Origin of the sequence: Ectopseudomonas chengduensis (assembly GCF_900102635.1) — a bacterium.
Classification (GTDB): Bacteria; Pseudomonadota; Gammaproteobacteria; order Pseudomonadales; family Pseudomonadaceae; genus Aquipseudomonas; species Aquipseudomonas chengduensis.
Genome location: NZ_FMZQ01000006.1, coordinates 1 through 53665 on the forward strand (window position 1 = coordinate 1; position 53665 = coordinate 53665).

Annotated in this window: 67 protein-coding genes and 2 tRNA genes (1 of these 69 cut by a window edge); 41 read left to right on the plus strand and 28 right to left on the minus strand. The window is 63.2% G+C overall.

Features of this window, described 5'->3' with window-relative positions; translation table 11 throughout:
- The first annotated feature begins 78 nt into the window (after window positions 1–78).
- Complete coding sequence (locus BLS08_RS11025) at window positions 79–1500, plus strand: IS1182 family transposase (RefSeq protein ID WP_055987201.1); 1422 nt, start codon at window positions 79–81, stop codon at window positions 1498–1500.
- Window positions 1501–1627: 127 nt separating this feature from the next.
- On the opposite strand, the gene rimO is transcribed toward BLS08_RS11025, so the two are convergent.
- A complete protein-coding gene (rimO, locus tag BLS08_RS11030; protein WP_090336576.1) occupies window positions 1628–2962 on the minus strand; it encodes a 30S ribosomal protein S12 methylthiotransferase RimO in 1335 nt (444 codons plus the stop codon).
- On the opposite strand from rimO, the gene BLS08_RS11035 reads away from it, so the two are divergent.
- Complete coding sequence (locus BLS08_RS11035) at window positions 2956–4593, plus strand: recombinase family protein (RefSeq protein WP_244155371.1); 1638 nt, start codon at window positions 2956–2958, stop codon at window positions 4591–4593. The two genes, rimO and BLS08_RS11035, sit on opposite strands and share 7 nt — an antisense overlap.
- Here the strand turns inward: BLS08_RS11035 and BLS08_RS11040 are convergent, their stop codons facing one another.
- The 17 genes from BLS08_RS11040 to BLS08_RS26445 all read right to left on the minus strand — a co-directional run bounded on the left by BLS08_RS11040 (window position 4594) and on the right by BLS08_RS26445 (window position 14712).
- Entirely contained in the window at window positions 4594–4881 is a 288-nt protein-coding gene (locus BLS08_RS11040) for a hypothetical protein (protein WP_090336578.1), read from the minus strand.
- Window positions 4878–5345, minus strand: a complete 468-nt coding sequence (locus BLS08_RS11045) for a hypothetical protein (RefSeq protein WP_090336581.1) — start codon at window positions 5343–5345, stop codon at window positions 4878–4880. The genes BLS08_RS11040 and BLS08_RS11045 overlap by 4 nt, the downstream gene beginning before the upstream one ends.
- Window positions 5342–6196 carry a DNA adenine methylase gene (locus BLS08_RS11050; protein WP_090336584.1) on the minus strand — a complete coding sequence of 285 codons (855 nt, stop codon included), beginning with the start codon at window positions 6194–6196 and terminating at the stop codon, window positions 5342–5344. The genes BLS08_RS11045 and BLS08_RS11050 overlap by 4 nt, the downstream gene beginning before the upstream one ends.
- On the minus strand, window positions 6193–6777 hold the full coding sequence (locus tag BLS08_RS11055) for a hypothetical protein (RefSeq protein ID WP_090336587.1): 585 nt from the start codon (window positions 6775–6777) through the stop codon (window positions 6193–6195). The genes BLS08_RS11050 and BLS08_RS11055 overlap by 4 nt, the downstream gene beginning before the upstream one ends.
- Entirely contained in the window at window positions 6777–7085 is a 309-nt protein-coding gene (locus tag BLS08_RS11060; RefSeq protein WP_090336589.1) for a hypothetical protein, read from the minus strand. Before BLS08_RS11060 ends, BLS08_RS11055 begins: the two co-directional genes overlap by 1 nt.
- 650 nt (window positions 7086–7735) lie before the next feature.
- The gene (locus BLS08_RS11070) at window positions 7736–8347 is read right to left on the minus strand and encodes a phosphohydrolase (protein WP_090336593.1); all 612 of its coding nucleotides are present in this window, start codon (window positions 8345–8347) and stop codon (window positions 7736–7738) included.
- Window positions 8344–9519 carry a DHH family phosphoesterase gene (locus BLS08_RS11075; RefSeq protein ID WP_167375875.1) on the minus strand — a complete coding sequence of 392 codons (1176 nt, stop codon included), beginning with the start codon at window positions 9517–9519 and terminating at the stop codon, window positions 8344–8346. The genes BLS08_RS11070 and BLS08_RS11075 overlap by 4 nt, the downstream gene beginning before the upstream one ends.
- Entirely contained in the window at window positions 9516–10319 is an 804-nt protein-coding gene (locus BLS08_RS26500) for a hypothetical protein (protein WP_244155372.1), read from the minus strand. Before BLS08_RS26500 ends, BLS08_RS11075 begins: the two co-directional genes overlap by 4 nt.
- Window positions 10320–10382: 63 nt before the next feature.
- The gene (locus tag BLS08_RS11085; protein WP_090336596.1) at window positions 10383–11210 is read right to left on the minus strand and encodes a DUF2303 family protein; all 828 of its coding nucleotides are present in this window, start codon (window positions 11208–11210) and stop codon (window positions 10383–10385) included.
- A gap of 61 nt (window positions 11211–11271) precedes the next feature.
- On the minus strand, window positions 11272–11616 hold the full coding sequence (locus BLS08_RS11090; RefSeq protein ID WP_090336599.1) for a hypothetical protein: 345 nt from the start codon (window positions 11614–11616) through the stop codon (window positions 11272–11274).
- A gap of 50 nt (window positions 11617–11666) precedes the next feature.
- Window positions 11667–11906, minus strand: a complete 240-nt coding sequence (locus BLS08_RS11095) for a pyocin activator PrtN family protein (protein WP_090336602.1) — start codon at window positions 11904–11906, stop codon at window positions 11667–11669.
- A complete protein-coding gene (locus BLS08_RS11100) occupies window positions 11903–12280 on the minus strand; it encodes a hypothetical protein (RefSeq protein ID WP_090336604.1) in 378 nt (125 codons plus the stop codon). Before BLS08_RS11100 ends, BLS08_RS11095 begins: the two co-directional genes overlap by 4 nt.
- Window positions 12277–12561, minus strand: a complete 285-nt coding sequence (locus BLS08_RS11105; protein WP_090336607.1) for a hypothetical protein — start codon at window positions 12559–12561, stop codon at window positions 12277–12279. Before BLS08_RS11105 ends, BLS08_RS11100 begins: the two co-directional genes overlap by 4 nt.
- A gap of 10 nt (window positions 12562–12571) precedes the next feature.
- On the minus strand, window positions 12572–13414 hold the full coding sequence (locus tag BLS08_RS26505) for a DUF3310 domain-containing protein (RefSeq protein WP_244155373.1): 843 nt from the start codon (window positions 13412–13414) through the stop codon (window positions 12572–12574).
- Window positions 13411–13689, minus strand: a complete 279-nt coding sequence (locus BLS08_RS11115; RefSeq protein WP_090336609.1) for a hypothetical protein — start codon at window positions 13687–13689, stop codon at window positions 13411–13413. Before BLS08_RS11115 ends, BLS08_RS26505 begins: the two co-directional genes overlap by 4 nt.
- A complete protein-coding gene (locus tag BLS08_RS26315) occupies window positions 13686–13862 on the minus strand; it encodes a hypothetical protein (protein WP_167375876.1) in 177 nt (58 codons plus the stop codon). Before BLS08_RS26315 ends, BLS08_RS11115 begins: the two co-directional genes overlap by 4 nt.
- Window positions 13863–13944: 82 nt before the next feature.
- Window positions 13945–14712 (minus strand): S24 family peptidase, encoded by a 768-nt coding sequence (locus BLS08_RS26445; RefSeq protein WP_244155374.1) that lies wholly within the window; start codon window positions 14710–14712, stop codon window positions 13945–13947.
- 98 nt (window positions 14713–14810) lie between these two features.
- Between BLS08_RS26445 and BLS08_RS11125 the strand changes: the two genes are divergently transcribed.
- The 24 genes from BLS08_RS11125 (at window position 14811) to BLS08_RS11235 (ending at window position 32487) form a co-directional block, all read left to right on the plus strand.
- Complete coding sequence (locus tag BLS08_RS11125) at window positions 14811–15041, plus strand: transcriptional regulator (protein ID WP_090336612.1); 231 nt, start codon at window positions 14811–14813, stop codon at window positions 15039–15041.
- On the plus strand, window positions 15038–15319 hold the full coding sequence (locus BLS08_RS26030; protein ID WP_139204202.1) for a hypothetical protein: 282 nt from the start codon (window positions 15038–15040) through the stop codon (window positions 15317–15319). Before BLS08_RS11125 ends, BLS08_RS26030 begins: the two co-directional genes overlap by 4 nt.
- A gap of 366 nt (window positions 15320–15685) precedes the next feature.
- Window positions 15686–16195, plus strand: a complete 510-nt coding sequence (locus BLS08_RS11135) for a phage regulatory CII family protein (protein WP_090336618.1) — start codon at window positions 15686–15688, stop codon at window positions 16193–16195.
- The gene (locus tag BLS08_RS11140) at window positions 16188–16394 is read left to right on the plus strand and encodes a TraR/DksA C4-type zinc finger protein (protein WP_090336621.1); all 207 of its coding nucleotides are present in this window, start codon (window positions 16188–16190) and stop codon (window positions 16392–16394) included. The genes BLS08_RS11135 and BLS08_RS11140 overlap by 8 nt, the downstream gene beginning before the upstream one ends.
- Window positions 16387–16623: a hypothetical protein gene (locus tag BLS08_RS11145; protein WP_090336624.1), complete on the plus strand. Its 237-nt coding sequence runs from the start codon at window positions 16387–16389 to the stop codon at window positions 16621–16623. Before BLS08_RS11140 ends, BLS08_RS11145 begins: the two co-directional genes overlap by 8 nt.
- A complete protein-coding gene (locus BLS08_RS11150; protein ID WP_090336625.1) occupies window positions 16616–16891 on the plus strand; it encodes a hypothetical protein in 276 nt (91 codons plus the stop codon). Before BLS08_RS11145 ends, BLS08_RS11150 begins: the two co-directional genes overlap by 8 nt.
- 367 nt (window positions 16892–17258) lie before the next feature.
- Complete coding sequence (locus BLS08_RS26320) at window positions 17259–17414, plus strand: hypothetical protein (protein WP_167375877.1); 156 nt, start codon at window positions 17259–17261, stop codon at window positions 17412–17414.
- Window positions 17396–18046, plus strand: a complete 651-nt coding sequence (locus tag BLS08_RS11155) for an ASCH domain-containing protein (protein ID WP_090336627.1) — start codon at window positions 17396–17398, stop codon at window positions 18044–18046. Before BLS08_RS26320 ends, BLS08_RS11155 begins: the two co-directional genes overlap by 19 nt.
- Window positions 18043–20823, plus strand: a complete 2781-nt coding sequence (locus tag BLS08_RS11160; protein ID WP_090336631.1) for a bifunctional DNA primase/polymerase — start codon at window positions 18043–18045, stop codon at window positions 20821–20823. The genes BLS08_RS11155 and BLS08_RS11160 overlap by 4 nt, the downstream gene beginning before the upstream one ends.
- Before the next feature lie 349 nt (window positions 20824–21172).
- Entirely contained in the window at window positions 21173–21715 is a 543-nt protein-coding gene (locus BLS08_RS11165; RefSeq protein ID WP_090336633.1) for a hypothetical protein, read from the plus strand.
- A 284-nt stretch (window positions 21716–21999) separates the two neighbouring features.
- Window positions 22000–22356: a putative holin gene (locus BLS08_RS11170; RefSeq protein WP_090336636.1), complete on the plus strand. Its 357-nt coding sequence runs from the start codon at window positions 22000–22002 to the stop codon at window positions 22354–22356.
- Window positions 22349–22669, plus strand: coding sequence for a phage holin family protein (locus tag BLS08_RS11175; protein ID WP_090336639.1), 321 nt, complete (start codon window positions 22349–22351; stop codon window positions 22667–22669). Before BLS08_RS11170 ends, BLS08_RS11175 begins: the two co-directional genes overlap by 8 nt.
- Complete coding sequence (locus BLS08_RS11180; protein WP_090336641.1) at window positions 22666–23439, plus strand: hypothetical protein; 774 nt, start codon at window positions 22666–22668, stop codon at window positions 23437–23439. Before BLS08_RS11175 ends, BLS08_RS11180 begins: the two co-directional genes overlap by 4 nt.
- 161 nt (window positions 23440–23600) lie before the next feature.
- Window positions 23601–24173: a terminase small subunit gene (locus BLS08_RS11185; protein WP_090336644.1), complete on the plus strand. Its 573-nt coding sequence runs from the start codon at window positions 23601–23603 to the stop codon at window positions 24171–24173.
- Between the two features lie 2 nt (window positions 24174–24175).
- Complete coding sequence (locus BLS08_RS11190; protein ID WP_090336647.1) at window positions 24176–26146, plus strand: phage terminase large subunit family protein; 1971 nt, start codon at window positions 24176–24178, stop codon at window positions 26144–26146.
- A 14-nt stretch (window positions 26147–26160) separates the two neighbouring features.
- Complete coding sequence (locus BLS08_RS11195) at window positions 26161–26379, plus strand: hypothetical protein (protein WP_090336650.1); 219 nt, start codon at window positions 26161–26163, stop codon at window positions 26377–26379.
- Window positions 26379–27839 (plus strand): phage portal protein, encoded by a 1461-nt coding sequence (locus BLS08_RS11200; protein WP_090336653.1) that lies wholly within the window; start codon window positions 26379–26381, stop codon window positions 27837–27839. Before BLS08_RS11195 ends, BLS08_RS11200 begins: the two co-directional genes overlap by 1 nt.
- Window positions 27836–29038 (plus strand): head maturation protease, ClpP-related, encoded by a 1203-nt coding sequence (locus BLS08_RS11205; RefSeq protein WP_090336657.1) that lies wholly within the window; start codon window positions 27836–27838, stop codon window positions 29036–29038. The genes BLS08_RS11200 and BLS08_RS11205 overlap by 4 nt, the downstream gene beginning before the upstream one ends.
- Window positions 29035–29667 (plus strand): head decoration protein, encoded by a 633-nt coding sequence (locus BLS08_RS11210; RefSeq protein WP_090336660.1) that lies wholly within the window; start codon window positions 29035–29037, stop codon window positions 29665–29667. The genes BLS08_RS11205 and BLS08_RS11210 overlap by 4 nt, the downstream gene beginning before the upstream one ends.
- Window positions 29668–29737: 70 nt before the next feature.
- Entirely contained in the window at window positions 29738–30736 is a 999-nt protein-coding gene (locus tag BLS08_RS11215) for a major capsid protein (RefSeq protein WP_090336663.1), read from the plus strand.
- A gap of 2 nt (window positions 30737–30738) precedes the next feature.
- Window positions 30739–31050 carry a hypothetical protein gene (locus BLS08_RS11220; protein WP_090336665.1) on the plus strand — a complete coding sequence of 104 codons (312 nt, stop codon included), beginning with the start codon at window positions 30739–30741 and terminating at the stop codon, window positions 31048–31050.
- Between the two features lies 1 nt (window position 31051).
- Complete coding sequence (locus BLS08_RS11225; RefSeq protein ID WP_090336668.1) at window positions 31052–31495, plus strand: hypothetical protein; 444 nt, start codon at window positions 31052–31054, stop codon at window positions 31493–31495.
- A 10-nt stretch (window positions 31496–31505) separates the two neighbouring features.
- The gene (locus BLS08_RS11230) at window positions 31506–31697 is read left to right on the plus strand and encodes a hypothetical protein (RefSeq protein ID WP_090336671.1); all 192 of its coding nucleotides are present in this window, start codon (window positions 31506–31508) and stop codon (window positions 31695–31697) included.
- Window positions 31698–31734: 37 nt separating this feature from the next.
- Complete coding sequence (locus BLS08_RS11235) at window positions 31735–32487, plus strand: phage tail tube protein (RefSeq protein ID WP_090336673.1); 753 nt, start codon at window positions 31735–31737, stop codon at window positions 32485–32487.
- Between the two features lie 20 nt (window positions 32488–32507).
- On the opposite strand, the gene BLS08_RS11240 is transcribed toward BLS08_RS11235, so the two are convergent.
- Window positions 32508–33164 carry a hypothetical protein gene (locus BLS08_RS11240; RefSeq protein ID WP_090336675.1) on the minus strand — a complete coding sequence of 219 codons (657 nt, stop codon included), beginning with the start codon at window positions 33162–33164 and terminating at the stop codon, window positions 32508–32510.
- A gap of 22 nt (window positions 33165–33186) precedes the next feature.
- Window positions 33187–33453 carry an Arc family DNA-binding protein gene (locus BLS08_RS11245; RefSeq protein ID WP_090336677.1) on the minus strand — a complete coding sequence of 89 codons (267 nt, stop codon included), beginning with the start codon at window positions 33451–33453 and terminating at the stop codon, window positions 33187–33189.
- Between the two features lie 108 nt (window positions 33454–33561).
- Between BLS08_RS11245 and BLS08_RS11250 the strand changes: the two genes are divergently transcribed.
- From BLS08_RS11250 to BLS08_RS11295, 10 genes are all read left to right on the plus strand, one after another.
- Window positions 33562–33711 carry an Arc family DNA-binding protein gene (locus BLS08_RS11250; RefSeq protein ID WP_090336681.1) on the plus strand — a complete coding sequence of 50 codons (150 nt, stop codon included), beginning with the start codon at window positions 33562–33564 and terminating at the stop codon, window positions 33709–33711.
- On the plus strand, window positions 33708–34784 hold the full coding sequence (locus BLS08_RS11255) for a phage antirepressor N-terminal domain-containing protein (RefSeq protein WP_208600920.1): 1077 nt from the start codon (window positions 33708–33710) through the stop codon (window positions 34782–34784). The genes BLS08_RS11250 and BLS08_RS11255 overlap by 4 nt, the downstream gene beginning before the upstream one ends.
- A 53-nt stretch (window positions 34785–34837) precedes the next feature.
- Window positions 34838–35266 carry a hypothetical protein gene (locus BLS08_RS11260; RefSeq protein WP_139204203.1) on the plus strand — a complete coding sequence of 143 codons (429 nt, stop codon included), beginning with the start codon at window positions 34838–34840 and terminating at the stop codon, window positions 35264–35266.
- Window positions 35267–35323: 57 nt separating this feature from the next.
- Window positions 35324–38638, plus strand: a complete 3315-nt coding sequence (locus BLS08_RS11265) for a phage tail length tape measure family protein (protein ID WP_090336687.1) — start codon at window positions 35324–35326, stop codon at window positions 38636–38638.
- Window positions 38638–39084, plus strand: coding sequence for a hypothetical protein (locus BLS08_RS11270; RefSeq protein WP_244155376.1), 447 nt, complete (start codon window positions 38638–38640; stop codon window positions 39082–39084). Before BLS08_RS11265 ends, BLS08_RS11270 begins: the two co-directional genes overlap by 1 nt.
- 44 nt (window positions 39085–39128) lie before the next feature.
- Entirely contained in the window at window positions 39129–42710 is a 3582-nt protein-coding gene (locus tag BLS08_RS11275; protein ID WP_090336689.1) for a hypothetical protein, read from the plus strand.
- The gene (locus BLS08_RS11280) at window positions 42710–43702 is read left to right on the plus strand and encodes a hypothetical protein (RefSeq protein WP_090336691.1); all 993 of its coding nucleotides are present in this window, start codon (window positions 42710–42712) and stop codon (window positions 43700–43702) included. The genes BLS08_RS11275 and BLS08_RS11280 overlap by 1 nt, the downstream gene beginning before the upstream one ends.
- Window positions 43703–43833: 131 nt before the next feature.
- Window positions 43834–44481 (plus strand): hypothetical protein, encoded by a 648-nt coding sequence (locus tag BLS08_RS11285; protein ID WP_139204204.1) that lies wholly within the window; start codon window positions 43834–43836, stop codon window positions 44479–44481.
- The gene (locus tag BLS08_RS11290; protein WP_186351382.1) at window positions 44481–46238 is read left to right on the plus strand and encodes a hypothetical protein; all 1758 of its coding nucleotides are present in this window, start codon (window positions 44481–44483) and stop codon (window positions 46236–46238) included. The genes BLS08_RS11285 and BLS08_RS11290 overlap by 1 nt, the downstream gene beginning before the upstream one ends.
- Window positions 46238–46474 (plus strand): hypothetical protein, encoded by a 237-nt coding sequence (locus BLS08_RS11295; RefSeq protein WP_090336694.1) that lies wholly within the window; start codon window positions 46238–46240, stop codon window positions 46472–46474. Before BLS08_RS11290 ends, BLS08_RS11295 begins: the two co-directional genes overlap by 1 nt.
- Here BLS08_RS11295 and BLS08_RS11300 read toward each other — a convergent pair.
- On the minus strand, window positions 46471–46671 hold the full coding sequence (locus BLS08_RS11300) for a carbon storage regulator (RefSeq protein ID WP_090336696.1): 201 nt from the start codon (window positions 46669–46671) through the stop codon (window positions 46471–46473). The two genes, BLS08_RS11295 and BLS08_RS11300, sit on opposite strands and share 4 nt — an antisense overlap.
- Before the next feature lie 85 nt (window positions 46672–46756).
- On the opposite strand from BLS08_RS11300, the gene BLS08_RS11305 reads away from it, so the two are divergent.
- Window positions 46757–47242 (plus strand): glycoside hydrolase family 24 protein, encoded by a 486-nt coding sequence (locus BLS08_RS11305; protein WP_090336698.1) that lies wholly within the window; start codon window positions 46757–46759, stop codon window positions 47240–47242.
- The gene (locus BLS08_RS11310; RefSeq protein ID WP_090336700.1) at window positions 47239–47727 is read left to right on the plus strand and encodes a DUF2514 family protein; all 489 of its coding nucleotides are present in this window, start codon (window positions 47239–47241) and stop codon (window positions 47725–47727) included. Before BLS08_RS11305 ends, BLS08_RS11310 begins: the two co-directional genes overlap by 4 nt.
- Here the strand turns inward: BLS08_RS11310 and BLS08_RS11315 are convergent.
- The gene (locus BLS08_RS11315; protein WP_090336702.1) at window positions 47708–47998 is read right to left on the minus strand and encodes a hypothetical protein; all 291 of its coding nucleotides are present in this window, start codon (window positions 47996–47998) and stop codon (window positions 47708–47710) included. The two genes, BLS08_RS11310 and BLS08_RS11315, sit on opposite strands and share 20 nt — an antisense overlap.
- A 283-nt stretch (window positions 47999–48281) precedes the next feature.
- Here BLS08_RS11315 and BLS08_RS11320 point away from each other — a divergent pair, with 283 nt between their 5' ends.
- Together BLS08_RS11320 and BLS08_RS11325 are read left to right on the plus strand one after the other, a co-directional pair.
- Window positions 48282–49085 (plus strand): DNA adenine methylase, encoded by an 804-nt coding sequence (locus BLS08_RS11320; protein WP_090336704.1) that lies wholly within the window; start codon window positions 48282–48284, stop codon window positions 49083–49085.
- A 67-nt stretch (window positions 49086–49152) separates the two neighbouring features.
- Window positions 49153–49335, plus strand: a complete 183-nt coding sequence (locus BLS08_RS11325; protein WP_090336706.1) for a hypothetical protein — start codon at window positions 49153–49155, stop codon at window positions 49333–49335.
- Window positions 49336–49565: 230 nt separating this feature from the next.
- Here BLS08_RS11325 and BLS08_RS11330 read toward each other — a convergent pair whose 3' ends face one another.
- The 3 genes from BLS08_RS11330 to BLS08_RS11340 all read right to left on the minus strand — a co-directional run bounded on the left by BLS08_RS11330 (window position 49566) and on the right by BLS08_RS11340 (window position 50520).
- Window positions 49566–50114: a cytochrome b gene (locus BLS08_RS11330; protein ID WP_017677493.1), complete on the minus strand. Its 549-nt coding sequence runs from the start codon at window positions 50112–50114 to the stop codon at window positions 49566–49568.
- 137 nt (window positions 50115–50251) lie between these two features.
- Window positions 50252–50328, minus strand: a tRNA-Met gene (locus tag BLS08_RS11335).
- Between the two features lie 115 nt (window positions 50329–50443).
- Window positions 50444–50520 (minus strand) — tRNA-Met (locus BLS08_RS11340).
- A 144-nt stretch (window positions 50521–50664) separates the two neighbouring features.
- Between BLS08_RS11340 and dinB the strand changes: the two genes are divergently transcribed.
- Window positions 50665–51717 carry a DNA polymerase IV gene (dinB, locus tag BLS08_RS11345; protein ID WP_082469411.1) on the plus strand — a complete coding sequence of 351 codons (1053 nt, stop codon included), beginning with the start codon at window positions 50665–50667 and terminating at the stop codon, window positions 51715–51717.
- Window positions 51718–51908: 191 nt separating this feature from the next.
- Here the strand turns inward: dinB and BLS08_RS11350 are convergent, their stop codons facing one another.
- The 3 genes in view from BLS08_RS11350 to BLS08_RS11360 are tightly spaced (at most 27 nt apart) and all read right to left on the minus strand, a layout consistent with a single transcriptional unit that may run on beyond the window.
- Entirely contained in the window at window positions 51909–52307 is a 399-nt protein-coding gene (locus BLS08_RS11350) for an META domain-containing protein (protein WP_055987199.1), read from the minus strand.
- Between the two features lie 4 nt (window positions 52308–52311).
- On the minus strand, window positions 52312–52743 hold the full coding sequence (locus BLS08_RS11355; protein WP_055987198.1) for a hypothetical protein: 432 nt from the start codon (window positions 52741–52743) through the stop codon (window positions 52312–52314).
- A gap of 27 nt (window positions 52744–52770) precedes the next feature.
- On the minus strand, window positions 52771–53665 hold the 3' portion of the coding sequence (locus BLS08_RS11360; RefSeq protein WP_055987195.1) for a 2-hydroxyacid dehydrogenase. Its footprint extends 101 nt past the window's final position; only the last 895 of its 996 coding nucleotides appear in the window; its start codon lies off the right edge, out of view — the gene reads right to left on this strand; the stop codon is at window positions 52771–52773.

Below are 53665 nucleotides of genomic sequence, written 5' to 3' on the forward strand. Positions count from 1 at the left end.
CAGACTGTGTGAAAACCTAGCAGTCTGAGAGCAAGCTGAAGACAATGCCTCCATCAGTCGATGGGGGCATTGTCGTTTATGGGCTACATCCAGGGCGAAGGTCGTCAGCAAAGCAGCCTGTTTCCTCCCACATTGGAGGAGCTGGTGCCGGAGGATCACCTGGTACGGGTGATCGAGGCCTATGTCGCCCGCCTGGATCTGCAGGCTCTGGGTTTCAGCAAGGCCGAACCACTCAAGACTGGACGTCCTGGCTATGATCCAGCGGATCTACTCAAGCTTTATCTGTACGGTTACCTCCAGCGCATCCGCTCCTCCCGGCGCCTGGAAGCCGAGTGCCAACGCAATGTCGAGGTGATGTGGCTGCTGGGCCGATTGGCACCGGATTTCAAGACCATTGCTGATTTTCGCAAGGACAACAGCGCTGCTTTTCAGGCGACCTGCCGCACCTTCGTCCAGTTCTGTCGCCAGGTGGGGCTGATCAGCGGGCAACTCGTGGCCATCGATGGCAGCAAGTTTCAGGCGGTAGCGTCGCAACGCAAGCATCTGAGCCTGACGAAGCTCAAGCGCCAACAAGCCAAGCTGGAGGCGCAGATCGCCCGTTATCTGGCGGAACTGGACGAGGCTGACCGCAGTGAGGCGGCTGAAGTGGTTGATCGCAGTGCGGTCAAGGCTGCGCTGCAGCAGCTGGAGAGCCGACATGCCGATAACCTGACAGCCCAGGCGTTGATGGAGGTACAGGGGCTGGAGCAGTTCGTCGTGGGTGAGAGCGAGGCGCGCATGATGCGTACCCACCAGGGGGCTCGCGTGGCTTATAACGTGCAAAACGCGGTGGATGGCGAGCATGGGCTGATCGTGCATCATGCTGTCACTCAGGACGGCAGCGATAACCAACAACTGGAACCTATGGCCAAGGCTGCCCAGGCGATCCTGGCGCAGGAAGAGCTGACGGTTACAGCCGATGCGGGCTACTCCAATGGTGAGCAGTTTCAAGCGTGTGATGATGCTGGGATTGCGGCCTATGTGCCGGAGAATCGGGGCATAAATAACAAGGGCGACGACACGCCGCTATTCGATCGCAGCGCCTTCAGCTACGACGTAGAAAACGACCAGTACCAATGCCCTGCAGGCCAATGGTTACCGCTCAAGCAGGTAAACGGCCTACAGCGCATTTATGCTGTACGCGGCGACTGTACGGCTTGTCCATTGAAATCACGCTGCACCAAGGCTAAACGTCGACACGTGACTCGGCATGTCCATGAGGCCGCATTCGAGCGCATGCATCAGCGGATGCAGGTGCATCCAGAGATGATGGTCAGGCGCCGCTCCATCGTCGAACATCCCTTCGGCAACCTGAAGCAATGGATTTTGGGTAATGGTCGCTTCCTGCTCCGACAACTGCAGGGCGCTCGGACGGAAATGGCCCTGGCGGTCAACGCCTACAACCTGAAGCGTGCCATCAATGTGATGGGTGCCCGTCGGTTGATCGAGCTGTTGGGGTAAATCCCGCTTTCCATTTCCAAGCATCAAAAACACCAACGCCCCGAACCAGTCGGGGCGTTGGATTTTTCTGGCGTCAGTGCGTTTTCACACGCTCTGAGCATGCGGGGCTTTTCAGGAGAGAGGTCGGTCAGACCAACTCGCCCCACATGTCGTACTCGTCGGCGTCGACGATACGTACGCGCACCTTGTCGCCCGGCTTGACGTTGGGGGAGTCGATGAACACGCTGCCGTCGATCTCCGGGGCGTCGGCCCAGGAGCGGGCCACGGCGCCTTCGCCGTCCACTTCGTCGATCAGCACGTCCATCTCCAGGCCGATCTTGGCCTGCAGACGTGCGCTGCTGATCGCCTGCTGGTGCGCCATGAAACGCTCCCAACGGTCCTGCTTGACGTCGTCAGGTACCACTTCCAGGCCCAGGTCGTTGGCGGGAGCGCCTTCTACAGGCGAATACTGGAAGCAGCCGACGCGGTCGAGCTGGGCTTCCGTGAGCCAGTCCAGCAGATACTGGAAGTCTTCCTCGGTCTCGCCGGGGAAACCGACGATGAAGGTGGAGCGGATGGTCAGCTCCGGGCAGATCTCGCGCCACTTCTTGATGCGCGCCAGGGTCTTGTCTTCGAAGGCTGGGCGCTTCATCGACTTGAGGACTTTCGGGCTGGCGTGCTGGAAGGGGATGTCCAGGTAAGGCAACAGCTTGCCGGCGGCCATCAGCGGGATCACATCGTCGACGTTGGGGTAGGGGTAGACGTAGTGCAGACGCACCCACACGCCCATCGACGACAGCGCCTCGCACAGCTCGAGCATGCGCGTCTTCACCGGCTGGCCGTTCCAGAAGTCCAGCTTGTACTTCAGGTCGACGCCGTAGGCGCTGGTGTCCTGGCTGATCACCAGCAGCTCTTTCACGCCAGCCTTGACCAGGCGCTCGGCTTCGCTGAGCACATCGCCCACCGGACGGCTGACCAGCTTGCCGCGCATGGACGGGATGATGCAGAAGCTGCAGGTATGGTTGCAGCCTTCGGAAATCTTCAAATAAGCGTAGTGACGCGGGGTCAGCTTGATGCCCTGCGGCGGCACCAGGTCGATCAGCGGGTTGTGCTCGGTCTTCGGCGGGATGACTTGGTGTACGGCGTTGACCACCTGCTCGTATTGCTGCGGGCCGGTGACGGCCAGCACGCTCGGGTGCACGTCGCGGATGCTGTCTTCGGCCACGCCCATGCAGCCGGTGACGATCACCTTGCCGTTTTCCGCCAGCGCCTCACCGATGGCGTCCAGCGACTCGGCCTTGGCGCTATCGATGAAGCCACAGGTATTGACCACCACCACGTCGGCATCCTGGTAGGTCGGTACGATCTCGTAACCTTCCATGCGCAGCTGGGTCAGGATTCGCTCGGAGTCAACCGTCGCTTTTGGACACCCCAAGGAAATAAACCCTACACTTGGTGCTTTCTTAGTTTGAGTAGTTGTCATCACTGATCACGGGGGAATGCAAAATTAGCGCGCGAGTATACAGCTATCTGAGGTTTTCCGATCCCCGGCAGGCGACCGGCAGCAGTGCCGACCGTCAGTTGCAGTACGCTCAGCGCTGGGCGGGTGAGCGTGGTCTGGTGCTCGATGAATCGTTGTCGCTGCGCGATGAGGGGTTGTCGGCCTACCACCAGAACCACGTCAAGCAGGGGGCGCTCGGGGCTTTTCTGCGTGCCGTCGACGAGGGGCGCATACCGGATGGTTCGGTGTTGATCGTCGAAGGCCTCGACCGGCTGAGTCGAGCCGAGCCACTCCAGGCGCAGGCGCAACTGGGTCAGATCATCAATGCGGGTATCACGGTGGTAACCGCCAGCGATGGGCGGGAGTACAACCGGGCCGGCTTGAAAGCCCAGCCGATGGACCTGGTGTACAGCCTGCTGGTGATGATCCGTGCGCACGAGGAATCCGACACGAAGAGCAAGCGCGTGAAGGCGTCGATTCGCCGTCTGTGCGAAGGCTGGGTGGCAGGCACTTATCGCGGGCTGATCCGCAACGGGCAAGACCCGCAATGGCTGCGCTGGGATGGCCAGGCGTGGCACCTGATACCCGAGCGAGTAGAGGCGGTGCGCTATGCCATCGAGCTGTACAAGCAAGGTGAGGGGGCGACCCGAGCGGCGCGCAAGCTGGCCGAGCGTGGTTATGTACTGAGTGATTGGGGGATTGCCGGGCAGCAGATTTATCGACTGGTGAAGTTGCCAGCGCTACGCGGTGCCAAGCGCATCAGTGTCGACGGCGAGGATTACCTGCTGGAGGGATACTACCCGCCCGTGCTGACCGATGAAGAGTACGAAGCCCTGCAGGCGGCAACCGAGACCCGGCACGGTCGACGCGGGGCGCCTGAGATTGTCGGCCTGGTAACGGGCCTGGGAATCGCCTACTGCGGCTACTGCGGTACCGCTGTCGTAGCGCAAAACCTTCTGAGCCGTGCGCGTGAAGATGGCACTGTGGCCGATGGCCATAGGCGGCTGCATTGCACCTCGTACAGCAAAAGCACGGGCTGCAAGGCGGCGAGTTGCAGTGTGGTGCCGGTCGAGAAGGCGCTGCTTTCGTACTGTTCCGATCAGATCAACCTGGCGCGACTGCTGGAGCCGGTGGACGATGGCCAGCAATTGCGGCAGCGCCTGCAGGCGTGCCGGCGAAAGCAGGCGGACGTGGAGCGGCAGCTGCAGAGGATCACAGAGGCGCTGCTGGCCGACGACCAGGGCGCTGCGCCGCTGGCGTTCGTGCGTAAGGCGCGCGAGCTCGAAGCGGAACTGGGGCAGTTGCAGGCCGAGGCCGAGCACTTGGAGCGAGAGCAGGGCAAGGTGGGTCAGACGCAGACGCCGGCCGGCGCCGAACTGTGGCGCAAGCTGGCAATCGAAGCGCAGGACATCAAAAGCCCGGCGCGCGAGCAGCTGCGGCAGCTGGTGCTCGATACGTTCAGCCGGATTACGGTCTACATGCGGGGCTTGGTGCCTGACCCCAAGTCGAAGGTCATACACCTGGTGCTGGTGTCGCGGGCGGGGCAGCGGGTTGCGCTGGATGTTGATCGGCGGTCGGGAGCCTGGAAGGCCGGGCGCGACCGCCGTGGGTGATCAGGCGGCTTTCTTGCCGATCAGGATGGCCGCCAGCTCTGGGTCGCCGGGTGGACTGCTGTGCACCACCAGGTGGCCCATGCCTTCCCAGTAGTTTTCCTGCACCTCGATGCACACCCGCCAGGCTGCCCAGGCCACTTCGGCGCCGACCTCGATCACGTTGCCGGCTTCGTCGATGATGGCCAAGCGCGCCGGCTTGCCGTCGACGGTGGTGCAGTTGAAGCCAGTGCTGACTGTGGCACTGATGCGGGCGGCCTGCAGCTGGGGGTTGGGTACTGAATCTTTCATGCGGCCTCCGGCTGTTTGCGCCAGGCGCCGAAGGCGTCGAAGACGCGCTCGGCTTGGGCTTCGGTGAGGGTGATTTCGGCGGGGATGGCGAGCCAGGCCAGGCCGATGAAGTGGTAGGGGTTGCAGCCAGCCTTCAGCTCGACGCAGTAGGCTTCGACGGTTTCAGCCAGTTGGGCGGCTTTGTAGATGCCTTGTGGGGCAATCTCCACGCTCTTCATGTAGGCGGTGCCGAGCTGGTCGCGGCACAGCGCGGCCAGGTAGAGGCTCCAGCGGTGTGGCATTTCGGTGACTGCCGTGGCAACCGCCTCTCGGCCGTTGCCGATCGCTCGGGCGTGCTTCCAATCAACGAGCACCTGTAGTTCCAGGTGCTCGATGTCGAGCACCGCCACATGGTTGCTGCGCAGCATGGAGCGGTAGTAGTTGGCTAGCCGTGCCTGGTGGTTGTAGGGCTTGCGCTGGCTCATGCTGCACCCTCCAGTGGGAGACCGCGTTGCTGCAGGGCAGCTATGCAGGCGGGGTTGATCCAAAGGCACTCGGTACGTGCTGCCGTGCCGCGGAAGGCCGCGATCCGGGCTTGCGTGGTGTTGACGGTCCAGCCTTTCAGGGCTTTGTCGTAGAGCTCGCAGGGGTAGCCACTCACGATCACCATCCCATCCAGCGACTTCAGGGTTTCAAGTAGCTCGACGTGATCATCGTCGGACATCTCGTGCCGGTAGTACCGGCCTTTGTGGGCGCCATGGACTCGCGTTGAGTGCATGTAGGGCGGGTCAACGTAATGAAGAGCCGATGCCGAATCATGCTGGCGAATAACCTCAAGGGCTGGGCGGTTCTCGATCAGAACGCCCTGCAGGCGCTGGCCGAAAGCAGCCAGGTTGTCGGGAAAGCGTGACCACAGTTGTGGGGCGGTACCGTACTTGCGATACGGGTCAACGCGCAGGCCGGATGTGGCCTTGGTAGCGCCCGCGCTGCCGAAGCCCATCTGCGCACGCATCACGGTGCGGCGCGCCCGCTCGACTGGGTCTTCAGTGAAGATCCAGGCCAGCTCGAACTCGTCGCGAGCGTAGGGCGTGAGCACCAGCAGCTCGGCCAGCGAGTCGCGCTGGGTGGCGTTCTGCAGGACGCGGAACAGGTTGACGATATCGCCGTCGAGGTCGTTGTAGACCTCGCCGTGGCTGCGTGGCTTCTGCATCAGCACACCTGCTGCGCCGCCGAACGGCTCGACGTACACCTGGTGGGGCGGGAAGTGCTTAATGACCCACGGTGCCAGCCGGAACTTGCCGCCGTGGTATCGGATGACGGGGGCGGTGATGTTCATGCCGCCACCTCGCTCTGCTGCTGATCCACCAGGTTGGCGCGCTTAACTCGATTGGCGTTCTCGCAGGCGTGGCAGCGCTTGCCCGTGACAGGGCGGGCGCAGTCAAGGCAGGGGTGACGCAGCGCATGTTTCGCCTTGCCCTTGGGAGACTTGAGGCGCGCAGGTTCTGTCAGCGCTCTGGCTATTTCCCATCCGGACTCGATGCGCTTGCGAATGGTGTCAGCTGGAACTCCAGTGCGCTCCGACCATTCGGCTAGCGACAGGTCTATGCCGTCGTGATGGATTACCCGATTATTTCTGCGGTTGCGATCGTTGGCGCTGCGGGTCACCCATCGGCAGTTACTGGGCTCATAGTTCCCTTGGTTGTCGATCCGATCTATCTCGTGTTTGGGTGATGGTTTCAGGCCCATGTCAGCTATGAAGGCGGCTGGGTCGTTCAGCCATCGATCGCACACGGTAATTCCCCGTCCGCCATAGTTCGCATAAGCAGCGTGGGTGGGTTTTGTGCAACGGAGGCGCATCTGCTGCCAGGCTCGATACTCCGGCGTGTATGACAGGCCGTGTTTAGGTTTGCCAGCCATCAGTTGGCACTCCTGCGCTCGCTAGCTTTCAGAGCGGCATGGGTCGACTGCTGCCCAAACTTGACCATCTCATACAGACGCTCTAGGTCGGCTTGTACGCCCCATAGCGCATTGACGATATGGGTGTCAGAAAGCCTGCTTTCACATGTGCCGTCGAACTGGCACATCAACAGCGCCACGGTGGCGGCAGTGCGCCCGAGTTGGCAGTTGATTGCGTCGACCGGCAAGTCGGGCTCCATATTGGGCGGCTGGCAGAAGAAGGCTTCGGGGGTGTCTGGATAAAGCTGGGGGCGAGCGGACGCGGCCATGGTGTGGCTCCTGTGTGTGAGGTCGGAGCCTCCCACCCAGACGCCAATCAAGGCGGGAGACTGAACGGCGTTGGCGTACCGGCCACACAGGGAACCGGCGCCTCCGAAGAGGCCACCGTCCAGCCTCCCATAACTCGGGTGCTGAACGACGCGCACAAAAAAACCGCGAACTACGTTCTGCGGCCTGTGCGGCCTATGTGGTTGCGGGACGCCAATCCCGATCACCGATTTTGCGGTGACGGCTGGAGAGTAGTCCGGTGCTGCTGCATCGGTCAAGCGGCGTTCTGATAGACGGATGGTGGCGGTCATGGCTGGGTCGCCTCAATCTGCTCGCTCATAGCACTGCCCTCTCAATATCCGCGTCATTGCGCGGCTCATACGTGTCCTCCAGCTCAGCCACACGCGCCCATGCGCGCGACTCTGATGCAAGCGCCTCACGAAGCCTCTGATCAAGCTCGGCAACTTTTCTGCTTTCTTCAGTGCTACGAAACGCACACTCAACGCAGCGGCCTGTTGCGGTGTAGCGGACGCTTTCACCGCACGTCTCGCACACTTTCCCCGTGAACTTTTTGGCCCCGTTAATCCGGGCGCGCTCCTGCTCAAGGATTGCAATAGCTTGCGATAAGCGGTCTGCAGTCGACCTCACTCGCTCATTCATCTTGACCTCCCGCTGGGCGCTCATTGCGGTGCTTATTGACCCTCCGCCGGTGAGTGGTGGCCAGCAGTTCGAGCAGGCGACCGTGGTAGTGGATGGCGGCCTGGCTCGGCTGCCAGGGGTCGATGAGCTGGGGGATGGGTTCGATGCCTTCGAGGCATGGCCAGGGCTCGGGGTGCTCGGGCATCAGGTCGCGCTTTTCGGTGGCCAGCGCCACCAGGTCGGCGTGCTTCACGCAGTCCGGCAGGATGGGGTCGAGGTCGAATCGCTGGCAGATGGCGATCCAGACACGGCGCTCGACTTGGTCATACAAGGACTCAAGGTTCTGGCACTCGTAGAACTCGCGCATGCCTTCCTTGAGCGGGCGCACCAGATCGCCCACGTAGGCTTCGGTGGCGTCGTGCAGCAGGGCTTCCAGGCGGTACTCGGCCGGCACCAGGTCGGACACCAGATAGCAGTGTTGGGCCACGCTGTAGAAGTGGCGGGTGTGGCCGACAAAGCGACAAAGCATGCTCAGGCTGTGGGCGATATCGGTCGGGTCCACCATGTCGGCGGTGGGGTTGGCCAGGTCGAACTTTCGGCCGCTGCGGGTGAGAATCCAGCTCATGGCTGCACCTCCGTGGCGGTGATGAGCCCGGCGGTGTCGCGCAGAGCCTGGATGGCGGCGCTCATGAGGGCTTTCTCTGTTGCCGGCATCGGCACCAGTTTCAAGCCCACTTCCAACTGGGAAAGACCTTGGGGAGTCGATTCGCCTACCAGCCCGGCGAGCGCTGAATGCAGCTTCGCAATGGCCTGCTGCGCCTCGCGCATCGGGTGCTTGGCGCAGGTGCGGATATGGTCAGTCAGCACCTGGTCGCCAGCGGCTGGGGTGTCCTGCGGGTACTCGTGGCCGCAGTAGACACAGGTCAGTATCCGGGCTGTGGCAAAGCATGCCAGCTCATGATCGAACGGCACCTTGAAGCCGGCTGCATTGCGGTGACCACCGCCACCGTAGCGTTTGGCGATCTCGCCAACATCGAGGCCTTGATCGTGGCTGCGCAGGGAGAAGTAGCGGTGCTCGCTGGTGTCCTGATAGCAGGCGGCGAAGGGTTCGCCGATGGCCATCAGGTGTCCGGCATCGCTGGAGTGGATGTAGGGCAGGTTCGCTACCGGCACATCAAACCCGGCGATGACCATGCGGCGCTTGCTGCCAACTACCAGCTCGGCGACGTCTTTGTGGTGCTTGCGCTCGATGGCCTTGCCGTCCGCCAGTAGCTGGCTGGTCGGCGTGTTCATCAGCGCGTCCCATACCTCGAAGTCGTAGGGGTAGCTGAACAGGTTGGCCTGGATCTCGCGCGTGCCCTCCAGCTTGAAGCGCCAGAGGTCGCGGTCCTCGATGTGGTTGATCAGGGCAGGGCGGGGCTGGCCTGGGTTGAAGTAGTCCCAGGTGAGGCCGGCGCCGCTGCGATTCATGTCGAACACGGTGCCCACACGCTGGGTAGAGGGCGCCCACTCTGCGAAGCAGGACGGGGCCGTTGGCAGTTGGGCCAGCGCTTCGGCCGCAGTCTTGTGGTGGTCGATGATCAGGATCGAGCGCGCCTGGTGGCCGAGCAGCACCAGCAGTTCATAGGGGTAGGAGAAGTCCACGATGATCACGTCGCGGCCTTCAACGTCCGGTGCGGGCTTGCCGTAGTGGCCGGCGTGGAACTCGACGTTCTCGGCGCCCAGTGCTTGGCGAACGACCCAGGCGGCGCCGAAGCCATCGGCGCAATTGGCGTGGTAGATGCACAAGGTTTTCATGCTGCAGCCCCCTGCTTGGCGTTGGCCTTGGCGGCAACCAGCGACATGGCTTGGTCGTAGCTCAGAACGCGGCGGCTGAACGGCATGTGGTCGGGGCCGAGGTGGTTGGTCAGCACCAGGGCTTTGGTGATCGGCGCGGGGTCGCCTGGCTGCCAGTCGTCAACGATCTCCGTCAGGCCGAGTGCGTCGGCGATGGCCTGGGCGTTGGTGGTTTTGCCGCAGCGTTCGGGGCCGTAGACGAGCCAGCTTTTGCCGTTGGGTACGCCAGCGGCGAAGGCAGCCGCTTCAAGCAGGGCGGCTTCTGCTTCTTGCTGGGTATTGGGCAGTGCGGTCGGGGCGGTGCCTTCGAGCTGATCTTCGATGCGCTGGGCGAGCTGCTCCAGTTCGCCGCAGACGGTCAGGGCGTGGCGCGCCTGGTCGCTCAGCTCCAGCACCTGGCTGGTGCTGAGTTGGTTGTAGGTCAGGGCTGCCAGCTTGAGCTGTTTGGCAGCGCGGCGGATGCTGGTGAGTTCGTCGCGGGTGTAGCTCCGGCCGGCGTAGATGGCGATGCGGCGGTCGGCGTCCTGCAGCTGGGCTTCGATATCGCGGTTGGCTTTGGCGAGCCGGCCGACCGAGCTGGTGAGTTGTTCCTCGAGGCTGGTGGTGTACTCGGTGAAGGCGGTTTTGGCGTCGCCGTAGCCTTGGTCATAGCCATTGGTGCGGGCGGTTTCGGTGTTGACGTAGGCCAGCCAGGCCAGGCCGAGTAGGGCGATGATGGCGAGCGCGGCGATCACGCCGAGGGTGATGAGTGAAACGGTCATGTGCTGTGTCTCCGTTGGTGCCCTGCGCCAGGTGTCAGAGTCTCTGGCGCAGGGAGTTGGGGCTTAGTGGCCTTGCTGGTAGGTGCCGATGGTGAGCGGCAGGAGGTCGCCAATTTCGTCGGTGAGCACCTGCTGGAACTCTTCAGCGAAGGCTTCTTGCTGGGCTTCCTGGCCGACCCAGCGCAGTTTGAGCACCGGGGCCGAGTCGCCGGTGATCACCGACAGGCGCAGGGTGATGTCGGCGAAGCTCAGCGGGTCGTAGGGCTTGGTGCTGAACACGAAGGTGGTCGGCAGGGTTTCGAGGCTACGCGCTTCGATCTCTTCCATCGCGCTGCGGCGGTTGCTCAGGTCGCCCACTTCGCTGTTCAGCTCCGAGGTGGCCTTGATCTGCATGCGGCGCACAGCGTTGATGGCGGCGAGGGTGTTGAGCTGCTGCTCGCCCGCGCAGGCGGTGATGTGCGGCGCCCAGTCTTCGAGGAACTCGGCCAGTTGCTGTTGGCTCATGCTGCGGCCAACCACTTCAAGCAGTGCCTTGTAGGCGGCAGTGGGCTTGAGGGTGAGGGTGGCGCGGTCGTCGCCGTGGCCGGCATCGTCCGGGGTGCCCAGGTTGAAGATGACAGTGGCGCGCATGGCGTCCTGATCGACGAAGCCAGATGCACCCTTGTCGTCTTCGCCGCCGATGTGGCGCTCGACGTAGGCCGCGAAGGCTTTGAGGGCGTGAGTGTGCAGCGCGCCGCGAAAACGGTCGCGGCCGTGCTGGAACTGCTCCAGATTCAGGGTGGTGCAGTTGGCCGGCAGAACCATCAGTTGGTTGGCGCTGGTTTGAATGCGCACCTGGGCGGCTGCGATGGCCTGGGCATTCAGGGTTTCAAGTACTTTGTGGTCGAACATCGTTGTGGTCCTTGTCAGAGTAAGGATGGTTAGGTGGTGCGGTGTTGCGGGTTACGGGTGATCAGCTACGCGCGTGAACGGGCGTGTCTTGCTTGCTGAAGAGCTGATCGGTCGGGTTGGTCTGGAACAACTGCAGGCCGTCCGGGGTGACATACAGCGGGGTGTCGAGGGTGGTGTCCTCGCGCTTCTTGCCGCGCTTGGTAGGCTGCGAGAAGTCGAGCTTGTGCGTCACGTTCACCTGGTTGGTCTGGGCGATCTGCTTGAACTTGAAGGTGAGGGTTACGGTGCCTTCCTTGCCGTGGTCGATCACGCCGGCGGCGACGTCGGAAACGGCGCGGCCGAACTGCTCGGCGAATACGCCGGCGTTGAGGGACTGGATGAAGTCTGAGCTGTCAGTGGGTTTCATGTGCTGTGCCTCGATTGTCAGAGAGTTGCCCGGTACCGCCGGGCGCGGGGTTAAGCCGCTTGCTCGGCGCGGGCGTCGAGGTAGGCGGCGAGGTCGGCCAGGCGCACGTACAGCGGCGCCAGGCGCGAATCAGAGTTCTTGAAGGTGGCCAGCTGTACCTCGCCGTTGCGGATCAGGTGGCGTAGGCGCTTCTCCGTCTTGATGTGGGAGAAGTACTCGGCGCGGACTTCATCCAGCGGCAGGCTGTTGGCCTTGTGGCGCTGCTGGAGCAGGTCGAGTGTGGTGGTCACTGCGCCACCTCCCCGCACCCCGCCATGGGGCGGCTGAGCTTGGCGGCGATGAGCGCGGTGACGCCTTCGACGCTCTTGCCGATAGCGGTGGCGGCGATGTTGCCGGCCTCGTCGGTGATCACCGCGCCAAAGGGCCGCTCGGTGTCGCCAGTGAGGGTGACGTAGGGCAGCCAGCGGGCCGGCAGCAGGGCGAACAGGGCGCAGTACAGCGCGGCCAGCTCCAGCGCCTGGGGTGGGATGCCTTGCAGGCGCTGGATGCATTCGTCTGCGGCGTCGCGCACGGTGGCGGCGCTGACGGTGCCCGGGTTGGCGTGGTGCAGGCTGACCAGCTTGACGACACCAATGGCGTCGGCGATTGGGTTGGGCTTGTTCATGCGGCGCTGTCCTTTGCGGGTACTTCGGTGATTTCGATGCCGAGCTGCTTGGCCAGCCAGTCGATACCGGCCTCGGTGACCATCAGTGGGGCGTAGTGCTTGCGGATGCCGATGCGCTTGATAGTGGTCACGCGCGGATCCATGAACAGCTTGCCGCCGCCGATGTGGCGCGCTGCCAGGGTGCCGTCGCGGTTGAGGGCGTTGATGCTGCGCAGGTGAGCGCGCAGCTGGCTCTCGGCGATGCCCAGTACCTGGGCGGCCTCTTTAACGGTGCGGTTCATGGCGTGGCCCTCAGGCTGCGAGCAGGTGCTCGATCCAGTGCAGTGCTTCGGCTGGCTCGTCGGCGGCAATCGCCACCAGCGCAGCGCCAACCGGGTAAGGTTCGTGCGCGGCGATGCGGCCGGCCAGGGCGTGGGTGGCCTGCAGGTAGCCGATGCTGATGCCGCCGCGCTCGCAGCGCTCCAGTTCGCGGTTGAGGTACCAGCGGGCCTTCTCCAGATCCTCGCGGCCGTTCTTGCTACGGTGGCGGAACACGTACTTGAAAGCGTTGCCGAGGTTGAACGGCAGCAGCTCGGTCACCTCGATGCACTCCAGGCCAGAGGGGTGGCCGTTGTAGTGCGGAGGGTGGTTGACCATGTCGGCGGGATGGGCGGTGGGCTCGTCCAGCTTCTCGGCCTGGATGCGGTTCCAGGCGGCATGGGCTTCGTCCGCCGTGGTGGCGCCTTCGGCCGCCTGGCAGTCGCCGTGCCGGCACTTCACGCCGTGGCGATACTCGGTGCCGGGTATCGCGTAGTCGTAGCCGATGGCCTCGCCGCCGCACTTGCAGCAGGTTTTTAGCGTGGCCGGGGTGCCGATCGCGCCGGTTTCGGCGGTGTCGGCTGTGCCGTTGGCGATGGCTTCGATCTGCTCGGCCAGGTTCAGCTGGTTGGCGCCGTCACCATCTTGCAGTGTCAGGCTGCTTCGCTGATGGCCGAGCAGGATGGTGGCCGTGAGGGTGCGGCCGCAGCGTTCAATGTGCAGTTCTGCGCGCAGTTCGCGCTCGGGGCGGCGCAGCAGGATCGCGTCGGAGCCGCCGCCGGCGTTCAGCAAAACGCCAATAGCGCGGGCGGACATTGGGGTAAGGGCGTAGGTCATGCTGCGCGCTCCTGTGCGCGGGCCAGTCGCTGGGCCTCGGCTTGGTGGGCAAACTCGGCGGAGCGGTATTGACTGGCGTTGAGTACCAGATTATGCAGGCTGTCACTTGCGCCGATACTGATGGCGTCCAGGCAGTGGCCGGCGCTGATCCAGCCGAGGACGATGTAGAAGTCGGCGTCCAGCGATGGGAGGTCGGGCGCAGTGCGAACCCGCGTCAGCAGGCTGAGCAGGCGGTCGCGATAGGCGTTGAGTTCGTGCTCGTTGTGGGTGCTCACGCTGCCGACCCTCCATCAAATGGGCCGGAGGTGGGCGCAGCGGCGCGCCGGCGCTGTTCGCGGCTGACGTACTGGCAGCCAGCGTCACGCGCCATGCGGCGCACCATAAAGATGTAGGCGGGGTTCAAGGCCGGGTGCGAATGCACCTGGCAGGTGTGCTGTGTCTGTTGCATCGCGTACTCCGGGGGTCAGAGTGTGGGTACGCGATCTACGTTAGCAACAGCTAATCAGGTATGCAATAGCAAACGCTAATTTTTAGAGGTCGATATGCTTGGACGATTTGAGGATGGCGGCGACGTAATGAATCTTCTCTACCTGATCGGCCTGAATGAAGATCGGGGGATAGCCATCGTTAATGCTGTCCAGTCGGTACTGGCCATCCCTTAAATAGATGAATTCTTTCACCATAGACCTGCCGTCCTTGGTCTTTACAAGCACTTCGTCGCCGGGTTGGTATGGATGATTTGGCTCGATCAAGACGAACTCCCCGTTCTTGATCCGTGGATGCATGCTGCTGCCTACGACCTTCAGCCCGTAGGCGTTCTCGTCGGTACTGCTGATATCGATGTAGCCATCACCATGGCCTGCTGGGTAGTCCATTGCTTCGAAATATCCTTCTGCGCCAAGCATAGCCTTGCCTACTACTGGTACGGGCGTTGGCCGCTTTTCTCTGTTTTCCCAGTAGCGCCGGTCTTCTTCCACGCGTTGTGCGGTTTCGTTGATGTTGGCGTTAAAAAAAGCAGGATGCGGAAGTGTTGGGGGCTTCAGCCCAAGCGAGAGCCAGGAGGATGTGATCCTGTCTCGGTCGGGAGCAGAGTAGACGCCGGTAGTCAGTAGCTCGGCAGGTATAGAGAGCTTGGCCGCCAGGTTCATGGCAGCCCTGTCTCCTAGGGTGCGGTGACCGTTGAGTATCTGTGAGATGTACGAGGCATCAACGTCGCTATGGGCGTTGGCGAAGTCCTTGATCGTGTTTTCCCCGATCAGGGCTTTGAGAATGGTGAGGCGTTTTTCATAGATATCCATTAGCAGATCTTGGCCTCGCGTTAGCAGACTGTAAATTACAGGATGCTATTGCGCTATCGATTAGCAGTTGCTAACCTGCTTCGGGTATGGAGGTGCCTATGGTCTTACTCGACTACATCAAAGGCCTCGACAAAGAGCAGCTGGAGGGGTTCGCCAAGAGCTGCAAGACGTCGGTAGGCCAGTTGAAACAAGTTGCTTACGGCAATCGGAGGGCCAGTGCGGCCTTGGCGATTGATATCGACCGCAGCACATCAGGCTCAGTCCCTTGCGAGGTTCTGCGCCCGGATATCGATTGGAATTATCTGCGTTCCAAGCCGGAGGCCGCATGATCCGCCTTTCTCAAGGTTTCACTGCTTTCGGCATCACGCTGGAGCTTACGGCTTGTATTTCCCCTGAAGCTTGTGAATCCGCATCTGGGCAGCCAGTAGCTGCTCAATCGAGCGAAGGTAGTCCAGGCGAAACTTCGGCTCTTGATCTCCAACAGCTATTGGCGGCAATGCAGCCAGCGCTTGGTCTAGCGCTGCAAGGGCTGCAGCAAAATCTGGTTGAGCAGGCATTGGTTTCTCTCCAGAAGCAGGTTGATGCAGAAAGAGAGAGAGGGCGCTAAGCCCTCAAAGGTGCTGGCCCCCGAAGGGGCCAGCGGGGTGCTCGCCTGAGCTCTGACACACAGGCGAGCGGGGTGGTGCAAGGCTCTGACCCCTTGCACCGATGCCTGGCGAGGCTCTGACCCCTCACCAGGCGCACGACGCTCGATGCCGACACAGCACGTGGAAACATCGAGTCGCCGTAGCCGGAATAGTAGGGGAAACTCTGGCTGCCTGGCTATGTCGTTAAACGGCGGTTTTAGGTAGTAACCGCGCCGGGGACTCTGACCCCTTGCGCGGCCGGGGTCGAGCGGGGCAACTCTGACTGCCCAGCTCGGCAGACACAGCACACAACAGCCGGCCCCGCCTGGGGCCGGCTTGGGGTTTGTATGAGCCGACAAGATCTGCTGCCGGGCGCTGGCCCGGTACTCTCCCTGCGCCACGCGCTTTACCGCGCGGGGCGTGACCACCGGGGCGGCATTGGCGCCCTGGCCACTGATATGCATCTCGACCTGGTAACGGGCTACGACACCCTGCAGAAGAAGCTGAACCCGACCGAGGAACGCCGCTGGCCGAACCCGGACGAGCTCGAGGACATCATCCGCCTGACCAATGACCCGCGCTTGCTGGACGCCCTGCTGCGCCCGGCCGGGGCGGTGTGGTTCAAGCCGGTACCGGTGACGGCGACCAACGATGCCTTGCAAGCGTTGGCCAAGCTGATGAAGCGCCTAGGCGAGTTCGTGGGCAGCCTGCACGACGGCGGCGCGGACAACCGCTGGCAGCGGCACGAGGTGGAGGCGCTGAAGCACCACGGGCATGAGGCGCTCCGCAAGATTCTCGGCATCATCGCCGGCGCCGAGCAGGCCATGCTGGCTGGGGAGGAGCGCCACGATGGATGAGCGCGTACTGGAAATGGCTGAAGCGGCCCAGCCGGCGCGCCTGCAGCAGGCCATCGATAACCGTGTGGTGTACCAGGGCGAGAGCGCGACCGAGTGCGACAGCTGTGGTGACGACATTCCCGACGCCCGGCGCCAAGCAGTGCCGGGTTGCCGTTTTTGCGTGGAGTGCCAAAGCCGGCAGGAGGTGCGCCGTGTCTGAGTGGCAGCCAGCGGCCAGCGCGCCGCGTGACCGACTGTTCATTGCCGATACCGGGATGCCTTGGGCATGCCTCGCGATCTGGAACGAACCGTCTGGGATGTTCTGCATCACCGAGCTGGAAACTGACCTGTACCAAGGCGAGTGGAACGACACCGCCATCAGTCATACCTATGTGTCCGCTGGCATGCTGCGCGGCTGGATGGAGTTGCCGGAGGTGTCGCGTGGCTGAAGAAATCAACGCTGCCGAGCTTGGCTCGGATATGTGGGCGATGCTCGGCGGGGCCTTCATGGATATCGCCCTGGCCAATGGCCTGGATACGCCAGCCAAACGCGCCCGCCTGTATGCCGGTTTTATTGGGGCAGTGGGTGGCTCCATGGCGGCTGACCTTGGCATTGCTGACGCCGCCTTCGTGCTCGACATGCTCAAGGAAGCCAACAGCACCGTGGCACGCGAGTCGCTGCATCTGGTTGGCGGAAAAGATGGGGGTGGTGCATGAAGCCTGCAGATTTCCGAAAAGAGCTGATCAAGCTCATGCCTGGTTACAAGTGGACAGTCCACCAGAGTAGTCGCCCTGATCACTACCTAAGTGCCACTGGAACTCAGTCCAGTGGATTCAATCGGCTGTCGACGCTCAGGGTTGAGCGTCGAGAGAATTACGCAGGGGGTGGTAGGCCTCGATATGAAGCCAAGAGCGCAGGTTATGGCTGTAAAGCACCATGGCGTTACGTGGCTGATGGAAGGTCGCTCGCGCAAGCCTTGCGTAATCTGCAAGACCACTATGAGCGGCAGGCCGCTGACTTCAAAAGATTGGCCCTCGATCTGATGGCGGGCCGCGTTGAGAAGGCTTGTCAGGGAGGTGACGCTTGAACCGCCCAGCCCTGCGCGCCCATCTGCGCGCCAAAGTGAATCGTGCCGCTCAGCGCCTGCGTGAACTGCACGCGATGCGCGACTGGGAAGGCATCAAGGTCGCCCTGCAGTCCTACTGGCAGGCCGCCAACGCATGGAGGGCGGTGCTGTGAAAGAGCGTCCGATTCTGTTCAGCGCGCCGATGGTGCGCGCGATTCTTGAAGGCCGGAAGACGGTGACGCGACGTGTGGTCAAGCCTGCTTTCCCGGCGTCTGTATTCGAGGTTCAGCCATTTGCAGGCGATCATTCCACCTGGATGCCAGTTAGGCCGGGCGCGAGTAATGAGCCGTGGGAGGAGCAGATTCGCGTCTGTCCTTATGGCAAGCCAGGCGACAGACTGTGGGTGCGGGAGACTTTTGCGCGCGTCGGCACAACTGATCCCGGATATCTCACATACCGGGCCACTTACCCGCGCTGCCTTCCAGCTGGACTGGAGAATGTGCCAGCGGATATCCGCGATGCCGGGGAGCGCTGGCGGCCAAGCATTCATATGCCTCGCGCCGCCTGCCGCATCCTGCTGGAGGTAATCGACGTGCGCGTCGAGCGCCTGCAGGACATTAGCGAGGAGCAGGCCAGGGCCGAGGGCGTTGCCAGCTGCGCGGATGACCTCGACCCCGATGGAAACGGTTATTCACCTTACGAGCTGTTCTCGGCGCTTTGGGTCTCCATCAATGGCGACGACAGCTGGCACGCCAACCCCTGGGTATGGGTCGTCGAGTTCAAGCGGGTGGAGCAGAGCGCATGACGCAAGCGAACACCCCAAGCAATATCGCCGCCTGGGCACGCCGCTATATCGAGGCCTTCGGGCTGGCTCTGGTGAAGATCGAGCCCGGCCAGAAGGCGCCGAAGGGCAACGGCTGGAACAAGCCGGGTGGCTACTTCACCGACGCCGACAAGGCCGAACAATTCTGGACGAAGAACCCCAACCACAATATGGGCGTGGTGCTCGGGCCGAGCCGTGTGTGCTCGCTGGACGTCGACCATGTGGAGTACACGCGGCATGTGCTGCTGCATGTGCTCGACCTGAACCTCGATGACCTGGCTGCGGTATACCCGACGCTGGTGGGCAACCCTGAGCGCTTCCGCCTGATGTTCCGGGTGCCGGATGGCGTGGAGCTGAGCCGGCATTCCCTGGTATGGCCCAACCCGCTCGACCCGGACGGCAGCAAGCACAAGCTGGCCACGGCGGCATTGAAACAGGCTGAGGCGACCGGCAATGCCGAGCTGACCGCGACGATGCGCGAGCGGCAGAAGGAACTGGCACCGGTAACGGTGTTCGAGCTGCGCGGCGGCTTGGTGCAGGACGTGTTGCCGCCATCGATCCACCCGGACACGGGCAAGCCCTATCACTGGCGCACGCCGCCTTCGGCGGATGGTCTGCCGGAGCTGCCGCGCGAGCTGCTGAGCATCTGGAACAACTGGGAGATCTTCAAGCCGCTGGGGCAGGGTGCCTGCGAGTGGGCGCCGGCGCCGAAAGAGCGCCCGGCACCCAAGGCGAAGCCGAGCCGGCCGGTAACCACTGGCGCAAGCGGTAGCACGGATGTGGTCGGCGCCTACAACGACGCGCACGACGTCGAGCAGCTGCTGGCGGCGCACGGTTACAAGCGCCGCGGCAAGAAGTGGCTGTACCCGGGCAGCACCACGGGCCTGGCGGGTGTGACGGTGGTGGACGGCAAGGTGTATTCGCACCACGGCGCCGACCCGCTGGCGAACGGGCATATGAACGATGCCTTCGATGTGTTCTGCCTGCTCGAGCATGACGGCGATCAGAAGGCGGCGACCAAGGCAGCCGCCAAGGCGCTGGGCATCGATCATGCGAGCCAGCGTAAGAAGAACATCCAAGATACGGCGGCTAAGGCTAAGGGTGAGCCGAGTGGCAAGCCTGCGGCTGCTGATGACGCCGCCAGCCCGGCCGATGAGTCGGGCGACCTTCCCCCCGCCCCATCTGAGTCGGATAGCGGCGAGCCGGCCGGCAGCAGCACCACCGGGGGGGCGGGGGGTGGCTTCCATATCCAGGGGCTGCTCCGGCGCTTCGCGTTGATCGTCGGCACCACGCAGGCCTGGGACGTGGATAACGGCAAGCGCATCAAAAAGGCCGCGTTCCAGGCGCTGATCGGCAAGGAGCTGTTCAAGCAGTGGGATGCCGAGACCGATCCGAAGCGCAAGAAGACGGTCAGCGAGGATTGGGTTAAGGAAATCGAGCGTGCCCAGGCACTGGCGGGCAAGGCGGTCGGCGATCTGAAGATGCCGATGCTGACGCGCTATGTGTACATCGATGGCACCAAGGATGTGTGGGACTACGCGAAGAAGCGCCGTGTGGCCGAGGGCGCGGTGAAGATGGCGCTGGGCGATGCCTACAGCCTGTGGCTGAACAGCCCGGATCGGCGTGTGGTGGATATGAACCATATCGTCTTCGACCCGACCATGAGCCATGACCCGGAGGTGTATATCAACACCTACGAAGGCCTGCCGCTGACGCCTGAGCGGGATGATACGAAGTGCGAGAACCTGATCTGGCTGATCAGCTTTCTGTGCAACCACGCCGAGGATGCAACGGATTGGTTGTGCCGCTGGTTGGCGTACCCGCTGCAGCACAGCGGGGCGAAGATGGACACGGCGGTGCTGATGCATTCGACCACGGAGGGCTCGGGCAAAAGCCTGTTGTTCTCGGTGGTGATGGGGATGCTGTACGGGCAGTACTCGGCGACGGTCGGGCAGACGCAGCTTGAAGGTTCGTTCAACGCCTGGCAGAGCGGCAAGCTGTGGGCGGTGTTCGAGGAGGTTGTGAGCCGCGATCAGAAGTACAACCAGGTGGGCAAGATCAAGCAGTTGATCACCGGGCAGACGGTGCGCATTGAGAGCAAGTTCGTGAACGGTTGGGAGGAAGCCAGCCACATGAATGCGGTGTTTCTCTCGAATGAGATCGTGCCGTGGCCGATCAGCGACAGCGACCGCCGCTTTCTGGTGATGTGGCCGGAGGAGAAGCTGCCTGCGGCCCGACAGATGGCGATCAAGCAGGAGCTGGCCAACGGTGGCGTCGAGGCGCTTTATGCGTGGCTGTTGGCGTATGACCTGGGCGATTTCGACCAGCAGACCAAGCCGCCTGTGACGCCTGCGCGTGAACGCCTGGTGGCATTGAGCCGGGCGCCGTGGCAGACGTTCGCCAACCTGTGGCGCCTGGGCGAGCTGGGCGATGGGTTGTGGGGCGGGTGCCTGAGCTCTGACCTGTACGCGATGTTCGTGGAGTGGTGCCAGCGCAACGGCGAGCACCGGATGAGTCAGACGAAGTTTAGCCTGTTCATCGAGACGCTCGGGGTGGACAAGACGCGGGCGATCCCCTGGACGGAGGGCAGCACGCGACGGTTTGCGGCGTTTTTGATACCGAGGGATGAGTCAGCCTTCCTGCCACCATCCATGCAGGCGGCCGCGCTTGGGGCGCATGTGCAGGCGTGGCGTGCCAAGGCGAAGCTGTGCGGCTGGAACGTGGAGGCGTGGGATCACGTCAAGGCGGCTGCAGCATGAGTACGCCTAAAAGTGTGTTGGGTGTGTTGGCACTGTGTAGGCTTGTTTTCGCAACCTTACACACTTACGGCCCAGTAAATACGCGGCCTCTGGGCGAGTGTGTAAGGTGTGTAAGGTTTAAGCGCGTGCGCGCGCGTGTGCGAAAAAAAATTGCACGCTGTATCACCTCTCTGGCTGCCCCGAACCCTTCGAAATTTTCCTTACGCGAGGCTCTGAAAACCTTACACACCTTACACACCTTACACAGACGCTCTAAAGCCTTTGTTTTTATTGAAGTTTTAGTGTGTTGGGTGTGTGTAGGGTTGGCGGTTTTTGTGTTGGGTTGCGGTTTTGGCGCGAGGGACGGGCAATGATCGAGGCTATCGAGACGCTGTTGAGGCATTGGGGCGAGCAGTTGGCCCAGAACGGCCATGGGGGCGGTTTGCCCAGCACCATGGGCACTATCGTCGAGTTCGCCGGCTGTGCGCCGCGTGGCGGGGTGTATGGCGCGAAGCTGCTGGTTGCCGGCGCCGGGCCGGATTACGCAGCGGCTGAGGTGAACCAGGTGCTGTACGCCATCGAGCGGCTGGAGGGCGGCAGCGCGCTGGTGCGGTTGGCCTATGCGCGGTACCGCAACGAACCCCGGCTGACCATTGCCGAGCAGGTGGATGCTTTGGAGCTGGGGCGCGGCGATGCTGGGCGGCGTGCGTACTACCGGCAGGTGGGCGTGCTGCATGAGCGCCTGCAGGCCGGGCTGCTGGAACGCCAGGGCAAGCTGGCGGTGATGCGGCGGGAGTCGCGCCGGGATGGCGACCGTGTGCGCCGGGCATCGTTGAAGCATGCGGATGCGGCCCACCGTGGGCGTGGCCTTGAGTTGAAGTCTGACCGCTCGTCGGGTGACTCGGCTCCGTAAGGCGCCGGCAAGGCTCCGAAGGGCGCCGGCTGGAATAACCCATAATCGGGGCTTTTCGGTTTGTCACTCGGGGGGTAAAAAGTCACCACGATTCGATAGGTACGCCTAGCGAGCAACAGAGCGCCACGTGCTGTGTCGCACAACCCGAGACCCGACTCGGATTCAGAGCCCCGCCTTGCGGGGCTTTGTCTTTTCTGGCTGACGCTACCGTGGCAGGGGGCGGCAGCTATTGCCCGTGGCACGCGGGCTTTTTTCTTCTGGCCCTTGGCCGCCTGGGAGGGTTTATGAGCGAGCCACTGACCGGGCTGGCGGTTTGCGCGGCAGGCGTTGGCATCTGCATCTCCGGCTTCATGGCTGGCGTGGATGGAAGTGCGGCGACCGGTGCACTGTGCGGGGCGACTGTGTTTGTGCTCGCGCGGCCCGACCTGAAGGTCATCCCTCGCATCCTGTTGTTCATGATCAGCCTGGTCATGGGCTACCAGTTCAGCCCGGCTCTCGGCGAACTCGAGCTGTGGGGCATCCGACCATTCACCTATTCCGGGCCTGCTGCGTTCGCCTCTGCTGCGCTGGTCGTTGGCCTGACGATGGCTGCGATCAAGAAGCGCGTGGCGCCTTCGGCCCCTGGGGGAATCGATGGCTAGTGTGATCCTGACCCATGCGCTGCTGGTGTTGTGCGGCGCCATCTTCGTTCGGCTGTTCACGTTCCGACGCGGCGCGCTTCGCTTCAGTCGGCTGAAGTCGTGTGGCGCCTGGCTGGTGATGGTCTGCGCTGGGGTGGCGGTGATCCATATCCTGCGCGGCGATCTGGTGGTGCAGCCTGCAGCCTGGCCGTTGGTGGTGCTGGTGGCGGTGTTCGCCTGGGCCATCTGGCGCGCGGGCGGCAATCTCGCCGGGGTGCTGCGCCCTGAAGTGCCAGCGTGGTCTGGTGGTGAGCGGCGGCGGGGTGGGCGGTGAAGGGCAGCATCAACGCCCGTGACTTGGACGATGCGCTGGCCGCGCTGCAGAAGCTGGGCGGCGGGCTCGCTCCTCGGGCGCTGGCGGATGCACTCAACCATACGGCCAACCAGGCGCGCATCGCGCTGCGGGCTGAGATGGAGGATGTGTTCAACCCGAGGCCAACGCCGTGGGTGCTTAACTCGATTCGCATCATTCACGCCAAGCCATCGGCTGACCCTGAAGCAGCGGTGTGGGTACAGGATCAGGGCACGGGCAAGAATCCATTCAGCGCCGAGGATTACCTGCTGCCGCAAGTCGAAGGCGGTGAGCGGATCACGCGGCGGTCGGAGAAGTACCTGCGCGAGTCGGGGATTCTGCCGGCTGGTCGCTTCGTCGTGCCGGCAGCCGGTGCTCGGCTGGATGCCTACGGGAATATCCAGAAGGGACACATGACGCAGATCCTGTCGGGCCTGAAGGCGATGAAGCTATCGGGCTCGGACAACGCTGCGACTGATAGCCGGCGTTCCCTGCGAAAGGGGCACGCGCTGGCGTTCTTCGTGATGAAGCGCGGCAAGACGCCCATCGGCATCGCCGAGCGGCGTGGTAAGAGCGTGGCGATGGTGCTCGCCTTCGTGCGTCAGCCCCAGTACCGCGAGCGCTTCAAGTTCCACGACGTGGTGCGCCGGGTCGCAGAGAACGACGCGCAGCTTGAAGCGAACATCGACAAGGCCATCGCTGATGCATTGGCTGGTCGGCTGCCCAGCCTGCCGAGCCGGCGGCGCCGCTGACGCCAGTGGCGTGCTACATGACAGGCCGGGGGCCCCTGGGCCGGCGAGGGTGGCAAGGGTAATTCGAGCCCCGTTCTCGCGCTAGTGGGTGGGGTTGGAGGTTAGTTAATTGGGGTTAATTCGGTTAATCCCCGGGGTAATTCTGGTTAATAGGTGAATTCATGACGGTCATGAAGAAGTCAGAGTTCGCGGACAGCCAGGGTTGGTCTCGGCCTTATGTGTCGAAGCTGGCCTCCCAGGGGCGGCTTGTTCTGACCGAAGACGGTAAGCAGGTACTCGTCGAGGAAACGCTTGCTCTGTTGAGTGAGACCGCCGACCCCAGCAAGGCCGCAGTCGCCGAACGCCACCAGCAAGGCCGCGTCGAGAAGGGCGTGCATGCCCACCTGACCCCGGCCGCCGAGTCCCTGCCATCCGCAGGAGCCCCCGACTATCAGAAGGCCAGGGCTCATCGTGAGTACTACCTAGCCAAGCTGGCCGAGGATGAGTTCCTCAAGGGACGCGGCGAGCTGGTCGAGCGCAAGGCTGTCGACACCGCCGCATTCAACACTGCGCGCACATTGCGCGACCTGATCCTCGGTCTGCCGCCAAAGATCGCTGGCGAGCTGATCGCCATCACCGACACCTGGGAAATGGAACGCAAGCTCACCGAACTGCTGCGAGGCGTCCTCGAGGATGCCGCCAGCCTGGTGCAGCTCGACGCCGAGATTGAACAGGGGGCGAAGGAGCCGAACTAGCCATGCAACACGCGTATGCCGACGGTGCTGCCACGTACCGGGCGGCATATCACCGAGGCCTGGAGCTCGATCCGGAACTGTGGATCGACCAGTGGGCCGACGAGTACCAGCGGATCCCGAAGGACACCGGCGCCGCCGAGCCCGGCAAGTACCACACCGACCGCACGCCCTTTGCGCGCGAGCCGATGCGCTGCCTATCGCCGCTGCACCCTTGCAAGCGCGTGGTAACCATGGTCGCCTCGCAGATGATGAAGACGCAGATCGCGCTCAACTGGATCGGCGGCAACATTCACATGGCGCCGGCCAACATCCTGGCGCTGCTGCCGAGCGAGAAGCTGGCCCGCCGGGTCTCCAGCCGGATCGACAAAACGATCAAGGCGGTACCGGAACTCAGCAAGCGCGTGGCCAAGCCCCGCTCACGCGATGCCCGCAACACTCTCGACACCAAGGAATTCGAAGGCGGCACGCTGTACTGCACCACCGCCGGCTCGGCCGCCAACCTGGCAGAGCTGGCGGCGCGCTACATCTACGGCGACGAGATCGACCGTTGGGATGTCGACGTAGACAGCGAAGGCGACCCCATTGAGCTGGCCGAGGCGCGCGGCACCACGTTCGGCCGCAAGGCCAAGTACTACTTCTCCAGCTCGCCGACGATCAAAGGCGCCTCGCGCATTGACGATCTGTACGAACAGAGCGACAAGCGCCGCTTCTTCGTGCCGTGCCCGCACTGTGGGCAGCACCAGGTGCTGGAGTGGGCCAACCTCAAGTGGACCGACGACTACAAGCGCGTCGACTATCTCTGCAGCAACGCCGAGTGCGGCGCACTGATCGAGGAACACCACAAGACGGCCATGCTGCTGGCTGGCGAGTGGCGCGCCACCGCGAAGGGTGATGGCGAGACCGTGGGCTTCCACCTCAACGCGCTCTATTCGCCGTTGGGCTGGCTGTCCTGGGCGAGCTTGGCCAAGCAGTACGACAAGGCCAAGGTCGCTGCCGACCGTGGCGACAACGAACCCATGCAGGTGTTCTACAACACCCGCCTGGCGTTGGTGTGGGACGCCGCACAGGAGATGACCAAGGCCAGCGAGCTGAAGGCCCGCGCCGAGGATTACCGCCTGGGTACGGTGCCGCAAGGTGCGCTCATTCTCACCGCCGCCGTCGACGTGCAGCACAACCGCCTGGAAATGCTGGTGATCGGCTGGGGCGAGGGGCTGGAGCGCTGGGTGGTCGACTACGTTGTCGTGCCGGGTGACCCAGCACTGCAGCGCACCTGGCTGGATCTGGACGAGCAACTGAAGCGCCGCTACCGGCACGCCTCTGGTGTGGAACTGGCCATCTGCGCAGCAGCGGTTGACTCCGGTGGCCACCACACCGATGAGGTCTACCAGTTCACCCGGCTGCGGCGCTGGCGGAAAGTGTTCGCGGTGAAGGGGGCGAGCAAGCCTGGCCGGCCTGTGCTGGCTCAGCGGCCCTCGAAAGTCGATGTGACGTACAACGGCCAAACCGAGAAGCAGGGCGCCGAACTCTGGATCATCGGTACCGACACGGCGAAGGACTGGATCTACAACCGTTACCCGTTCGCCGAAGGCCCTGGCGCACTGCACTTCTCGACAGACCTGCCCGACGAGTTCTACGACCAGGCCGTGGCAGAGCGAAAAATCACCGTCTACGTGAAGGGCTACAAGCGCACCGTCTGGGTAAAGGGCAAGGCCGAGCGCAACGAAGTGCTCGACCTTCTGGTTTACAACCAGGCCGCTGCCCAGTTCCTGGGGCTGCACCGCTACCACCAGGGCGAATGGAGCAAGCTGCGCGCTGCGGTGAGTCAGGGAAGCCTTTTTGCGCACCCAGCCGCGAGCAGCAACGTCACCGCCCTGCAGGAGGATGCCGAGAAGGCAGCCACCCCGCCGCTGCCGAAGCCAACACCACAACCACCAACGCGCCGGGTATCCCGAAGCGCCTACCTGAAACGATGACGTGAGGGCTGCCCATGGCAAGCGCACAACAGCGCCTGGATGAGGTCCGGGCGGCGATCAGCGACATCTTGAGCAAAGGCCAAAGCGTCAGCAAAGGTGACCGGCGGCTGGATAGGGCGCGGCTCGAAAGCCTGCGTGACCTTGAGTCGCAATATGAGGCTGATGTAGCCCGCGAGTCCCGCGCCGGCCAGCCACGGCAAATTCGGCTGTACAGCCGTGGCAAGGGGGCGTGATGGGCTATCGAGTTCGAGCCAAGCCGGTGAGGCTGCAGGTGGTGAACAGCTACGAGGGGGCCGGTCATGGTCGCCGCGCGCAGAGCTGGGACGCCCCTGATGCCGCGCTGAACACCATCGCCATTCCGGCGCTGCCGGCGCTACGCAAGCGCTCCAAGGCGGCAGTGCGTAATAACCCCTGGGCTGCCAGCGGCATCGGCAAACGCGTCAGCAGCCTGATCGGTACCGGCATCACGCCGCGCGCACAGATCAAGGATGACGCGCTACGCAGTGCCATCAACCAGCTCTGGAGCGACTGGACGGACGAGTCCGACGCCGACAACCTCACCGACTTCTACGGCCAGCAGGCGCTGATTGCGCGCATGGTCGAAGAGTCCGGCGAGTGCTTCGTGCGGTTGCGCTACCGTCGAGCCGAGGACGGCTTGGCGGTGCCACTGCAGTTGCAGATCCTGCCGCCCGAGTTCGTGCCGCTGGATCGCAACTTCGTCACCCGGCGCGGCAACGTGGTACGGGCTGGCATCGAGTTCGACCAGGTGGGCCGCCGCGTGGCGTACTGGATGTGGAAGAACCACCCCGGCGACGCCCGGGCGCTGGGCACCAGCTACAACACGTTGAACCGCATCCCGGCCAGCGAGGTGCTGCACATCTTCGAACCGCTCGAAGGTGGGCAACTGCGTGGCATCCCGCGCCTGGCGCCGGTGCTGCTGCGGCTCAAGTCGTTGGACAACTACGACGACGCAGTGTTGTTCCGGCAGGAGGTGGCCAACCTTTTTGCCGGATTTATCACCAAACCAAGGCCGGATGGGCCGCCGACCCTGGACCCTGCAACCGGTCAGCCGTTTAAGACTGATACGGATGGCGTGCCGATGGTTGCCATGGAGCCGGGCACCATGCAGGAGCTGATGGAGGGCGAGGAGGTCAAGTTCTCCGACCCGCCGTCAGCTGGTGACACCTACGTCGACTTCATGCGGCAACAGCTCATGGCATCTGCGGCCGGCATCGAACTGCCCTATGAGCTGCTGACCGGCGACATGGCCGACATCAGCGATCGCGTGCTGCGCGTGCTGCTCAATGAATTCCGCCGCCGTATCGAGCAGCTGCAGTTCGGCGTTTACGTGTTCCAGCTCTGCCGCCCAGTGCGCGCCGCGTGGCTCGACGCTGCCTGGCTTACCGGTGCCATCCAGCTGCCGGACTACCAGGCCAAGCGCCGCGACTACCTGCGCACGCGCTGGGTGCCACAGGGCTGGGCCTACATGCACCCCGTGCAGGACGTGCAGGGCAAATTGCTGGAGATCAAAGGCGGCTTGGCCAGCCGCAGCGAGCACGCGCTACGCAGCGGCTACGACGCCGAAGTGATCGACCAGGAAAACGCCGACGACAATGCCCGGGCCAAGCAGCTCGGGCTCGACTACACCACCGACACGGCCCTAGTGGCTGAGGAAAAAGAGGACGCCAAATGAAGAAGATGACCAACCGCCTGGCGCTGGCGGTCATGCTGGGCGGCCTGGGCATCGACGCCTTCGCCCAGCCGCGCATGCTCAACCTTGAAGGCGCGCCCGACCTCAACGCCGAACACTGGTACAGCATCCAGGCGGCCGGCGAGGAGGGCGGCAAACCGATCGAGGTCTACATCTACGGGGAGATCGGCTTCTGGGGCGTCACCTCGGGCGACTTCATCCGCGATCTGAAAGAGATCGACGATGGCGTGTCTGACGTGCTGGTGCACTTCGACACCGTCGGCGGCGACCTCTTCGACGGCATTGCCATCCACAACACGCTGCGCGCCTTGGGCGAGCGGTGCATCGGGCAGATCGACGGTGCGTGTTTCAGCGCAGGCAGCGTGGCCGTGTGTGGCGCTCACAAGGTGCGCATGGCCGACAACGCCATGTTCATGATTCACAACCCCTGGACGTTCATGGCTGGCGATAGCGACGAGCTGCGCAAGATGGCCGACATGATGGACAAGGCCTTCGAAGGCATCGTCGCCAGCTACCAGCACCGCGCACTGAGCATCGATGACGCCGAGCTGCGCCGCATGATCAACGACACCACCTGGCTCACAGCCAGCGAGGCCAAGACCCATGGTTTCGTCGACGAGGTGTTCGGAGAGGTTGCGCCGCTGGTGAACAACGCGGCGCTGGGCAAGATCCTCAACCGCTACCGCAACGTGCCCGAAGCGGCGCTGCGCCTGGTTGGCGAAGTTGAGCCAGCACCGACCCCCGATCCTGACCCAACCCCGGATCCCGAACCCGATCCGGTACCGACCACCCCGGAAGCCGCTGAACTGGCAGCCAAGCTCGCAACGGACTGCGCCGCAGCCGGCCTGAGCAACTGCGTTAGCTACCTGATCAAGGCCAGCGCCCTGGCCAGTAGCGAGGCCGTGCAGCAGCACTTCAACCGCGCCAAGGACGTTCGCGCCGCCTGCCTGGTTGCCAAGCGCCCGGATGACGCCCAGGCACTGATCGAAGCCGGGCTGACCGGTGAACAGGCCAAGGCGAAGCTGTTCGAGAAGCTGGCCGCTAACAGCAGTCAGGTGGAAATCAGCAACCTACCCCCGGTGGACGACGACCCTCAGGCCAGCGCCCACCAGCCACCAACGGCGAATGAGGTCTATGCTCGCCGCCGCAATAACGCCTCGAAAGGAGGAAACAAAGCATGATCAAAACTGAAGGTGTTTACACCGGCGAGTTCCTCCTCTCGGAGGCCAACGGTACCCGCAGCCGCGAGGAGGTGGTCATCGCCGCCGGCTCCGGCATTCTCAAGGCCGGCACGCTGATCGCCCTTATCACCGCCGCCAACGCACTCACCCCAGCCGCCGATGCCGGCAACACTGGCAACGGCACCATCGGCTCGGTGACCGTCACCAGTGCGGCCATCAGCGGTGCCTACATCCTCACCATCACCGAGGCTGCAGCCAACGGCGGCAAGTTCGAGCTGGTCGACCCGACCGGTGCGCTGGTGGGTGAGGGCACCGTCGGCCAGGCCTTCACCGGTGGCGGGCTGACCTTCACCCTGGGTGACGGCTCCACCGACTTCGCCGAAGGCGATGGCTTCACCCTCACTGTGCTGGCCAACCTCGGTGAATACACCGCCTACGACGATGACGGTACCGACGATGGCCGCCGCGCCGCCAGCGGCATCCTGTTCGCCTCGGTGGATGCCACCACCAACGACGTGCGCGCCGTTGGCGTGATGCGTGATGCCGAGGTGATTGAAAGCCTGCTCACCGGCCTGGATGCAAACGGCCGCGCCGACCTGCTGGCCAAAGGCATCGTCATTCGCCCCTGACCGTCAACCGGATCAACCCCAACACCCCAAGCCCCGCACCTGCGGGGCTTCGCATTTCTAGGAGCCCAACATGGCTGAGATCACGATTTTTCAGGACGAGGCGTTCGGCGTAGACGCGCTGCTCGCCGTCATCAACGAAGACCACGTACTGCCGGGGCAGATTGCTGCTGCAGGCCTGTTCGAAGAGCAAGGCGTCACCGGTACCGTCGTACAAATCGAAAAGGACGGCATGACCCTGCAACTGGTCAAGGCCGCCCCTCGTGGGGCAACTGGCCAGGTGGTTACCGGCAACAAACGCGACCTGATCCCGTTCAACACCGTGCACCTGCCGGAAACCTTCCAGATCCTGGCGGACGAGATTCAGGGCATCCGCGCGAGCGGTAGCCTGACCGAGTTGATGCAGGTGCAGGCCTACGTCGCCCGCCGTATCGAGAAGGCCCGCCGCCAGCTCGACCTCACCCACGAATACCAGCGCATCGGTGCCATCAAGGGCAAGGTGGTGGACGCCGATGGCGAGAGCGTGCTGTTCGACATCTTCCAGCGCTTCGACATCAAGCGTCCCAAGGTCTTCAGCTTGGAGCTGGACAACCCCGATACCGATGTGTCGGCCAAGTGCGCCGAGATCCTCGATGCCCAAGACGATGTGCTCGGCAACATCACCAGCACCGGCGCGCATGCGTACTGCGGCAAAGTGCTCTGGGCCAAGCTCATCGCCCACAAGAGCGTGCGCGAGGCTTACCTGAATTGGCAGGCAGCGGCGCAATTGATGGGTGATCGCCGCCAGCCGTTCGAGTTCGGCGGTATCACCTGGGAGCGCTACAAGGGCAAGATCGGCAACACCCCCTTTGTTGCCGATGACCGCGCGCATGTCGTGCCTATGGGCGTGCCGGAGCTGTTCATCAGCGCCTTCGCCCCTGCTGACTACATGGAGACGGTCAACACCGAGGGCATGCCGTACTACTCCAAACTGGAGATGATGAAGTACGGCAAAGGTGTGGAAGGTGAGGCGCAGTCCAACCCGCTGCACCTGTGCACCCGTCCGGCATCCGTCCGCGAACTGACCATCTGACCATGGCCGGCTTCGGTGACTGCATCGCCGCGCTCGACGATGCAGTGATGGACAGCCTCAGCGATGGCACCGCCACCTACCTGAGCCGCACCGGCCAGGTGCTGGCGGAAGGTGTGCCGGTGATCGTCGAGAAGGACGTCGAGCGGTTTAGCGAGGGCGGGGCGGTTGATCGGGTGCGCACGCACGAAGTGCAGAAGCGCTACCTGCAACCGTTCGACCGCCAAGGCGCCTTCGCCATGGATGGCAAGACCTGGCACATCGACGGCATCGAGCGCGATGACGGCCACATGATCACCCTCTACGTGGTGCCCTGACATGACCCAACCCATTGACATGCAGTCGGCGATCTTCACCGAGCTGAAAGTATTGCTCGCCCAGGTGCCGGGCTTCGGCGCCGAGGTGATCGAGGACGACGTGCTGCGCGTGATCGATGCTGACGACGAAGGGCTGCCGGATGACCTGATCATCCTGCAGCCCGGCACAACTGAGGAAGTCGAGCGGCAGGCGTCGAACAGCGTGCGTGAGCGACTCACCGTCAACATCACCCTCATGACGCGGCGTCGTGACTACCTCGCCGCGCTACGTGCAGGGCGCCTGGCGGTGAAGGTGCAGCTCGCCGGCACCAAGCTCGGCATCAAGCAACAGGGCGTGCAGCAGGGCGCCTTCCAACCCGAAACCCCCATGGCGCCGCGCAACGGCCGGCGTTGGGCTGCCCAGGTGATGCCGGTACAGATCCCCTACGTGCAGCCCCTCAAGTGAGGAACACCCCATGCCCAAAATCAACGTGGCCAAACCCTTCAACTTCCAGAAGGGCGGCAAGGTGCAGCTCTTCAAAAAGGGCGAACAGGACGTCGACCCTGAAGTGGCTGAGCACGCCGAGAAGCGCGGCTATCTGGTCGCTCCGAAGGCCAAGGCCAGCGCCGCTGAGCCAGAAGCAAAGCCGGCCGCTGAGCCCAAGTAACCGCCCCCGTAAACCCCACGATCACTAGGAGAGTCCCATGGCTCAGATCGACCGTTCGTTCATCGGCGAGGGCATCATCTACGCTCGCGCCTACCAGTCTCAGGATCCGCTGCTGGATATCGGCAACTGCGACACCTTCAACATCAGCTTCACCAGCGACCGCCAGACGCTGCGCAACTTCCGTGGTGGCGGTGGCAACCGCAACGTGCGCGAGATCGTCACGGACGTGACCTCGACCATCGGCATGTACGACATGACCGCGACCAACCTGGCGCGCTCGACGCGCTCCACCGTTGTCGCCGTGGCTGCGGGCACCGTTACCGATGAGCTGCGCATCAGCGCGGGTGTCGAGGGGGAGCTGATCCCGTTCAAGCACCTGCCCGACCTCACCCAGCCGGTAACCGTGAAAACGGCTGGCGATGTCGCGCTGCAGGCCAGCACCGACTACCTGCTGACCCCGCACGGCATCATCGTCACCGCCAACAGCAACATCGACGATACCGGCGTAAAACTCACCTACACCAAGCGCAAAGCCAGCGCTGTGCAGATGCTTAACGGCAGCCAGGTGGAGCTGGAGCTGCTCATCGCCGGCCTCAACGACGCACAGAGCGGCGAGCCCTACAGCCTGGTGGTGCGCCGCGCCAAGTTCGGCCTGCTCAGCGAGCTGCCTGTGTTCGGCCAGGAATACCTGCGCCTGGAAGGCCCAGCCGAGCTGTTGGCTGATCCGCTGGTCACCGCCACCGACCTGTCCAAGTTCTGCGAGATGAACCTGGTGGATAAGGCGGCCTGATGCTGTGGGCCAGGGATGGCCTAGTCGGCAATCGACGCAGGGAAAACAGACTCCCGGTAGATGCGGAGGGTGCCTTGCCGCATTCGCGTAAACACGGCAGCTTCCAGGCCGCTGGAGATCGCGCGCTTATGGAAGTGCTCATCTGCCACGAATAGGCAGTCGGTGTACCACCCCATATCTGATGGGGTTCCGCCAAGCGCGTCGACCTGGGCATAGCATTCGCGGCGGGAGCGATCTTTGAATGGGCCGGTGAAGTCGCAGAGTTTTCCCCTGACAGCAAAGTCGGCGGGAGGTGTATCGAAGAGCTGCGGGTAAATGTCCCCGAAGGTCGGAAGGTCGGCTTTGACAAGGTCTTGAAGCGGGAAGCCGTCATAGCGCTCAGCGAATAGGGTGGTGAGCAGTATCAAAAGGTCGCGCTCAACAACTGGCTCCCAGCAGCCACTGTCAGTCGCCTGGTGTAGCGCAGCTCTGAGCATGTTGTAGGGGAAGAAGTCCAGGTACGGGTGGGCCGAAAGAAGCAGCTCGAAATTGGCTGCTCTCGACTGGGTGAGAGCACCGTCTGAAACGGCCAGTTGAGCGGCTTCTTTGATCGGCGTGAAGAAGTCCGGCAGTTCTTCGCGATCTCGCGCACGGGCTGCAGCTTTGATCCTGGCTTTATCTGGTTTGGCTGATGGCATGGCCGCTCCTTGGCATGTGGGGTTACTTTTTCTTGGCTGCTGCTAGGTGTTTCAACTGCTCCAGCACTATCTCTAAGTTCAGCTGTAGTTCTTCCAGGTCCGGCAATGGCCCCTTTGTAGCAGGCTCTACAGCCCGGATGATCCGGTGGATTTCTGGAGAGAAGCTTTCTTCCAGCCGAGCAATGATTTCAGCAGTTGCTGAGCGCTTGTTGTGTTTCGCAGCCTCTTCCACCTTTGTCTTGAGGGCGGCAGGGATACGAAGGTTGAACTGTGGATCTGTGCGGCTCATGGGAGTAGTTCTGATTAACAGAACATGAGGATGCATCACGGTGCTATTGACGGCAATGCATCACCGTTCTATAACTATGCATCACCGTAATACATAGAGGAACGTGAAGTGAGCAGAGCAGACACGCAAACCAATGTTCGGATGCCTGATTCCTTGAAGGCTTGGCTGCAGGAGCAGGCAGCTGCCAACCGTCGCAGCTTCACTGCTGAGGTGGTTATCCGGCTTGAAGAGTCGAAAAAGTTGCAGGAGGCAGCGTGACGCTGAAAAAGAAAAGCCCCGGCATTGCGGGCCAGGGCTTTGGTGTAAATCATTACGAGGCGATTCACATGGAAAATACTAACGCAATTTCGAAAGAAAACAATGCCCAGCTCGGCACCGTCGAGTTCCTTGGTAAGGCGCTGACCGTTATCAATACCGGCTCCCAGCTGCTGGTCGCTATGAAGCCGATCTGCGAAGGCATCGGCCTGGATTGGAAATCCCAATACGAGCGTATCAAGCGCGACGAGGTGCTCTCCAAAGGTATGGTCGTCATGACCACGCCTTCAGCGGGTGGAGACCAGCGCACCACTTGCCTGCCGCTCAACCTGCTTAATGGCTGGTTGTTTGGTGTCGATTCCAAACGCTGTAAGCCTTTCATTCGCCAGGCGCTGGTTCGCTACAAATTCGAGTGCTACGACGCGCTGGCGGCCTACTGGCAGCAATGCAGCACGAAAGCATTGCCTTCACCAGCCGCGCTGCCTGCGCCTGAAGAGGCTGAGCGCGTCACCCACGCTTTCCGTGGTTCGCGTGTCGAGTTTCTGGTTGATGGTCGGCAGGTGTGGGTCAAGGCCAGTTGCATCACCACGGCGCTGGGCCTGGGCAGCTCTGACCGCATCACCCGCAGCTTGGCCGATGACCGCAAGGTCTACCGTATGCGCGGGCAGCAAAAGCATGTGTTCATCGACCCCGCTGCCGCGTTGCGTGCCGCGGGCTACGTGCGCGAGAGCGAGAAGGCAAAGGTCTGGGAAGAATGGCTGACCGGCGTGCTGAAAACCTTCGATGCCGATGTGCAGAAGGCTGCCCTGGTCGAAGCCTTGGTGCCGGGGCAGACGCCCGTGGAGCGGTACGGCTTGGAGCAATTGCTGGATACCAAGATGCTGTTCAGCCTGGACGAACAGGGCAGGGCGCAGGTGAAGCCGATCCCGCCCGGTGCACTGATCGTCACACCAGAGCGGCTGGCGGAAGTGCTGCGTGACCCGTTCACGGTGCCGGTGGAGTACCTGCCCAACTTGATGCAGGTTATCGCCGGCCGCATGGGGGCTGTGCTCCAGCACGCTCTGCCAAGCCGTTAATAAACCGCATTGCCGATAACCCAGCCAGGTGCTGGGTTTCGGTGTTGGTGCAGATGGGCTACATTCCCTCCCATGTCCAAAGGGAGGGAAACCCGATGCAGTGTCCGAGTTGTGAACATGAAGCGCCGCAGGCTGATTTTGGCGAACCGTTACGGTGCCCGAAGTGTGGCGCCTACTATGACAAGGCGCTCAAGATGAAGCTCTCAGCCGCCCTGGCCAGCTCGGCTACACCCGTTGCTGAGCCTGCGCCTGCGAAAAAACCTGCGTTCACGTTGGCTGCCGACCATGTTGCCGTGGCAACAAGAGGCCTGGATGGTGCTCAACCAGTTGTTGTTGTAGACGTGCAAATGCGCTTTTGGTCGATGGTGGTGTTCATCATTAAATGGGCGCTGGCGTCAATTCCGGCATTGCTAATCCTGATGATGTTCTTTGCTGGCGTCGTTTCGTTTATGGGCGGCCTGTTAGGCACGGCGCTCAAGTAGTAGCTAATTAATTAAAGAAACCCGCTTCGGCGGGTTTTTTATTACCTGGAGAAAGGTATGGCCGGCCTGAAAGAGCGCCTGATTCAGTTTGTGCTGCGGGGCAAGGATGAGCTCTCGCCCGAGGCGAAAAAGTCTGAGGAGGCGCTTAACAGTCTGAAGGAAGCCAGCGAGCAGCTCGGTCAGGCGCTGGACAATGCCAAGGAAGCCCAAGGTCTGGCCAAGGCGCTGGAGCAAACCCAGCGCGCCGTCGAGGTGGCCAAGCGCAACCTGGGCGATGCAGAGAAGCAGGTGACCGACCTGCGTGATGCTTTGAGCAAAACGCCGGAAGCCGCTGGGCTGCAGCAGTCCCTCAAGGATGCAGAGCGCGAAGCCAGCCGCAGCCGTCGGCAGTTGAACGCGCTGACCCAGCAACTGGCCGATGCCGAGAAGGCGGCAAAGGCTGCCGGTGTAAATACCGATGGCCTGAGCGATGAACAACAGCGCCTGGCCGGCGAGGTGGACAAGGCCAGAAGGGCGTTGGACGAGAACAACGCCCAGCTCAAAGCAGTCCAGAGGGAGCAGGCAGCCGCGGCGCGCGCCACGGCTGAGCATGGCTCAAGGGTCGAGTCGCTTAGAGGGGCGATGAGTGCCGGTGCCAAGCAGATCCTGGGTTTCGCTGCTGCTTACGTCTCGCTGAACGCTGCTATGGGCCTCGTCCAGCGCGGGCTTTCGCTGGTGTCGCAGGGCATCCGCGCCGTTGCGATGGACGGCTCAGACAAGCAACAGGCGCTGGCTCAGTTGGAGGCCACGCTGGCTTCCACCGGGCGGCAAGCGGAGTTCACCACGCAGCAGCTGCTGGACATGGCCGATGCCATGGAATCCAGCTCAATGCTCACCGCCGAGCAGGTGCAGTCGGCTCAGGCGCGGTTGCTGTCGTACACGGACGTTGCCGCGAATGAGTTCCCGCGTGCCCTGCAGATCGTGATCGATCAGCAGCAGCGCCTGGGCATCAGTGCTGAGCAATCGGCCGAGATCGTGGGCCGTGCCCTGCAGTCGCCGTCGAAGGCCATGGCCGCTTTGGGGCGCCAAGGCTTCACCCTGGAGGCTGGCCAGCAGCGGTTGCTCAAGCAGCTGGAAGCCACCGGCCGAATGGCAGAGGCGCAGTCCATCATCATGGACATGCTGACCGAGGCCTATGGCGGTGCAGCCGCTGCGGCGCGCATGAACACTTTCCAGGGCTTGCTCAAGGACATCACTGACCGCTTCGGTGACTTCGCCAGCCAGGTGGCCAACTCCGGCGCGTTTGAGTACATGCAGCGCAAGCTGGTGGATTTGAGCGACTACCTTGACCAGATGGCCAGCGACGGCCGCCTGGATCGCTTGGCCGAAGGGCTCAGCAAGGGTTTCATCCAAGGGGTTGAATGGGCTGAGCGATTCGCAAAGAAGCTGCTGGATATCGACTTTCAGAAGGCGACCGATGACGCTGCGGCCTGGTTCAGCAGTCTCGGGCAGCACCTGGACGAAACCCAGCAGAAGCTTGCCGCATTCGTTCTGCCGTTTCGTGCGCTGTTCAATGGACTGACCTCCGGGCTCTCGTTGGTGGCTGCCGCGGTCACCAGCAAGATGAGTGAGGTGCTCGGGCTGGTTGATGAGGTGGCCAAGCGCCTACCCGATGCCATCGGTGGCGAGCGCTTGCGCAACTCGGTGCGTGCTGCGCGTGAGTCGCTGGACGGGCTCACCGCTGGTTTCGTGGCTCAGGTTGAGCAGGACGGTAAAGACATCCAGTCGGCCTGGGACGCGGCCATGGGTGGCATTGCTGAAAGCACCGAGACCAAGATGGCCGAGGTGACCGAGACCATCAAGCTGGAGAGCGTCAGCCAGGCCGATTTCGTGCGCCAGGCTGTCACCTCGATGCAGGGCGCGCTGGATCAGATCAGCACTGCCAAGACGGTCGCGCAACTTCGCCAGGTCGGCGACGAAATGTATGCCGCCTATAAGCGTGGCGACATCAGCCAGCAGGAATACGCGGCCGGTTCTGTCGAGTTGAATCGTCGGCTGACCGAGCTGGGTGGCGCCGCCAAGAGCATGGCCGGTGACGTTGGTATTGCGGCCGAAAGCCTCGAGTCCCTGACCGACGTGCAGCGGGCGATCAGCGACGCAAAAACCGACCGCGACATTACGGCGATCCGCACCGCCATCAAGCGGCTCTACGATGAAGGCAAAATCGGCGCGGCTGAGTACAACGCCGAGCTGGCCAAGCTGAGCGCCCGCCAGAAGGAACTGACGCAGGCCCTGCAGGGCAGCAAGAAAGCCCAGGACGATAAGAACGACTCGGACAAAGAGGCCATCGTCACCAGCGAGCAGCTGCGCCGCGAGAGCGGCAAGCGCATGGAAGCCGAGCGTAAGGCCGGCGATGAAGCGATGCAGCGGCGCCGGAAAGAGTCCAGCGCCGCACAGCGCGACATGTCCGCCATGGAGGACTTCTACAGCGGCGTCATGAGCCGCGCGCGTGAAGGTGTTGCGGGCTTGAGCCGTGCCGCCCTGGAGGCCTTCGACGCGCTGCGCAATATCAGCACGGCGTCACCGAGCATCGACACCAGCAGCTTGGATGCAACACGCACCAGCCTGGAGTCGGTATCCAAGGCATTGGGTGACGTGCGCGCGGCGCTGGCGATGCCGATGCAAAGCAGCCTAGCCCGCTGGATGGCAGAAACCCAGCAGGCCAGCCTGCAGACGCAACAGGCGTTTCTGTCGCAGAAGGCCAGTCTGCAATCGCTGATGCAGAGCTATGAGCGAGGCTCGATCACGGCTCAGCAGTTCGTGCGCCGGGCCAACAGCATGAAGCATGCGCTGAGCCTGTTGGATGAATCCGACCTGAGCGGCCTGGAATCGGCCATCGAGGCCGCCAACCAGCGCATGCAGCAGATGGGGCAATCCACGCGCAGCACGCTGGAAAGCCTGCAGGACGAACTGGACGGACTGCAGGGCCGGCAAGACGACATCGAGCGGCGCCGGTTTGCCGCTCGCCAGCGTGAGCTGCAGGCGCAGCTCGCCGAGGCACAGGCGAGCGGTGATGCACAGGCGGTGGCCAACGCCAGTCGTGCCCTTGGCCTGCTGCGGCAGATCGAGAGCGAGAGTGCGCAGCAGCGCCAGGCCGAGGAACAGAAAAAGCGCATGGAAGCGGAGCAGGCCAGGCAGGCAGAGGAACAGGAAAAGCGCATGGAAGCGGAGCAGGCCACCCAGCCAGCGCCCACGCAGCAGCCGGAACAGCCGAGCAAGGTTATCCGCCTGGAGATTCCGGGCAGCCCTGCTGTTGATGTGTCCGTGAGCGGTGACGCCGCCGAAGCCGACCTGCTGAGCATTCTCGAACAAGCCGGCTTGAGGAGCCTGTAATGCAACTGACCCTGGATGACCTCGACCTGGCTGCCGAGCCGAACGTGGCTGGCGAGCAAATGGAGTGGGTGGACGAATGGGACTGGAACGCCATCGAGCAGGAGCAGGAACGCTCGCTGACCGGGGCGCTGATCGTGCAGGAGGGCGTCAAGCTGTACGGGCGCCCGATCACCCTGGCCAGCAACGGCGGCGCCTGGTTCACCCTGGCCACTGTTCGTGCGCTGGAAGCCATGGCCAGTGTGCGCGGGTCTGTGCACCTGCTCACGCTGCCGAGCGGCGAACAGCACTATGTGACGTGGAACCGCGTCGCGGGGCCTGTCGTTCAGGCTGTGCCGGTACACCGCACTGTCGCGCCTGGGCCTGACTGGCTCTACCAGCTCACCCTGCGCCTGATCACTGTGGCGCCGCCGCCAGCCCCTGAGCCGGAACCCGACCCCGAACCCTGACAGCCCGCCCCGTGCGGGCTTTTTGTTGCCTGGAGATTGATGGCATGACCATTGCCGTAACTGACGTAAAGCTGCTGAAAAGCCAGCGCCTGACCGACGAAAATGACGGCGGCGGCCGCGCAACCGGCAATGCCGTGGTCGATGGCGAAGTGAACAACGTGTTCCCCGACATCAGCCGGCTCGACCGCACCACCGGCCGCATCAACCTGCGCAAGCTGTTCGGCGGGCCGATGACGCAGAACGCCGATGCTTACCTCGGCGCTCATGCCATCGTCACGAAAGCCGCGGCTGACCCGCGTGTGAGCGTGCTGCTGTTCAACACCGGCAGCCAGATTGACGAACGCCGCGACGCGCAGAACGCCATCGAGAGCTATGTGGCCGCTGCGACCACTGCGCAGTTTGAGTTGCTGGGCACCCAGCTGGCCGGCCAGCGCGCCATCGCGTGTGTGCAGCGCGAGGAACAGCGCGTGCCGGAGATCGGCGAGGTGTTCCAGCTGGTCACCGCCAGCGCCTCGCAATACGTGCGACTGACCGGCGTGGACGCTCGCCTCGAGCAATTCACATTCGATTACGGCAACGGCAACTTCGTCAACTTCACCCGGCGCCGGCTTGATCTGCAGATCAGCGCGCCGCTGCTGAATGAGTTCCCGGGCGGGCAGGTCACTCCGGCCGGCACCACGCCCACCGCTCTGGACGGTAAGGCCAAGGCACGCGTACTCAGCACCCAGGTAGCGGACGCTGCACGCTATTACGGCATCAGCCCGCTGGCCGAGGCCGTCGCGCCGGGCGCGCTGAACCTGCGTGTGCAGTCCGTCTACAGCCAGCTGGTGCCGAGCACCACCAAAGAGTCGGCGCTTGTCGACGTGCTGGGTGGCTATCAGCGGCAGATCTACGTGCCGGCCGGGCCGTCTCGCTCGGTCGCGCTCACCGTTGCTGCCGGCGCGCTGGCGGGCGAGTCCCGCACCTTCCTCGGCACCGGTTGCGCGCCGGGTACGCTGACCCTCGTGGCCAACGGCGGCACCTACGCCGATGACAGCAAGGGCGGCTTGCGCTACGTGAGCGGCAGCAACTGGCTCAGCTCTGGCCGTGTGGATTACCAGACCGGCGAGATCACCCTGGCCCGTACCGGCACCAGCTGGACGGGTAGCGCGAACGGCACCTATCGCCCCGGCGCGGCTGCAACGGGCGACACCATTACCGGTGAAGTCGAGATCACCCTCGGCAATCGCGGCTATGTGTACACCCTGAACCTGTCGGGTGCTGTGCCGCGCGCCGGCACGCTCAGCGTCAGCTTCATGGCCCTGGGCAAGTGGTACGAACTGCGTGACCAGGGCGACGGCCTGCTGACCGGCGAGGGTGCTGGCACCATTGCGTTCGCCACTGGCTCGGTATCGCTGACGCTCGACGCGCTGCCGGACGTGGGCAGCTCGCTGATCTACAGCTACGTCAGCTCGGCCGACAACGCCATCACCCAGCGTGCGGGCGGCAGCGTCGTGCCAAAGCTTGAGGTGCGCTACACCCTGCCCGAAGGCGGGGTGCTGCCGGGTTCATTCTCGGCCACCTTCACCGCTGGCAGCGTGCGCACGCTCACCGACAACGGCCAGGGCGTGCTGAGCGGCACCGGGGGCACCGGCACTATCGCGTATGCCTCGGGCGAAGTGGTCATGGTGCTGAGCGCTACGCCGAGCGGCGGCATTGCCTACGCCTGGGAGCGTGGCGCTGTCGACAGCGGCGCATTGAGCGTGACCAGCGATGGCAGCGGCATGGCGACCTTCACCATTCCCGGTGCGCCGTTCAAGCCGGGCAGTGTGCGCGTCAATTGGATGACCACGCGCCGCCAGGCCGCCCCGGCCATCAACTGGCGCGTGATCGAGGCGGGCAACGTGCTGCCGGTGTATGACGGCTATCGCGATATCGCCAACGTGGCCAACGACAACGGCAACGGCGGCTGGCAGGGTGGCCGAGCTGGCAGCATCAACTACACCACCGGCCAGGTGACGCTGCAGGTGGCGGCGCTGTACGACTACACCGAGTACACCTACAGCAACCGCTCGATAGCCACCAACATGCAGCCGAGGCTGACCGAGCCCACGCTGGTGACCACAAACGTGCAGCTGCGCGAGTCGTTCGGCGGCACCGTCGAGCACTCAGCCCAGGCCGACAGCGTGAGCGCCGACCCGCAAACCGCCAGCCAGGCTCAGCCCGGTATCACTGTCGAGCTGCTGCCAGGCATTGCTGAACCCATCGTGCCCGGTTCGCTGCTGTTCAGCTGGAACGGTGGGCTGTACTGCGACCGCTCCGGCATCCTGTACCGCGACGTGGCCAGCAACACCAACGGCGGCGTAGCGGTGGGTACGGTGAACTATGCCGACCGTACCGCGACGCTCAGCAGCTACGGCGGCAACGCCTCGGGCGCGGTGAGCATCCTGGCCTGCCTGACAGCAGCGGTGGGTTTCAGCGTGACCGCTGCAACGTACCGCACCCCAGGTGCGCCGCTGCGCGCGGGCAGCATGCAGGTGACGGCAGTGCGCGCGGATACCGCCGAGGTGATCACCGCTGTGAGCAACCTCAACGGCGAGTTCAATACCGGCATTGTGCGCGGCAGCGTCGACGCAACCACCGGCATCACCCGGCTGACCTTCACGACCGACCCGGACGACGACACCGGGGCGAGCGACATCGCCGTGATTCCGCTGCTGCTGCGCTACAACGCCGTTGTGCAGACGCGCCTGCCGCTCGATGCCGGCCTGCTGGGTCTTGACCCGGTGCGCCTGCCGGCCGATGGCCGCGTGCCGGTGTATCGCGACGGCGACGTGCTGGTGATCCACCACACCGCCGAAACGGTGGTGGCCTCGCCGACTGCTGGCAGCACGCTGCAGCTCGACCGCGCGCAACAGGCCGAGATCGAAGTGGTGGACGGTGCCGGTACGGTGCTGCGCGCCGACTCGTTCATGGCTGATCGTGAGCTGGGGACCGTGACCTGGGCAAACCCGTTGGTGCTGCAGGACGAGGAGGGCAACCCACTCGGCCTGCCGCTGATCGTGCGCGACCGCGTAGAGCACATGGCCCTGTGCACCGAGGTGCAGATTACCGGGCAGCTGGGCATCAGCTCCCCGCTGCCGTGGGAACTGCCGGCCGGCGAGGCGCAGGTGTCGAGTGCGGTGGCCTGGGGCGATCTGCAGGCGCGGATTCACACATGGTTCACGCAGCAAACGTGGAGCCAGGGCGCGCCGAACTGGACGGATGCCCCGGTGGGCAACACCACCACGGCGCAATACAACCAGCTGAGCTATCCGCCGATCATCACCAACGCGGGCGGCATCGCTGGCAAGTGGGCGCTGGTGTTCACCTCGGCCACGGCGTTCAACGTGGTGGAGGAACGCCTGGGCGTGATCGCCACCGGCAACACCAGCACCGACTGCGCGCCGATCAACGCCCTGACCGGCGAGCCGTATTTCACGATTCGTCGCGAGGGCTGGGGCTCTGGCTGGGCGGCAGGCAATGCGGTGCGCTTCAACACGGACTCGGCGCTAGGCCCGATGTGGTGCATCCGCACCGTCATCAGCGGGCAGGGCACGGTGGATGATGACAAGTTCGAACTGCAGGTTCGGGGGGATGCTGACTAATGTCCAGGGTTTATCACAGGGATCAGTCCGGCGTTCCGGTCATTCCCTACAGCACGAGCCAAGGGAGCGTCGCGCAGTTCGCTGCATTGAAAGTAGTGCTGAAGGCGTGTCTGGTGTCTGGCTACGGCGTTCTGCCGAGTGCTGGGTGGGCATTGATCGCTGAAGGCACGAACTATCTTGTGCTTAGAAATGGCAGTGAGAGTGGCTATGTGGGGTTTACCTGGGTGGCTGGTGCGGGGGGATTACTGCGCATCTATCTCAGCAAAACCTTTACCGGTATGAGCGGTGATGTGATGCAGGGCGATGGCCTGAAATCGGGTACAGCTGCTGGCCTTACCGCCCCGCAAGGCCTGTCATTGCAGCTGCCATTTCACAGTGCCGCGAACAGTTCGTGGTACATGATTGCAGACGAGAAGACTGCAATCCTCGGTTTTGGCGGCTACAGTTCTAATCAGGAGCTTCAAGGGTCTTTCAGCCCCTTAGTCGGGCATACCCTGTATTTCGGTGAAGACAGCGCGGGGCATGCGATTGCTGTTGGCGGGGCAAACAGCGCGGTTAGTTCAGGAAACAGCGCTTTATTTGGCGGTTTGTTTTCTGCCGGGGGGTTTACCGCTTTGACTAAACCTCTGACAGGCTTGTTAGTGGACACAGGCGCCATCAATGTTCACACCCCTAACCTGCCTGTGGCGAGCATTTCGACGCCTCGCCAGGACACCATCGTCAAGGCGCCGTCCGTATCCCTTGCGAAGGGTGGGTGGTATGGCGATGGTGCCTTCGCTGGTTGGTTCAGAGGGCTTGCGTTTAGCCCGGAGATTCACTTTACCGGCTGGACATCCTACGCCGCTCAGATTCTTGGCCGGTCAACGGCGATGCTTGTCCGTGATCAGAACGCGCCTGTTGATCTGGGGGATGCCTACACCTACTTCCTTAGAGCTGGTCTGTTTTCCTCAACTCCTTCATTCTTGGTTACTGACAACCCGGAGTTCTGGTGATGATCATTACTCCAGCGCTTGTCAGGCCGGTGGCCAACTATGTAGCGCGTCCCAAGGTGTCGTTGCATTTCAGGCTTCTGCGCGAGGGAGAGGTCACTACGGCAGAGAAGTTTCTGCGGCTGTATAGGGGCTTGGACACTCTTGCTGAGCTGGCTCAGGTGTTCTGGGCTGAGAACGGTGATGGTGAGTTTTCGCAGCCCATTCTCATTGACCTTGAGACGCTGCAGTCCATCGAGTGGATCGCAATCGGTCGGGACGATGCCCCGCCTCGGCGCGTCAGGGCGAGCTATCTCACGCTGACTACTGGTGGCTTGTACACGTTCAACATCACCAGTGGCGACGGCGGCCAGGCCGGCGACCCGGCCCAGGTCGAGGCGCGTGTACGCGTCGAGCGTGTGCCGGCGAGCCGTGAGGTGGTAATGCTGGAGCGTCCACCGGACGGCGAATGGCGTCTGGCAGGCTACGGCCCGACGCCGGGTGGCAGCGGCGAGATCGATCTGCGGGTGGTGGGCGGCGATGTCTATGCGCTGGCAGTCGATGACTACGGCGTGCAGTTCGTCGCTGACTTAGCCGTGCAGGTAGGCCAGCGCATTCGCCCGACGCAGTACAGCGGCTGGGTGTACGAAATCACCGAGGCCGGCCAGCTGCCGTCGGCAGAGCCCGAGTGGTGGGCAGCAGTGGGCGAGAACCCATCCCGCCCGCTGGGCACCGCGCGGGCTGTTGCTGTGCGCTACTTCCAGCCCATCGCCCATGGCCCGATCCCTGTCGAGGTGATCTGATGATCAGCGTTTCAATCGCTGGAGGCTGGGGCCGTGCGGCCTCGGCCGACCGCGCTGCGTCTGCAATTCCCTGGGACGCACTTCGCCAGGCCGACCGCCGTGCCGCTGCGCGCTGGCGTATCGCGGGCGTTGCGGATCGCCGCGCAACAGTCGTGCCCTGGGCGCGGGTGCCGGCGCTGGATGTGCTGCAAGCGGGGCGCTGGGGTGTTGCGGGCATGCTCGATGCACAAGCCATCGCACAGCCCTGGAACAGGGTGCCGGCGAAGGATCTGGCAGTGGCCAGCGGCTGGGATCACACCATGCAGCCGCGAGACCTGCGCCTGCGGCTGATCTACAACCCGAAGCCAGCGCGCAAGGATCTGGCCATCGCGGCAGGGCATCGCCGGGTGAACGAGTACGGCCCGCGCTTCAATGCCGAAACCGCCCTGCAGGACAGCCTCTATGTGCCCGGCACCGGGGCGCTGGTGTTCGAGTTCGGCGGCCGGCCGTACTTCCCCAGTACGTCGCCCGAGGTCTTCTTTGACTTCCGCTACGTACCGGCGACGCCCGCGATTCAGCCGACCGACATGCGGCGCACCCGCGTGCGCTGGCAGTCGGCGCGCCGGCTAAACCTCGGGCGCACCCTGCCATGGGGCAGGGCTCGGCAGGTCGACGGCGTGCTGACTGATCTGCCCTATGTGGACTACCCCGGCCCGGTCAAACCGCTGCCCGAGCCGCCGCCAGATCCAACCATTCTGGATACCTACATGATCGCGAACACCGTCAACCTGGTGGCACTGCCGAGCCGCACGCCCATTGCGGCGAAGAACATCCGCATCGGGCTGGATGCCGATTCGTTCAGCTGGTCGTTCAGTGCCGATATCTTCACCCGTGCCGCGCTGGAGCTGGTGCAGCCCGATGCCGAGGGCGCTGGCGAGCTGGAGTTGGACATTAACGGCTGGACGTGGGTCGTGCTGGTCGAGCGCTACAGCCGCAAACAGCAGTTTCCGGCCGAGGCCTACACGATCACCGGCGCGACCCGTGGCCAGCTGCTGGCCGCGCCCTACGCGCCGTTGCGCAGCGGGTTGAACGCGGCGCAGATCAACGCAGCCCAAGCGGCCGAGGCCGAGCTGCTGAACACCGGGTTTACCCTGGCCTGGCAGGCAACAGACTGGACATTCCCGGCCGGCGCGCTGAGCTATCAGAGCCAGACTGCAATGCAGGTTATCGCCAAGCTGGCCGAAACGATTGGCGGCGTGGTGCTGCCGGCCCGCGATAGCGATCACCTCGACATCGTGCCGCGCTACCCGCTGCCACCCTGGCAGTGGAATGACGTCGACGCGCCGATCACGCGGGTGATTCCTCCCGCCATGATGACCGACCTCGGCGGCGAGTGGACACCGCAACCGGCTTGGAATGCGTGCTACACCTCGGGCACCTCGGTCGGCTGCTCGATGCTCGTGCGCCGTGCCGGTACGGCTGGTGACAACCCAACGCCCGACGTGTTCGACGACTGGCTGACCGACCAGCCGGCCAACCAGGCGCGCGGTACGCACGAGCTGAGCAAGGGCGGCAACATCGAGATTGTCAGCGTGACCATCCCGCTGTTCCCGTTCGCCGATGACCACGGCGTCGGGCTGATCCTCCCGGCGCACCTGTATCGCGTGCCCGAGGAATCCGGCCCGTGGGTCGGCCTGTGCCTGGGCGTGGACATCAGCGCCGAGGGCACGGGCGCCGTGCGCGTATCGCAGCAGATCAGACTGGAGCGGCACCACTGATGGCAACAATCAACCCTTGGAAGCGATTCATCGGCCTGCTACCTGGCGGTGTGCGCACGGTGGCCATCGTGCGCAGCATCAACACCACGGCGGGGCTAAGTGAGGTGGAGCTGCGCACGGGTGTGCGCGTCACAGTTCGCGGTGTCGACGTGCCGGTGAACAGCAAAGCGTACATCGCCGACGGTGTGATCACCGGCCCGGCGCCTGAGCTGCCGCATTACGACATTGATGTTTAGGTGGTCAGCAGCTCTGCACGCACTATCGAGACGGACAACGGCGCCTGAATCGTTAGCTTCGCTTGCTGACCGTCGATCTTCGCGATGCGGATTTGAACGCCATCGGTCATGAGCTGCTGCAGCTCGCTTTCTGAGATGTCCGGCTCCAGCTTCAGCAACAGCTCTTCGCCTGTGCGACGGGTGAGTACGAGCGCCATAGTCCTGCCTCCCTGCAATTAAGTGTTTTTCAACCATAGACCATACCCGCCACCGAGCGGGCTTTTTTGTGCCTGGAGAAAATGTATGGCTCGAATTACTGCTGCCCAGGCGGGCGGCGTCAACGTGCTTGCCTTCCTCGATATGCTCGCCTGGAGCGAGGGTACGGATCATCCACGGCAGCATACGCGCGATCAGGGTTATGACGTGATCGTTGGCGGGGCGCTGTTTGAAGGCTATGCCGATCACCCGCGTAAGCTGGTGCCGCTGCCGAGGCTTGGCATCAAGTCCACAGCAGCTGGACGCTACCAGCTGTTGTCACGTTACTACGACGCGTACAAGCAAACGTTAGGTTTGCGTGACTTCAGCCCGCTGAGCCAGGACCTGATCGCCCTGCAGCAGATCCGCGAGCGGCGTGCGTTGCCGGACATTCAGGCCGGTCGCATCCCCGAGGCCATCGAGAAGTGCCGCAACATTTGGGCAAGTCTGCCGGGCGCCGGATACGGCCAGCACGAGCACAAACTCGAAAGCCTGATCGCTCATTACCTTGCAGCCGGTGGGGTGCTCGCATGATTGCCGCCTTAGCTGATCGAGCGACCGTGCTGGGCATCGTCGCTGGGCTGGCCTTCCTGGCCGGCTGGAAGGTCAACGGCTGGCGGCTGGGCGAGGGGATCGCCCAGGGCCAGGTCGAGGCCGTCACCATCGTTCGCGTTATCGAGCGGCAACAACAGAGCGTCGCAGACGCAGAGGGGCAAAAGGGTCATGACCAACTTGAAGAGCTGCAGCGTCGTGCTGCTGATGCTGGGGCTGCTGCTGACGGGCTGCGTAAGCAAGCCAGTAGCCTGGCCACCCAGCTCGCTACCTGTAATGCCGGAACTGCCGGCGAGCGCACGGCAAGGGAGCGCGCCGCAAGCGTGCTTGCCGACGTGCTTGGAGAGATGGAATCAGAAGGTCGCTGGCTGGCGGCAGAGGCTGACGGACGCAGGATTAAAGGTCTCACCTGCGAGCGAACCTATGAGGGAGTGAAGGCGGCGCCGCTCAATTTGCAGTCTCCCTAAGCTGCTGTGGTGCAGGGTACTGTAGTTCCTCTACCAGCACTTCCTGGTCCCGCTCGCCAGTGAGCAGACCGACCAGCTCCCACTGTTGATCAAGCTCTTCGCTGATGGCTTGCATGCGCTCGATCATGCGTCGTGCTGACCGCTGCACCGTGGCGTCCTGGCTCTGGAGTTGCTCGAAGGCCATCGCCGTAATGGATGCGGTCATGTGGGTCATGCTGCGGGCCATCAATCCCAGCAACTGCTTTAGCTGCTGCTCTTCCTTGGCAGACATATCGCGCTCCTCTTGCGTCTGAGTATCAGCTTAGCCGAACGCCGCAATGCTGATAACAGCTTGCTTGTAAGCCAATGCCGTCGGCGGAGGTACTCCCTTCACCAAGGCAATGGCGCCTTTTCTCAGCTGAATCAAAAGAAGAGGGCGACCGCCCGGGGTGCTCTAACACCCTGAGCGGCCGCCAGACCGCAGACTAGCCCTGCAAGCCCGGCCATGGCCCCCGCCTCGTGCACGAAGCGGCGGCAGGCTAACACCTGTTTATCCATACAGTAAAGGCTTGCATATGACCAACCCTGTAATCCCGTGGCTGGGCGGCAAGCGCCGTCTGGCCGACCGTCTCATTCCGTTGTTCCCTCCGCACGAGTGCTACGTCGAGGCCTTCGCCGGCGGCGCTGCACTGTTCTTCATGCGCCCCCAGCCCGCGCCCGTGGAGGTGCTGAATGATGTGAACGGCGATCTGGTATCGCTGTATCGCGTCATCCAGAACCACCTCGAGGAGTTCGTGCGGCAGTTCAAATGGGCGCTCAGCTCTCGGCAGATCTTCGAGTGGCAAAAGATCACCCGCCCCGAAACCCTCACCGATATCCAACGTGCGGCGCGTTTCTTCTATCTGCAGCACCATGCGTTCGGCGGCAAGGTAGCGGGGCAAACGTTTGGCACCGCGACCACAGGGCCGGCGCCGAACATCCTGCGCATCGAAGAAAACCTGTCCGCGGCGTGGCAACGGCTGGCTGGCGTGTACGTGGAGAACCTGTCCTGGCTCGATTGCGTCGAGCGGTACGATCGTGCGCACACCTTCCACTACATGGACCCGCCGTACTGGCAGACCGAGGGCTACGGCGTCGCCTTTCCCTTCGATCAGTACCTGGCGATGGCCGACTTCATGAAGCGCTGCAAGGGCAGGGTGATGGTGAGCATCAACGACCATCCCGACATCCGCCGGGCGTTCGATGGCTTCCATATGGAGCGGCTGGACATCCGCTACAGCTGCACCAACCAGCGCAGCGGCATGGCTGAAACGACAGGCGAGCTGGTGATCATGAACTGGGAGCCGGCCGCATTAGGTGGACTGTTCGATGGTCTCTGATTCGCTTGCTATGCCTCGGCCCCCAGAGCGTTACTGGTGCCAACGCGAAATCGACCGGAGACACAACATGAACCTGATTGAACACATGCAGCCCCTGCCGACCGAGCTGCTGCTGGCGATGGCCCTGGGGGAGGTCGATATGGAGGCGGTCGCCGCCCGGGTGATGATGCAGCGCGGCCTGGACAAACAAGGCCGCTGGGTAGGCTTCGAGCGGGCGGCCAAGGAATGGCAGGACATTGGCGGCGCTTGACAGATGTAAGGCCCGGTATCGTGGGGGAGCCCTGCGGTACCGGGCTTTTTTTGTGCCTGAGATTTTAGTTTAGATAATGTGCGCTATGGGCAGCCAAGGGAGACAAACCCTACTTTCGGTGTGGCGGTGGACATGCGGGCTAACCTCTAAGGGCGCCTGGGTGGCGCCTCTGATCAAAAAGTGCGCAATTCTAGCGGCGCTTCGTGCGCTTGACCAGAGGCGCCTTCACCTCAATTACGTCCCGGCAGCATGCGCGTCAGGGTGTTATCGCGCGCCACGTAATGGTGGTACAGGCCGGCAATGGCGTGCAGGCCGATCAGCCAGTAACCGGCGGTGCCGGCCAGCTCGTGTAGTTCCTTGATCTGTCCGGCCAGTTCCTTGTCTGGGCCGATCAGCGCGGGCAGCTCCAGGCCGAAGAAGGGGATGGGCTTGTCAGCGGCGCTGAGGATCAGCCAGCCGGCCAGCGGCGCGCCAATCATCAGTGCATACAGCGCCAGGTGCATCAGCTTGGCAGGCAGGGCTTGCCAGGTCGGCAGCGGCGGCTCGATGGCTGGGGTCGGGCTGAGTGCGCGGGCCAGCAGACGCAGCCAGACCAGCGCGAAGACGCTCAGGCCGAGCATGAAGTGCCACTGCTTGAGCAGTTCGCGGGTTTCGCTACCCTTGGGGAAATTTCCTTTGAGCTCGATGCAGGCATAGACGACTGCGATCAGGATCAGCATCAGCCAGTGCAGGCCAATGGAGAGGCTTCCATAGCGTGGTGAGGCGTTCTTCCGGTTCATTCAGGCGTTCCTCGGTCAACGTCCTGCATCTGCAGCAGGCGTTTCCAGCATAAGCCTGCTTGGCTTATGGACCGCTGAGGTAGATCAATGCCCGGAAACGAAAAAGGCCACTCGATTGAGTGGCCTTTATCTGAAGGTGGTTGCGGGAGCAGGATTTGAACCTACGACCTTCGGGTTATGAGCCCGACGAGCTACCAGACTGCTCCATCCCGCGTCGACAATTCTACGCTTACTTAATGCCCTGTCAATCGATTTGTTTCGTTTGATCGAAAAAGTTAATTTTTCGTCAAAGCAAAAAGGCCACTCATTGAGTGGCCTTTTCGTGAAGCTGGTTGCGGGAGCAGGATTTGAACCTACGACCTTCGGGTTATGAGCCCGACGAGCTACCAGACTGCTCCATCCCGCGTCTGTGGGTCGGCATTCTACAGCCAGAAGCTTGGCTGTCAACCGCTAATTGCAAGAAAAGTGTTTTCAACTCAGATGCTTAGCGTTAAACAACTGTTAGACTTCCTAGCTCCAGGCCAGGCTGGACGAGGCTTACGAGGGTGTTGTGCGCAAGATAATCCACGTCGACTGCGACTGCTTCTACGCCGCCATCGAGATGCGTGACGACCCGAGCCTGGCCAGTCGTCCGCTGGCCGTCGGCGGTTCGGCGGACCGTCGCGGGGTAATCGCCACCTGCAACTACGAGGCGCGTGCCTATGGTGTGCGTTCGGCGATGTCGTCGCGGCATGCGCTGAAGCTGTGCCCGGATCTTCTGATCGTCAAACCGCGCTTCGAGGTGTACCGCTCGGTCTCGCGTGACATTCACGGCATCTTTCGTCAGTTCACCGACCTGATCGAGCCGCTGTCGTTGGACGAGGCGTATCTGGATGTCAGTGACTCGCCGCATTTTGCCGGCAGCGCCACGCGCATCGCCCAGGAAATTCGCCGTCGTGTGGCGCAGGAGCTGCACATCACCGTGTCGGCTGGCGTCGCGCCGAACAAGTTCCTGGCCAAGATCGCCAGCGACTGGCGTAAACCCAACGGGTTGTTCGTGATTACCCCGGATCAGGTCGACGATTTCGTGGCGCAGTTACCGGTGAACAAGCTGCATGGCGTCGGCAAGGTCACGGCTGACAAGCTGACGCGCTTAGGGATTCGCACCTGTCTGGATCTGCGCGACTGGAACAAGCTGGCGCTGGTGCGCGAGTTCGGCAGTTTCGGTGAGCGCTTGTGGCGCCTGGCCCACGGCATCGACGAACGTGCCGTGCAGGTGGACAGCCGCCGCCAGTCGTTGAGCGTGGAGCACACCTACGATCAGGATCTGCCGGATCTGCAGAGCTGCCTGGAGAAACTGCCGGCACTGCTCGAGGAGATGAACGGCCGCCTGCAGCGTCTGGACGCCAGTTATCGACCGGACAAGCCTTTCGTCAAAGTGAAGTTTCATGATTTCACCCAGACCACTCTGGAGCAGGCGGGGGCCAGTCGGGATCTGGAAAGCTACCGGCTATTGCTGAGCAACGCTTTCGCCCGTGGCGACAAGCCGGTGCGCCTGCTCGGGGTGGGCGTCAGGCTGCATGATCTGCGCGGGCGGCAGGAGCAGCTGGAGCTGTTTGCGTAGCCCGGATGCAATCCGGGAGCTCCTTGCGCGCTATCTCTCGATGCTCCGCTCTGACCTTTATAGGAGTGACCGGGCGGCACGCTGATTCAGCCGCGAATTTCGCGGATAAATCCGCTCCTACAACCCTGTGCAACAGCCAGCTCGATCATGGCCTTCGGGCTACCGCCCCGGATTGCATCCGGGCTACGCCGTCACTGCGGCCAGAGGCGAATCGGCTTGCCGCTGGCCGGCCACAGCTGCAACTGGCCGATGTCGTTGAAGTCCCAGCGTTGCACTTCAGTCAATGCCGCGAGGAAGCGCTGTTCCTGCTCCATCAGTGAGGGCGCGCACATCTTGCGGGTGCTGCCCGGGGCTTCGAAACGGACGGCATCACCCTTTAGCGTGTAGCCGGCGAACCAGTGGTTGCAGCCGGCGTGCCCGTGAGCACGACCGTCCGCGGCAAACGTGACGGTCAGGTGGCTGCGGTCGATCAGCGGGCTTTCGCCGATCCATTCCACTTGGTAGCTGCGTTCGGTTTCCAGTTGCGGTGCGTCGCTGGCGCAGCCGGCCAAAGTGGCGGCGAGCAGGGCGAGGGGCAGGGCGCGTTGCATGGTGTCAGGCCTCCTGGCAGGTGCGGCACAAATGGCGGCCGGCGTCGTTGCGCCAGCCCAGTTCGGTGATACGAGCCTCGGCGGCCGGGGCTTGTGCGGTTTTGCCCAGGGCGGCGTCGACGGCGAATTCGAAATCCAGCTGCTTGCCGCAGCTGTCGCAGTTCACTTGCCAGTTATGAATGGCCAGCTCCTTGAACTGCGGGCCCTTGCACACGGCCAGCCATTGGCCGGGCGGGTTGATCAGGTGGCGAACCTTCTCCACCTCCAGGCGCATGTGCAGGTCGCGGCTGCCCTTGAGGGTGACCAGCAGCACGTCGTTGGCCTGGATGGAGCCGCCGTTGCCGGTGACCTGGTAGCGGCCCGGTGCCAGTGCGCGGCACTCGGTAAGGGTGTGTTGCGGGTTGAGCAGGGAATAACGGAAATCGTGTTCGGCCATGGGTCCTCCAGATCAGCCGGCATGCTATCACGCGCCGGCCTTGACCTCATTGCTCGGCTGGCCGGCGAGCCAGGCGGCGATGTTGTCCAGGGTGGTGCGGGCGATGGCGTCGAGCGCCTCATGGGTGAGAAAGGCCTGGTGTGCGGTAACGATGACGTTGGGAAAACTCAGCAGGCGGGCCAGGGTGTCGTCCTGCAGCGGCAGGTCGGAGTGATCCTCGAAGAACAGCTCCGACTCTTCCTCGTAGACATCCAGGCCCAGATAGCCGAGCTGGCCGCTTTTCAGGGCCTTGATCAGGACGGGCGCGTCGACCAGCGCGCCGCGGCCTGTGTTGATCAGCATCGCGCCACGTTTCATCTGAGCCAGACGTGCGGCATCTATCAGGTGGTAGCTGTCGTCGGTCAGCGGGCAGTGCAGGCTGAGGATGTCGCTGCTGGCGATCACCTCTTCGAGTGGTGCCTGGCGCGCGCCGAGCTCACCGAGCCCGGTCAGCGGGAACGGATCGTAGATCAGCACCTGGCAGCCGAAGCCGTGCATGATGCGGGCGAATACCTGGCCGATCTTGCCGCCTCCGACCACGCCGACGGTCTTGCCATGCAAGTCGAAGCCGGTCAGGCCATGCAGGGAAAAATCACCCTCGCGCGTGCGGTTGAACGCGCGGTGGATGCGCCTGTTGAGGGCCAGCACCAGGGCCACGGCGTGTTCGGCCACGGCATGCGGTGAATAGGCCGGTACTCGCACCACTGGCAGGCCGAGGCGCTGCGCCGCTGCCAGGTCGACATGGTTGTAGCCGGCCGAGCGCAAGGCGATCAGACGCGTGCCGCCGGCCGCCAATTGTTCGAGCACCGCTGCCGACAGGTCGTCGTTGATGAAGGCGCAGACCACGTCGTTGCCTTTGGCCAGCGCCACGCTGTCGCGGGTC

Bases quoted from the DNA above. Each gene is read 5' to 3' on its own strand.
- BLS08_RS11025 (WP_055987201.1), top strand. From the start codon at position 79: ATGGGCTACATCCAGGGCGAAGGTCGTCAGCAAAGCAGCCTGTTTCCT.
- rimO (WP_090336576.1), bottom strand. From the start codon at position 2,962: ATGACAACTACTCAAACTAAGAAAGCACCAAGTGTAGGGTTTATTTCC.
- BLS08_RS11040 (WP_090336578.1), bottom strand. From the start codon at position 4,881: ATGAAAGATTCAGTACCCAACCCCCAGCTGCAGGCCGCCCGCATCAGT.
- BLS08_RS11045 (WP_090336581.1), bottom strand. From the start codon at position 5,345: ATGAGCCAGCGCAAGCCCTACAACCACCAGGCACGGCTAGCCAACTAC.
- BLS08_RS11050 (WP_090336584.1), bottom strand. From the start codon at position 6,196: ATGAACATCACCGCCCCCGTCATCCGATACCACGGCGGCAAGTTCCGG.
- BLS08_RS11055 (WP_090336587.1), bottom strand. From the start codon at position 6,777: ATGGCTGGCAAACCTAAACACGGCCTGTCATACACGCCGGAGTATCGA.
- BLS08_RS11060 (WP_090336589.1), bottom strand. From the start codon at position 7,085: ATGGCCGCGTCCGCTCGCCCCCAGCTTTATCCAGACACCCCCGAAGCC.
- BLS08_RS11070 (WP_090336593.1), bottom strand. From the start codon at position 8,347: ATGAGCTGGATTCTCACCCGCAGCGGCCGAAAGTTCGACCTGGCCAAC.
- BLS08_RS11075 (WP_167375875.1), bottom strand. From the start codon at position 9,519: ATGAAAACCTTGTGCATCTACCACGCCAATTGCGCCGATGGCTTCGGC.
- BLS08_RS26500 (WP_244155372.1), bottom strand. From the start codon at position 10,319: ATGACCGTTTCACTCATCACCCTCGGCGTGATCGCCGCGCTCGCCATC.
- BLS08_RS11085 (WP_090336596.1), bottom strand. From the start codon at position 11,210: ATGTTCGACCACAAAGTACTTGAAACCCTGAATGCCCAGGCCATCGCA.
- BLS08_RS11090 (WP_090336599.1), bottom strand. From the start codon at position 11,616: ATGAAACCCACTGACAGCTCAGACTTCATCCAGTCCCTCAACGCCGGC.
- BLS08_RS11100 (WP_090336604.1), bottom strand. From the start codon at position 12,280: ATGAACAAGCCCAACCCAATCGCCGACGCCATTGGTGTCGTCAAGCTG.
- BLS08_RS11105 (WP_090336607.1), bottom strand. From the start codon at position 12,561: ATGAACCGCACCGTTAAAGAGGCCGCCCAGGTACTGGGCATCGCCGAG.
- BLS08_RS26505 (WP_244155373.1), bottom strand. From the start codon at position 13,414: ATGACCTACGCCCTTACCCCAATGTCCGCCCGCGCTATTGGCGTTTTG.
- BLS08_RS26315 (WP_167375876.1), bottom strand. From the start codon at position 13,862: ATGCAACAGACACAGCACACCTGCCAGGTGCATTCGCACCCGGCCTTG.
- BLS08_RS26445 (WP_244155374.1), bottom strand. From the start codon at position 14,712: ATGGATATCTATGAAAAACGCCTCACCATTCTCAAAGCCCTGATCGGG.
- BLS08_RS11125 (WP_090336612.1), top strand. From the start codon at position 14,811: ATGGTCTTACTCGACTACATCAAAGGCCTCGACAAAGAGCAGCTGGAG.
- BLS08_RS26030 (WP_139204202.1), top strand. From the start codon at position 15,038: ATGATCCGCCTTTCTCAAGGTTTCACTGCTTTCGGCATCACGCTGGAG.
- BLS08_RS11135 (WP_090336618.1), top strand. From the start codon at position 15,686: ATGAGCCGACAAGATCTGCTGCCGGGCGCTGGCCCGGTACTCTCCCTG.
- BLS08_RS11140 (WP_090336621.1), top strand. From the start codon at position 16,188: ATGGATGAGCGCGTACTGGAAATGGCTGAAGCGGCCCAGCCGGCGCGC.
- BLS08_RS11155 (WP_090336627.1), top strand. From the start codon at position 17,396: ATGGAGGGCGGTGCTGTGAAAGAGCGTCCGATTCTGTTCAGCGCGCCG.
- BLS08_RS11160 (WP_090336631.1), top strand. From the start codon at position 18,043: ATGACGCAAGCGAACACCCCAAGCAATATCGCCGCCTGGGCACGCCGC.
- BLS08_RS11165 (WP_090336633.1), top strand. From the start codon at position 21,173: ATGATCGAGGCTATCGAGACGCTGTTGAGGCATTGGGGCGAGCAGTTG.
- BLS08_RS11170 (WP_090336636.1), top strand. From the start codon at position 22,000: ATGAGCGAGCCACTGACCGGGCTGGCGGTTTGCGCGGCAGGCGTTGGC.
- BLS08_RS11175 (WP_090336639.1), top strand. From the start codon at position 22,349: ATGGCTAGTGTGATCCTGACCCATGCGCTGCTGGTGTTGTGCGGCGCC.
- BLS08_RS11185 (WP_090336644.1), top strand. From the start codon at position 23,601: ATGACGGTCATGAAGAAGTCAGAGTTCGCGGACAGCCAGGGTTGGTCT.
- BLS08_RS11190 (WP_090336647.1), top strand. From the start codon at position 24,176: ATGCAACACGCGTATGCCGACGGTGCTGCCACGTACCGGGCGGCATAT.
- BLS08_RS11195 (WP_090336650.1), top strand. From the start codon at position 26,161: ATGGCAAGCGCACAACAGCGCCTGGATGAGGTCCGGGCGGCGATCAGC.
- BLS08_RS11200 (WP_090336653.1), top strand. From the start codon at position 26,379: ATGGGCTATCGAGTTCGAGCCAAGCCGGTGAGGCTGCAGGTGGTGAAC.
- BLS08_RS11205 (WP_090336657.1), top strand. From the start codon at position 27,836: ATGAAGAAGATGACCAACCGCCTGGCGCTGGCGGTCATGCTGGGCGGC.
- BLS08_RS11210 (WP_090336660.1), top strand. From the start codon at position 29,035: ATGATCAAAACTGAAGGTGTTTACACCGGCGAGTTCCTCCTCTCGGAG.
- BLS08_RS11215 (WP_090336663.1), top strand. From the start codon at position 29,738: ATGGCTGAGATCACGATTTTTCAGGACGAGGCGTTCGGCGTAGACGCG.
- BLS08_RS11220 (WP_090336665.1), top strand. From the start codon at position 30,739: ATGGCCGGCTTCGGTGACTGCATCGCCGCGCTCGACGATGCAGTGATG.
- BLS08_RS11225 (WP_090336668.1), top strand. From the start codon at position 31,052: ATGACCCAACCCATTGACATGCAGTCGGCGATCTTCACCGAGCTGAAA.
- BLS08_RS11230 (WP_090336671.1), top strand. From the start codon at position 31,506: ATGCCCAAAATCAACGTGGCCAAACCCTTCAACTTCCAGAAGGGCGGC.
- BLS08_RS11235 (WP_090336673.1), top strand. From the start codon at position 31,735: ATGGCTCAGATCGACCGTTCGTTCATCGGCGAGGGCATCATCTACGCT.
- BLS08_RS11240 (WP_090336675.1), bottom strand. From the start codon at position 33,164: ATGCCATCAGCCAAACCAGATAAAGCCAGGATCAAAGCTGCAGCCCGT.
- BLS08_RS11245 (WP_090336677.1), bottom strand. From the start codon at position 33,453: ATGAGCCGCACAGATCCACAGTTCAACCTTCGTATCCCTGCCGCCCTC.
- BLS08_RS11260 (WP_139204203.1), top strand. From the start codon at position 34,838: ATGGGCTACATTCCCTCCCATGTCCAAAGGGAGGGAAACCCGATGCAG.
- BLS08_RS11265 (WP_090336687.1), top strand. From the start codon at position 35,324: ATGGCCGGCCTGAAAGAGCGCCTGATTCAGTTTGTGCTGCGGGGCAAG.
- BLS08_RS11270 (WP_244155376.1), top strand. From the start codon at position 38,638: ATGCAACTGACCCTGGATGACCTCGACCTGGCTGCCGAGCCGAACGTG.
- BLS08_RS11275 (WP_090336689.1), top strand. From the start codon at position 39,129: ATGACCATTGCCGTAACTGACGTAAAGCTGCTGAAAAGCCAGCGCCTG.
- BLS08_RS11280 (WP_090336691.1), top strand. From the start codon at position 42,710: ATGTCCAGGGTTTATCACAGGGATCAGTCCGGCGTTCCGGTCATTCCC.
- BLS08_RS11290 (WP_186351382.1), top strand. From the start codon at position 44,481: ATGATCAGCGTTTCAATCGCTGGAGGCTGGGGCCGTGCGGCCTCGGCC.
- BLS08_RS11295 (WP_090336694.1), top strand. From the start codon at position 46,238: ATGGCAACAATCAACCCTTGGAAGCGATTCATCGGCCTGCTACCTGGC.
- BLS08_RS11300 (WP_090336696.1), bottom strand. From the start codon at position 46,671: ATGGCGCTCGTACTCACCCGTCGCACAGGCGAAGAGCTGTTGCTGAAG.
- BLS08_RS11305 (WP_090336698.1), top strand. From the start codon at position 46,757: ATGGCTCGAATTACTGCTGCCCAGGCGGGCGGCGTCAACGTGCTTGCC.
- BLS08_RS11310 (WP_090336700.1), top strand. From the start codon at position 47,239: ATGATTGCCGCCTTAGCTGATCGAGCGACCGTGCTGGGCATCGTCGCT.
- BLS08_RS11315 (WP_090336702.1), bottom strand. From the start codon at position 47,998: ATGTCTGCCAAGGAAGAGCAGCAGCTAAAGCAGTTGCTGGGATTGATG.
- BLS08_RS11320 (WP_090336704.1), top strand. From the start codon at position 48,282: ATGACCAACCCTGTAATCCCGTGGCTGGGCGGCAAGCGCCGTCTGGCC.
- BLS08_RS11325 (WP_090336706.1), top strand. From the start codon at position 49,153: ATGAACCTGATTGAACACATGCAGCCCCTGCCGACCGAGCTGCTGCTG.
- BLS08_RS11330 (WP_017677493.1), bottom strand. From the start codon at position 50,114: ATGAACCGGAAGAACGCCTCACCACGCTATGGAAGCCTCTCCATTGGC.
- BLS08_RS11350 (WP_055987199.1), bottom strand. From the start codon at position 52,307: ATGCAACGCGCCCTGCCCCTCGCCCTGCTCGCCGCCACTTTGGCCGGC.
- BLS08_RS11355 (WP_055987198.1), bottom strand. From the start codon at position 52,743: ATGGCCGAACACGATTTCCGTTATTCCCTGCTCAACCCGCAACACACC.